Source organism: Sphingomonas arabinosi (genome assembly GCF_036663715.1).
Taxonomy (GTDB): domain Bacteria; phylum Pseudomonadota; class Alphaproteobacteria; order Sphingomonadales; family Sphingomonadaceae; genus Sphingomonas.
In genome coordinates, this window is sequence record NZ_JAXOJN010000002.1 from 57,436 (window position 1) to 115,106 (window position 57,671).

General features: G+C 65.3%; 49 protein-coding genes and 1 pseudogene (1 of these 50 running past the window's edge). 26 read left to right on the forward strand and 24 right to left on the reverse strand.

The genetic code is table 11. The annotated features are described in order from the left end of the window. Positions 1-49: 49 nt before the first annotated feature. From U1708_RS03275 to asd, 8 genes are all read right to left on the reverse strand, one after another. Positions 50-1,039, reverse strand: coding sequence for a phospholipase C/P1 nuclease family protein (locus U1708_RS03275; RefSeq protein WP_332742708.1), 990 nt, complete (start codon positions 1,037-1,039; stop codon positions 50-52). A gap of 18 nt (positions 1,040-1,057) precedes the next feature. Then, complete coding sequence (locus tag U1708_RS03280) at positions 1,058-2,239, reverse strand: YdcF family protein (RefSeq protein ID WP_443029924.1); 1,182 nt, start codon at positions 2,237-2,239, stop codon at positions 1,058-1,060. After that, positions 2,236-4,770: a TonB-dependent receptor gene (locus U1708_RS03285; RefSeq protein ID WP_332742711.1), complete on the reverse strand. Its 2,535-nt coding sequence runs from the start codon at positions 4,768-4,770 to the stop codon at positions 2,236-2,238. The genes U1708_RS03280 and U1708_RS03285 overlap by 4 nt, the downstream gene beginning before the upstream one ends. Positions 4,771-5,155: 385 nt before the next feature. Then, positions 5,156-6,661, reverse strand: a complete 1,506-nt coding sequence (locus U1708_RS03290) for a tryptophan halogenase family protein (protein WP_332742713.1) — start codon at positions 6,659-6,661, stop codon at positions 5,156-5,158. Between the two features lie 9 nt (positions 6,662-6,670). Continuing rightward, complete coding sequence (locus tag U1708_RS03295) at positions 6,671-7,702, reverse strand: cupin-like domain-containing protein (RefSeq protein ID WP_332742715.1); 1,032 nt, start codon at positions 7,700-7,702, stop codon at positions 6,671-6,673. Positions 7,703-7,707: 5 nt separating this feature from the next. After that, positions 7,708-8,427 carry a SapC family protein gene (locus tag U1708_RS03300; RefSeq protein WP_332742717.1) on the reverse strand — a complete coding sequence of 240 codons (720 nt, stop codon included), beginning with the start codon at positions 8,425-8,427 and terminating at the stop codon, positions 7,708-7,710. Positions 8,428-8,580: 153 nt separating this feature from the next. Then, the gene (locus U1708_RS03305) at positions 8,581-11,778 is read right to left on the reverse strand and encodes a TonB-dependent receptor (RefSeq protein ID WP_332742719.1); all 3,198 of its coding nucleotides are present in this window, start codon (positions 11,776-11,778) and stop codon (positions 8,581-8,583) included. Positions 11,779-12,298: 520 nt separating this feature from the next. After that, positions 12,299-13,150 carry an archaetidylserine decarboxylase gene (asd, locus tag U1708_RS03310; protein ID WP_332742721.1) on the reverse strand — a complete coding sequence of 284 codons (852 nt, stop codon included), beginning with the start codon at positions 13,148-13,150 and terminating at the stop codon, positions 12,299-12,301. A 335-nt stretch (positions 13,151-13,485) separates the two neighbouring features. On the opposite strand from asd, the gene U1708_RS03315 reads away from it, so the two are divergent. From U1708_RS03315 to U1708_RS03330, 4 genes are all read left to right on the forward strand, one after another. After that, positions 13,486-14,166 carry an NAD(P)H-dependent oxidoreductase gene (locus U1708_RS03315; protein WP_332742723.1) on the forward strand — a complete coding sequence of 227 codons (681 nt, stop codon included), beginning with the start codon at positions 13,486-13,488 and terminating at the stop codon, positions 14,164-14,166. 2 nt (positions 14,167-14,168) lie between these two features. Then, positions 14,169-16,553 carry a phosphoketolase family protein gene (locus U1708_RS03320; protein WP_332742725.1) on the forward strand — a complete coding sequence of 795 codons (2,385 nt, stop codon included), beginning with the start codon at positions 14,169-14,171 and terminating at the stop codon, positions 16,551-16,553. Continuing rightward, positions 16,541-17,569, forward strand: a complete 1,029-nt coding sequence (locus U1708_RS03325; protein WP_332742728.1) for an acetate/propionate family kinase — start codon at positions 16,541-16,543, stop codon at positions 17,567-17,569. Before U1708_RS03320 ends, U1708_RS03325 begins: the two co-directional genes overlap by 13 nt. Before the next feature lie 128 nt (positions 17,570-17,697). Beyond that, positions 17,698-17,982, forward strand: a complete 285-nt coding sequence (locus U1708_RS03330; protein ID WP_332742730.1) for a hypothetical protein — start codon at positions 17,698-17,700, stop codon at positions 17,980-17,982. Positions 17,983-18,036: 54 nt separating this feature from the next. Here U1708_RS03330 and U1708_RS03335 read toward each other — a convergent pair whose 3' ends face one another. The 4 genes from U1708_RS03335 to U1708_RS03350 form a co-directional block, all read right to left on the reverse strand. Next, positions 18,037-18,474 (reverse strand): response regulator transcription factor, encoded by a 438-nt coding sequence (locus U1708_RS03335; protein ID WP_332742732.1) that lies wholly within the window; start codon positions 18,472-18,474, stop codon positions 18,037-18,039. Positions 18,475-18,557: 83 nt separating this feature from the next. After that, positions 18,558-19,190 (reverse strand): response regulator transcription factor, encoded by a 633-nt coding sequence (locus U1708_RS03340; RefSeq protein ID WP_332742734.1) that lies wholly within the window; start codon positions 19,188-19,190, stop codon positions 18,558-18,560. Beyond that, positions 19,183-20,742, reverse strand: coding sequence for a PAS domain-containing sensor histidine kinase (locus tag U1708_RS03345; protein ID WP_332742736.1), 1,560 nt, complete (start codon positions 20,740-20,742; stop codon positions 19,183-19,185). Before U1708_RS03345 ends, U1708_RS03340 begins: the two co-directional genes overlap by 8 nt. A 256-nt stretch (positions 20,743-20,998) precedes the next feature. Beyond that, positions 20,999-21,817: a universal stress protein gene (locus U1708_RS03350; protein WP_332742738.1), complete on the reverse strand. Its 819-nt coding sequence runs from the start codon at positions 21,815-21,817 to the stop codon at positions 20,999-21,001. A gap of 184 nt (positions 21,818-22,001) precedes the next feature. On the opposite strand from U1708_RS03350, the gene U1708_RS03355 reads away from it, so the two are divergent. The 4 genes from U1708_RS03355 to U1708_RS03370 all read left to right on the forward strand — a co-directional run bounded on the left by U1708_RS03355 (position 22,002) and on the right by U1708_RS03370 (position 27,063). Beyond that, complete coding sequence (locus U1708_RS03355) at positions 22,002-22,652, forward strand: BON domain-containing protein (RefSeq protein WP_307084824.1); 651 nt, start codon at positions 22,002-22,004, stop codon at positions 22,650-22,652. After that, the gene (locus U1708_RS03360; protein ID WP_332742742.1) at positions 22,652-23,392 is read left to right on the forward strand and encodes a VIT1/CCC1 transporter family protein; all 741 of its coding nucleotides are present in this window, start codon (positions 22,652-22,654) and stop codon (positions 23,390-23,392) included. Before U1708_RS03355 ends, U1708_RS03360 begins: the two co-directional genes overlap by 1 nt. 105 nt (positions 23,393-23,497) lie before the next feature. Then, positions 23,498-24,439, forward strand: coding sequence for a L,D-transpeptidase (locus tag U1708_RS03365; RefSeq protein WP_332742744.1), 942 nt, complete (start codon positions 23,498-23,500; stop codon positions 24,437-24,439). Then, the gene (locus U1708_RS03370) at positions 24,436-27,063 is read left to right on the forward strand and encodes a cation-translocating P-type ATPase (RefSeq protein ID WP_332742746.1); all 2,628 of its coding nucleotides are present in this window, start codon (positions 24,436-24,438) and stop codon (positions 27,061-27,063) included. Before U1708_RS03365 ends, U1708_RS03370 begins: the two co-directional genes overlap by 4 nt. Positions 27,064-27,134: 71 nt before the next feature. Here the strand turns inward: U1708_RS03370 and U1708_RS03375 are convergent, their stop codons facing one another. After that, positions 27,135-27,698, reverse strand: coding sequence for a GNAT family N-acetyltransferase (locus tag U1708_RS03375; protein WP_332742747.1), 564 nt, complete (start codon positions 27,696-27,698; stop codon positions 27,135-27,137). Positions 27,699-27,866: 168 nt separating this feature from the next. Here U1708_RS03375 and U1708_RS03380 point away from each other — a divergent pair, with 168 nt between their 5' ends. Both U1708_RS03380 and U1708_RS03385 read left to right on the forward strand, forming a co-directional pair. Next, the gene (locus U1708_RS03380; RefSeq protein ID WP_332742749.1) at positions 27,867-28,481 is read left to right on the forward strand and encodes a hypothetical protein; all 615 of its coding nucleotides are present in this window, start codon (positions 27,867-27,869) and stop codon (positions 28,479-28,481) included. Between the two features lie 60 nt (positions 28,482-28,541). Beyond that, positions 28,542-29,078, forward strand: coding sequence for a hemerythrin domain-containing protein (locus U1708_RS03385; RefSeq protein ID WP_332742751.1), 537 nt, complete (start codon positions 28,542-28,544; stop codon positions 29,076-29,078). Here U1708_RS03385 and U1708_RS03390 read toward each other — a convergent pair. Genes U1708_RS03390 through U1708_RS03405 form a run of 4 tightly spaced genes read right to left on the reverse strand, consistent with a single transcriptional unit; the run spans position 29,075 to position 32,726 of the window. Next, entirely contained in the window at positions 29,075-29,785 is a 711-nt protein-coding gene (locus U1708_RS03390) for a Crp/Fnr family transcriptional regulator (protein WP_332742754.1), read from the reverse strand. The genes U1708_RS03385 and U1708_RS03390 overlap by 4 nt on opposite strands. A 55-nt stretch (positions 29,786-29,840) precedes the next feature. After that, a complete protein-coding gene (gene cydX, locus U1708_RS03395; RefSeq protein WP_082470763.1) occupies positions 29,841-29,963 on the reverse strand; it encodes a cytochrome bd-I oxidase subunit CydX in 123 nt (40 codons plus the stop codon). A 25-nt stretch (positions 29,964-29,988) separates the two neighbouring features. Then, complete coding sequence (cydB, locus tag U1708_RS03400) at positions 29,989-31,128, reverse strand: cytochrome d ubiquinol oxidase subunit II (protein WP_332742760.1); 1,140 nt, start codon at positions 31,126-31,128, stop codon at positions 29,989-29,991. A gap of 14 nt (positions 31,129-31,142) precedes the next feature. Next, positions 31,143-32,726: a cytochrome ubiquinol oxidase subunit I gene (locus U1708_RS03405; protein ID WP_332742762.1), complete on the reverse strand. Its 1,584-nt coding sequence runs from the start codon at positions 32,724-32,726 to the stop codon at positions 31,143-31,145. Between the two features lie 121 nt (positions 32,727-32,847). Here U1708_RS03405 and U1708_RS03410 point away from each other — a divergent pair, with 121 nt between their 5' ends. Both U1708_RS03410 and U1708_RS03415 read left to right on the forward strand, forming a co-directional pair. Further along, positions 32,848-34,635: an ABC transporter ATP-binding protein/permease gene (locus tag U1708_RS03410; RefSeq protein ID WP_332742764.1), complete on the forward strand. Its 1,788-nt coding sequence runs from the start codon at positions 32,848-32,850 to the stop codon at positions 34,633-34,635. A gap of 848 nt (positions 34,636-35,483) precedes the next feature. Continuing rightward, a pseudogene (locus U1708_RS03415) lies at positions 35,484-36,059 on the forward strand (ATP-binding cassette domain-containing protein); the annotation flags it as partial. Positions 36,060-36,156: 97 nt separating this feature from the next. Here U1708_RS03415 and U1708_RS03420 read toward each other — a convergent pair. The 3 genes from U1708_RS03420 to U1708_RS03430 form a co-directional block, all read right to left on the reverse strand. Beyond that, positions 36,157-36,936 (reverse strand): sterol desaturase family protein, encoded by a 780-nt coding sequence (locus tag U1708_RS03420; RefSeq protein ID WP_332742766.1) that lies wholly within the window; start codon positions 36,934-36,936, stop codon positions 36,157-36,159. A gap of 8 nt (positions 36,937-36,944) precedes the next feature. Beyond that, positions 36,945-37,643 (reverse strand): OmpW/AlkL family protein, encoded by a 699-nt coding sequence (locus tag U1708_RS03425; protein WP_332742768.1) that lies wholly within the window; start codon positions 37,641-37,643, stop codon positions 36,945-36,947. A 151-nt stretch (positions 37,644-37,794) separates the two neighbouring features. Then, a complete protein-coding gene (locus U1708_RS03430; RefSeq protein WP_332742770.1) occupies positions 37,795-38,457 on the reverse strand; it encodes a Fe2+-dependent dioxygenase in 663 nt (220 codons plus the stop codon). Between the two features lie 90 nt (positions 38,458-38,547). Here U1708_RS03430 and U1708_RS03435 point away from each other — a divergent pair, with 90 nt between their 5' ends. From U1708_RS03435 to U1708_RS03475, 9 genes are all read left to right on the forward strand, one after another. Further along, positions 38,548-38,871, forward strand: coding sequence for a hypothetical protein (locus U1708_RS03435; RefSeq protein ID WP_332742772.1), 324 nt, complete (start codon positions 38,548-38,550; stop codon positions 38,869-38,871). A gap of 19 nt (positions 38,872-38,890) precedes the next feature. Continuing rightward, a complete protein-coding gene (locus U1708_RS03440; protein WP_332742774.1) occupies positions 38,891-40,177 on the forward strand; it encodes a c-type cytochrome in 1,287 nt (428 codons plus the stop codon). Further along, complete coding sequence (locus U1708_RS03445) at positions 40,174-40,665, forward strand: (2Fe-2S)-binding protein (protein ID WP_332742776.1); 492 nt, start codon at positions 40,174-40,176, stop codon at positions 40,663-40,665. Before U1708_RS03440 ends, U1708_RS03445 begins: the two co-directional genes overlap by 4 nt. Next, a complete protein-coding gene (locus tag U1708_RS03450; protein ID WP_332742778.1) occupies positions 40,662-42,884 on the forward strand; it encodes a molybdopterin cofactor-binding domain-containing protein in 2,223 nt (740 codons plus the stop codon). Before U1708_RS03445 ends, U1708_RS03450 begins: the two co-directional genes overlap by 4 nt. Before the next feature lie 125 nt (positions 42,885-43,009). Then, positions 43,010-45,289 carry a TonB-dependent siderophore receptor gene (locus U1708_RS03455; protein WP_332742780.1) on the forward strand — a complete coding sequence of 760 codons (2,280 nt, stop codon included), beginning with the start codon at positions 43,010-43,012 and terminating at the stop codon, positions 45,287-45,289. Then, positions 45,286-45,600 carry a hypothetical protein gene (locus U1708_RS03460; protein WP_332742783.1) on the forward strand — a complete coding sequence of 105 codons (315 nt, stop codon included), beginning with the start codon at positions 45,286-45,288 and terminating at the stop codon, positions 45,598-45,600. Before U1708_RS03455 ends, U1708_RS03460 begins: the two co-directional genes overlap by 4 nt. Continuing rightward, positions 45,597-47,192 (forward strand): PepSY-associated TM helix domain-containing protein, encoded by a 1,596-nt coding sequence (locus tag U1708_RS03465; protein ID WP_332742785.1) that lies wholly within the window; start codon positions 45,597-45,599, stop codon positions 47,190-47,192. The genes U1708_RS03460 and U1708_RS03465 overlap by 4 nt, the downstream gene beginning before the upstream one ends. Next, positions 47,189-47,467, forward strand: coding sequence for a DUF3325 family protein (locus U1708_RS03470; RefSeq protein WP_332742787.1), 279 nt, complete (start codon positions 47,189-47,191; stop codon positions 47,465-47,467). Before U1708_RS03465 ends, U1708_RS03470 begins: the two co-directional genes overlap by 4 nt. Positions 47,468-47,480: 13 nt before the next feature. Continuing rightward, positions 47,481-48,110, forward strand: a complete 630-nt coding sequence (locus U1708_RS03475; RefSeq protein ID WP_332742789.1) for a DUF4198 domain-containing protein — start codon at positions 47,481-47,483, stop codon at positions 48,108-48,110. Positions 48,111-48,312: 202 nt separating this feature from the next. Here the strand turns inward: U1708_RS03475 and U1708_RS03480 are convergent, their stop codons facing one another. Beyond that, positions 48,313-50,502, reverse strand: coding sequence for a TonB-dependent siderophore receptor (locus U1708_RS03480; RefSeq protein ID WP_332742791.1), 2,190 nt, complete (start codon positions 50,500-50,502; stop codon positions 48,313-48,315). Positions 50,503-50,995: 493 nt separating this feature from the next. Between U1708_RS03480 and U1708_RS03485 the strand changes: the two genes are divergently transcribed. Further along, complete coding sequence (locus U1708_RS03485; protein ID WP_332742793.1) at positions 50,996-52,189, forward strand: alkaline phosphatase; 1,194 nt, start codon at positions 50,996-50,998, stop codon at positions 52,187-52,189. A 92-nt stretch (positions 52,190-52,281) separates the two neighbouring features. On the opposite strand, the gene U1708_RS20685 is transcribed toward U1708_RS03485, so the two are convergent. Further along, positions 52,282-52,542, reverse strand: coding sequence for a DUF6440 family protein (locus U1708_RS20685; protein ID WP_443029927.1), 261 nt, complete (start codon positions 52,540-52,542; stop codon positions 52,282-52,284). Positions 52,543-52,702: 160 nt separating this feature from the next. Then, positions 52,703-52,864, reverse strand: a complete 162-nt coding sequence (locus U1708_RS03490) for a hypothetical protein (protein WP_307084877.1) — start codon at positions 52,862-52,864, stop codon at positions 52,703-52,705. A gap of 296 nt (positions 52,865-53,160) precedes the next feature. Between U1708_RS03490 and U1708_RS03495 the strand changes: the two genes are divergently transcribed. The 3 genes from U1708_RS03495 to U1708_RS03505 all read left to right on the forward strand — a co-directional run bounded on the left by U1708_RS03495 (position 53,161) and on the right by U1708_RS03505 (position 56,632). After that, a complete protein-coding gene (locus tag U1708_RS03495) occupies positions 53,161-53,382 on the forward strand; it encodes a hypothetical protein (RefSeq protein ID WP_332742797.1) in 222 nt (73 codons plus the stop codon). A 283-nt stretch (positions 53,383-53,665) separates the two neighbouring features. Then, entirely contained in the window at positions 53,666-55,426 is a 1,761-nt protein-coding gene (locus tag U1708_RS03500; protein WP_332742799.1) for a sensor domain-containing diguanylate cyclase, read from the forward strand. 90 nt (positions 55,427-55,516) lie between these two features. Continuing rightward, the gene (locus U1708_RS03505) at positions 55,517-56,632 is read left to right on the forward strand and encodes a Gfo/Idh/MocA family protein (RefSeq protein ID WP_332742801.1); all 1,116 of its coding nucleotides are present in this window, start codon (positions 55,517-55,519) and stop codon (positions 56,630-56,632) included. A 144-nt stretch (positions 56,633-56,776) separates the two neighbouring features. On the opposite strand, the gene U1708_RS03510 is transcribed toward U1708_RS03505, so the two are convergent. Further along, positions 56,777-57,280: a peptide-methionine (S)-S-oxide reductase gene (locus tag U1708_RS03510; protein WP_332742803.1), complete on the reverse strand. Its 504-nt coding sequence runs from the start codon at positions 57,278-57,280 to the stop codon at positions 56,777-56,779. 135 nt (positions 57,281-57,415) lie between these two features. On the opposite strand from U1708_RS03510, the gene dinB reads away from it, so the two are divergent. After that, on the forward strand, positions 57,416-57,671 hold the 5' end (the start) of the coding sequence (gene dinB, locus U1708_RS03515) for a DNA polymerase IV (protein WP_332742806.1). Its footprint extends 839 nt past the window's final position; the window shows 256 of its 1,095 coding nt (coding positions 1-256); its start codon is at positions 57,416-57,418; the stop codon falls past the right edge of the window.

Below are 57,671 nucleotides of genomic sequence, written 5' to 3' on the forward strand. Positions count from 1 at the left end.
ATAGTAGACGCGCGTATTTTTTACGGCGTAGAATTTCAGCGATTGGCGATCAATCGGGCGCAGAACCCGTTTCGGAATTAAAGCGCGGGTTCGCGAAATCGATCGGCGAGGGGCTGACCTCCGCAGGCGCATTGGCGCTCTCCGTCCACGCACGGCAGAGCATGTCGCGAAGCATCGCCGCGCCTGCCGTGGTCTGTGTGTAGATGAGCGCGCGCACGTCCTTATCCGCGAAATTGGCGAAGCCGTTCCGCTTTTCCAGGGAATAGACGCGCTCCATCTTGTTGCCCGCGTCGTCGAGAAAGGCGAGGACCGCGTCGAACATGTCGCCCTCGCGGTGGCCGGGTGCGCCCATCCGCGGTGCAATGTCGGACGCGGTCAGTTTCATGCCGTCGACGAAGCTGCTTTCGAACCGGCCGTGGATGGATCGGTCGGTGGTGTAGCCCTTGGGATTGGGTCCACGCCAGCCATCGCTGTTGACCGAATCGTGCAGCGGCTGTGCGCCGTCGCCGATATAGTGACCCAGGCGGATGACGTCGAAGGCGCAGTGCTGCTCGGCGAACGCGGGGTCCTTGCCCGTCGCCTGGGCAGCGCGGACATCGCGCATGCAGACGACGATGCGGTCATAGGCTTCGATCGCTGCGTAAGGCAGCGTGCCGGTCCAGCGCACGTTCGTACGCGCCGCGCTGGCGGGATCGGTGCGCTTGATCTTCTCGTGCTGCTTGAACACGGCGATGACGAATTCGTAGCGCGATCGGGGGATCGGTTTCAGGAACGTGAACTGCTCGCGAAACCAGCCATGGTTCGGATCCTCCTCGATCTTCGAGAAGTTTTCCGACGAACCGCGCCACGCGTCGGGCAGCGAGGCCGATCCGGCGATATAGTCGACATGACGCCGCAGGAAGACCGGGCCGTCGTCGGGGATCGCCTCGATCGCCGCACGGTCGATCACGGCATGCGCGGTGCCGCCCCATGCCAGCGCCGAGGATGGCATCCAGGATACGGCAAGAGCGGCGATCGTGGCTAGCAGGGCAGGGCGCATCACAGGCTCCAGACGGGATCAGGGATCGAGGGGATCGCGCGGATCAACGCGCAGCGACAGGGGCGAAGGCCGGAACTCGACCTCGGTCGGGGACAGTCGCCCCCCGACCTTCCCGGGAGCATAGCCCAAGTCGGTCAGGTTGCGCTGTACGAATGCAGCGCTGGCGATCGCCTCGCTTTGCCCTGGATTGCAGACGATCAGCGTGTCGCGGTCGAGCGGCGCGCCCAGCGTGACGAGCAAGCGGGCTGCGTTGCGCAGGTTGGTCGTGGTGTGCCGTGCATAGGGTTCGATGACGATCGCGTCCGCCGGTACGCCGTAGCGTTCGATCAGCGCGGCGCGCATCTGCTCCGCTTCGGTAAACCGGGTGGCGCGGGGATGCGCGCGCCCGCCGGTCAGGATGATCAGCGCGATGTCGCCGCGCGCGAAGCGATCCGCGGCGAGGCGGACATGGTATTTGCCGAAGGGGCTCAGCGCAGAGTCGGGTGTCTCGGGTCCGACGCCGGTGACGATCATCGCGGTGTAGCGCCATCGCTTCCAGTCGAGCGACCGCGCGCGCTTCATCGCGACGGCGTTCAGGCCTGCGGTCAACGGATCGAAGCCGATCGCATCGGTTCGGTCGCTGACGTCGAGCAAGGCCAGCGCGAAGTCCACACTCGGGTCGAGCGCCTGGACGGACTGCGCGCGAGGCGTGCGGGACAGCCAGTCGGCCGCTTGCAATCGTGCGCGTGTCTCCAGCGGATCGATCGGCCCCGGGCCGTCGATCTGCGGGTACCGCGGCACCTGACTGAGACCGAAGGTGCGGAGGATGACGTTGATCCCCTCGATCTCGCGCCTGGCCTGCGCCGCAGCGCCGTCGTCGGCAGATGACATGCCCTGCGGCATTGCCTCTGCGAGGATAGATGTCTCGGACGGCGTCCAGACCAGCGCCTGCGCGATGCAGGTCACATCGTCGGCACAGGCGGTCCGCCGCCCGGCGCGCGCTGCCAGCATGGTAGCGACACCGGGTTTTGCTTTCACTCGGTTGAGGGCTGCCGAATCTCCCCCGATCGTATCGAACAGCGGGAACAGTCGGCGCGACAATGCAGCGATAACGCGGTCACCGACCGGCTTGGCCATGGCCTGCGCGACGACCGGCTCGGCGCTGGCAGGCATGCTCGCAAAGCCGACGGTCGCCGCGGCAAGGGCCAGGCCGTATCTCACCAGGATTTGCCCACCACCAGACGGACGTTGCGACCAAAGATCGGACGGCCGTAGATCGCTTCGGAACTGCCCTGGCCGCTCAGCTGGTCGGTACGCGTATTGCCTTCGGTCAGGCCGTGCGCGTTGAACAGATTGTCGCCGACAACCTGCACCTGCCACGTGCCATGCCGCAGCGTCACGCCGGCGCCGGTCGTGCCGTACGCCGGTAGCGCAGTGTTGTTGTAGAGGTCGACGAAGCGCTTCCCCATATACGTGTAGCGACCATAGACCGAGACGGCATTGTCGCCGAGATCGAAGTCGAAGCTCGGGCGGATGTTGCCGTAGATCTTGGGCTGGCGAACGATCTGCTTGCCCTCGGCCTGGACCGGATCGGCGCCGGTAGAGCTCTGGAAGTTCTTGTATTTGGGATCGCTGATCGTCAGCGCGCCGTTGAGCGAGAACCACGAGGTCAGCGCCAGCGATCCGTCGAACTCGATACCCTTGACCTGCGCTTCGCCGATGAAGGGGATGTTCACGTCGTTGCGCCCCGTGCTCGGGTCGAACGCCAGGAACGAGGCATTGAGCGGGTCGAAATTGGTATAGAAGCCCGTGACGTACAGATACGAACGGCCCGCCGCCAGCTTCAGCCCGGCTTCGTACTGATCGGCGATCGTGGTCAGGATCGTCGGGTTGATGCTCATCACGGTCTGCACACTTGGTGGCGTCTCGAGATGCGAGGCACGACCGTAGATGCCGATATGCCGGTTGAAGTCGTAGTTGGCCCCCGCGGTCCAGTTGGTGACGTGCGGCTTGCCCGTTTGGTTGATGATATTGCCGGTGAAGGCGCGCGTGGTGTCGTCGGCCAGCGTCGTCGGGTCGCCGAGATTGACTTGGCCCGTCAGCAAGGCAAAGCCCTTGTAACTGTAGCGCTCGTGGCGGATGCCTGCGTCGAACCGAAGGCCCGGCAGGATTTCCCATGTGTCGTTGGCGAACACCGCGATCATCTTCGCATCGGAATTGCCGCCGGTCAGCGTCGCGGCATAGTTCAGCACGCCGTTGTCGGTGACACTGCCGATCCGCGTTCCGGCGGCGTTATACGCGATCAGGTCGAGCGTGCGCGGCTTGCCCGCAACCTCGATCAGGTAGTTCTGGTAGATCGTCCGGCTGTCTTCGCCGTAGAGGCTGCCATAGACGCCGAGCTTCAGATCGTGGCTGCCGAAGCCCGTCTCGAACTTTTTGGCGACCGACAGATTGACCTGGTTGGAATAGAATTTCGACTGGACGTCGCGATACTGGCCCTGCACGACCAGGCCGGAAGCGGCGTAGGGGTCGTAGACGGTGTTGGTGCCGGCGAGCACATAGCCGAACGACGCGACCGGACCGAACGCCGCATTAGCCCTGGTCCGATAGTCGTTGGGAGCACCCAGCGTTGGGAAGGCGTTCGCGTCGACCGGGTTGGTGGTCGAGTAAAAAGCGTTGAAATCGAGTTTGCCCATCGTGAAGCCGGCCTTGGCGGAGACCAGCCAGCCGTCGAAATCGGCATCATATTGCGTGCCGATGTTGATCATCCGCATATGGCGACCATCGGCAAGATCGCTCGACTGGTTCTGGACTACGCCTGCTCCGTCGCGGTAGCGCAGGTCGACGTTGCGCAACGCTGGCGAGTTCATCGTGCCCGAGAAATAGTCGATGTAGCGATCCAGCGAGACGGCCGGATTGCGCGGGTCTGCGGTCGGGATCGGCAGATAGAACACGTTGTGATCGTTGACGTAGTTGACGCTGAGCCGGAGCGAACCGTTGTCGAGGTCGTGCTTGATATTGGCGCGGAACTGCCCGCCCTTGTCGTTGGGGAAGCCGTTGTCGCGGTAACCGTCGTGATAGCGCACGAAGCCACCGACTGCGTAATAGGTCTTGCCGCCGAGCGGACCGGACTGGACGATATCTGCGCGATAGAGACCGGTATCGCCGATCGTCGCCTGCGCCTTGCCGCGCACGTCGTCACGTCCCGTAACCTCGATCGCGTTGATGATCGCGCCCGAATAGCTGGCGTAGACGGGGGCGGGGCCGCCCCGGACGACCTCGACGCGCTCGGTCATAAGGTCGGGCTTCAGGATCGCGTCGCCGCGGAAGAACACGCCGTCATTCTCATGGAACAGCGGCAGGCCATCCTGCTGGAAACTGACGAAGCCGCCGTCGTTCGGCAGGCCGCGGATACGGTAGATGTTCTGCACTTCGCCGCCGGTAATCTCGGTCTGGAAGCCGGGGAGCTGGCCGATCAGGTCGGCGAAGTTGACCGGGGCGATCTTCTCGATGTCGGCCTGCGAAACGACGTTGATCGCATAGGACGCGTCGAAGCGGCGCTGCGCGCGCGTCGAACCAGTGACGATGATGTCGCCTTTGGCGTCGTCGGGACCCGCGGCCGATCCATTGGCCTCAGTCGGAACGACTTCGGTTGCCGCAACAGGATCGGCGGTCTGAGCATATGCAGGCGCAGCGATTGCCGCGCTCATTGCGATGAGTGCAGCACCGCTTGCGAGAATGGATTTGAACATGGACCCCCCACAGGACTCTAACTTGGCAGAATGGCAATCCGGCTCCGTTGGAGGGCAAATGTGACAGCTTGAATTACAAAACCAAAGAAATACCAATTCCGTCGTGTTCTGAGATCGATGAGCGGTGGGCAAACTCGCTGTCGCCTTGCTTGCCCGTCGGCTCCCTCTGCCAGCTCCCCCGCGCTACTACCGTGTGAGGGGGGCATTGCCCACGACCGTGGTCGTGGGCAATGCTTCGCCCGATGCGGGGGCGAACCGGCACCCCGGTGCACGCCGGGCGTGACGCGAACCTCTACGTAGACAGCTACTAGATCGTGATTTTACCGCCGCTTAGTGGGGCACGCCTGTCGCACTGACGCGTGACTACCCTGGCGTTCGATTTCGTCTATCGGGTCCCGGACGCGGCTTTAGCCGGTGCCGCAAAGTAGCGATCCAGGAACTGTTGGTGCGTCGGCATGCCCGCGACAGTGTTCGCGATCGTGCTGCGGATGTTGGTCAACACGCTGGCCAGCTGCGGGCCACCCATGATGCTGCCGAGGCGGTGGTGATCGCGTGGCATGAGACGCTGGCCGAGCATGACCTGCACCCAGCTCGCGACACGGAACAGGTCCTCGCCGCCCTGATACGCCTGCGCTCCTTCGACGAACAACGCGATACGCTCGATCAGGGTGTCGGGGATGGGCATGTCTCGGCGCGCCGCCCAGAACGGCTCGGGACGTTCGTTGAGGTAATAATGAAGGATGATGAAGTCGCGCACCCGCTCTAGCTCCGCCTGCGCCTGATCGTTGAACCGGCTGACCACCGACGGCGCGATGCCGCCGAACGGAAAGGTCTGCATCAGCCGCGTGACGCCGGTCATGACGAGATGAATGCTGGTTGATTCGAGCGGCTCCACGAACCCGCTGGCGAGGCTGAGCGCGACGCAATTGCCCACCCACACCTGCCGCCGGCGACCGGTGCGGAAGCGGATCAACCGAGGCTCGGTGAGCGGTTCGCCGCCGATCGATCCGAGCAGTCGGGAATGCGCCTCGTCGTCGGAAAGATGCTCGTTGGCATAGACCAGCCCGTTGCCGACGCGGTGCTGCAGCGGAATGCGCCAGCGCCAGCCCGCGTCATGCGCGATCGCGCGCGTGTACGGATGCGCCGGACCGGTCGAAGCAGTCTGCACGGCCAAGGCGCTGTTGGTCGGCAGCCACTGCGACCAGTCCTCATAACCGGCGGCATAGGTGCCCTCGATCAACAGCCCGCGAAAACCGGTGCAATCGATGAAGAGGTCGCCTTCGACGCACTCGCCGGAATCGAGGACGAGGGAGCGGATGAAGCCGGTTTCGCCGTCGCGGTCGACGCTGGCGATCCGTCCCTCGATCCGTTTCAGCCCGTTCGCCTCGCTGCGCGCGCGGAGGAACCGGGCGTAAAGACCCGCATCGAGGTGATAGGCGTAGTTGATCGTGCCCTCGGTGGGGATTGCGAACCGCTCTTCCTTGGCCGCTTGTAGCTCCAGGCAATAGTCGCCGATCTCGCTCGTATCGCCTGCGGCTTTGGCGGCGAGCCAGAAATGGTGGAAGTCGCCCATCCAGGTCGACTTGCCGATGTCGCCGAACGAATGGATGTAGCGATCGCCGTCGCGTGCCCAGTTTTCGAACGAAATGCCCAGCTTGAACGTCGCTTGCGTCGCGCGCATGAACTCGCGCTCGTCCAGTCCCAGGATCGCGTGGAAGGACCGCATCGTCGGGATCGTCGCTTCGCCGACACCGATGGTGCCGATCTCCTCGGACTCGACCAGCGTGATGTCGAGCAGTTGTCCCAATTGCCGCGACAGGGCGGCGGCGGTGAGCCAGCCTGCGGTGCCACCGCCGGCGATGACCACTTTCTTGACGCGCTGCTCGACCATGATCGGTTCCTATCGGTTGATGCGCTGGAGGATTTTGGCGCGCAACCGCCGCGCCGACATCGCATCCAAAGGCGCGAGTTCGCCGCGTGCGTGCTCAGGCAGGTGCGCACCGGCCTGCTCTGCCGGGCTGAAGATGTAATAGTCGAACATCGCGCGCCACGCCCGCTTCTCGTGCTCGGGCCGGTCACGCAGCGACAGCAGGCCATGGAGTAGCGTGTTCATCGGCGTATCCATGAACCGCGGCACCGCGTTCCACCAATAGTTGATCATCACGTTGAAGGCGTCCAGCGCCTCGACATTGTGCCACCACAGGGCAGGGTAGAGCAGCACGTCACCCGGCTCGAGCTCGGCAACCTCTGCGTGCGCCAACGCCTCGGCAAAGCGCGGGTAACGGTCGAGATCGGGTGCGCCGAGGTTGACCATGCTCACCACCTGCCCGCCAGGCGTTGGCTCCAGCGGCCCGGGGTAGAGATTGGCGACCTGCTCGGGCGGGAAAAGCGTGAAGCGCCGCCGGCCGACCATGCAGCACGCCAGGTTGTTCGACATGTCGTAATGCGTCGAGGCGACGGTGCGATTGCCGATCCAGATACTGACCAGCGGCGGGTTCTCTACGAGTTGCGCGTCGCCGAACGGCAACGCCGCCTGCGCACGAAGGCCAGGCAGATACAGATCGATGTCGGTCGAGCCGATATAGATGGTGGGTGCATCCGGATCGTCGAGGCTGGCGAGTAGCTGATCGAGATAGCCGGAAAGCGAACCGCTCTCCCGCTTGAAGTTTAGCCCAGTGCAATCGTCCGAATAGCCGAAGCGGCCACCGATCGTCGGATCGCCCAGATACGCCGTGACCGGACGACCGCCATCGAACTGCTTGAGCCACGTCATTGCCGACTCCGCGCCTTCCAGCCCGGCAGCGACCAGCGGCAGGTCGCGCGCGATCCCGCGTAGAATCACCGGGCGGCCGTCGGCGATCAGATCCGCCACGGGCGCGCTGACGGCGCTCGCCCCTTCGATTACACGCGTGCGGCGCGTAATTTCCGGCATCGCGTTCAACCGGCCTGGCTCAACAGCGTTTGCTTGCGGGCGATCAACTGCTGGACATTGCCGAGCGATGCTGCGGCGAGGATAGCAAGACGTAGCACGCCCGATTTATGTAGCCGTTCTAGCGGTTCCCCCGTCAGGGCGGCGAGTTGCTCGATGTCCACGACCAGTACGTCGGGCACGGTATAGCGACGCTCTTCGCTGACATCGACGGTGAGCGTTACCGGCGTAAGGAGCGCAGCCTCATCGAGCGCGGCATAGGCTGCCGGCGCGGTTTCGATCCCCTCGTACAGCAGGCGCAGCACGCCGGTAATATGGTCGAGGTACGGCGTATTACCGCCATGTTCGAGGAATAATGGTAGGCCCGCAGTATCGCCCACCCGTGTGTCGTCGAAATCGACATGCAGCATAGGCTCGCCAATTTCGTCATCGGCAGCTCGGGCCATCCCGATCGAGAAGGGGCCGCGCTGGTGACTGGCGGGCACATAGCGGCTCGTCCAATAGTCGTCGGAGAGAAATAGATTCTCGTCGCGGTCGAGTCCTAAAAGTGCATAGGCTTGTAGGCCGTTTTCGCGGTGGCGAAATATAATGGCAAATTCGCGTTGGATGTCCTCGAACTCGGCGGGGAAGATCAGCGCCTGGTTGGCGGCGTCGCCGAATGCGGCGCCTGCGCGCGGGCTGACGCGCAAATCGGCGTGGTCGACATTGTTGATCTGTACGGGGTTCATCCGCTCCGGTCCGGTCCTGGTGTTGTAGCAGGTCTATCAGCGCGATGGCGGCCGACAAAAGAAAAAGAAAAGGCCGCCGCACGGCATGGCGGCGGCCCTTCAAGTGGTGGCGAAGGGAGTGGGCCAAGATCCACCCACCCCCTTTCGCCATCATCAGAAGCGGTAGCGCGCGCCGAGATAGAAGCGTGGCTTGAGCTCCTGGACGTAGACCAGATTCGTCTCGGTCCGCGCATATTGACGGAACGGTTCGCTGGTCAAATTCACCGCCTCGAGCGAGACCGAGAAGGCGGGCGTGACGTCGTAGCTTATGCTGCCGTCCAGCGTACCGAACGCCGCCGTGAACAGCGGATTGCGGTTGTCGCCCTGGTTGGTCGCGGCAAGATACTTGTCACGCCAGTTGTACGAGACGCGTGCCGAGATACCGTTCTTGTCGTAGATCGCCGTCAGGTTGGCGCTGTCGCCAAGCCCGGTGAGCGCGAAGATGTTGACGTTCGGATCGGCATACGGATCGACATTCACGTCGCCGCTGACCTTCGTGTACGAAACCGCGAAGCCGAAGCCGGTCTGACCGAAGAAGTTGGTCCAGGCGACTTCGAAGCCGTGGATGTTCGCCTCTCGGTTGTTGATCGGCTCGCTGATCGCGAAGTTGACGAGCGGATCGGCGGCATCACCGACGAGGTTAACCGCGAGGGCAAGGTCGGTGTAGAACGTACCGCGGAACGTACCCGTGGTGGCATCGAAGCCATTCTGGAAGGCTGCCGTCGCTGCCGCCCGGTTGCCGCCACTCTGCTGCAACAGCGCGGTGTAGGCGAACAGGTTTTCGTCGGTCGTGGCGATATTGTTCGTCCGGAGATAATCCAGCGCAGTGCCGGACCGCGACCCCGCCGCGCCCGAACCCGGATCGCGCAACCCGAACAGGTTGCCGTTGCTGACCTGGTTGCCGACGAAGTTGCGCACGCTCTTGTTGAAGAAGCCAGCCGAGACGAAGCTCGTAGGCTTGTAGTACCACTCGACCGACACATCGAAATTGTCCGAAACCAGCGGCAACAGCCCTGGATTCTGCCGGTTTGCGGGAGCCGATCCAGATCCAAGCGCGGTTGGACGGGTCGGCGCGTTGGCCGTCACGGACGCGAACAGGCTGCCATAATCGGCACGTGCCAGTGTCCGGCTGAACGAGGTACGTGCTACCACATTGTCGACCACCTCGATGTTGAAGTCGAGCGATGGCAGCAGGTTGTCATACTTCGACTTGACGCTGACTGCGCCACCGGCCGCGCCGCCGAGGATCGCAAAGTCGTTGTCCGACTGCCACTCCAGCGCCGACGGGATCGTCTGGAGCGCAAGCGAATTGACCCGGGTCTGCTCGTAGCGGGCACCGATAAGGGCATTCGCGCTTCGTCCGCCGATGTCGCCGTGCCAGGCCATCTGGCCATAGATCGCCCAGGTCTTCTCGCCGACCCTATTGTCCGACGAGCCCTGCACAATGCGGCCGCGCCCAGGCACGTTCTGGTAATATGGCGAGAAGATATCGAGCAGGTCGACCGCATCCGCGCGGAAGGCAACCAGCGCCGACCCGGTCGAGTTCGGATTATACTTATCGAACTTGCACGTCATGCAATAGGTACTGACGAGGTCGCCTGCGAGCCGTTCGACGATGCCGGTGTCCGTGATGCCCCAGTCACCCAGAAGCTGCTGCGTGTTGGAACTCGTCGAGTGGATCTGAGCGTCCACAAAGTTGCCGCCGACCACGAAACGGCTCTGGTTGCCCAGGTCCCAGCCCAATTCGGCGTTGTACTGGTTGACCTTCGACTCCTGCTTGGAGAAAATCTCACGCGCGATCTGCGTGCCGAGATCGCCGATGTCGAGCAGGTTGTTGCAATTGCCGCCGCGGCCGCCGTTGGTCGCGTTGCAATCGTTGAGCGTTTCCGACTGCTGCGGGAAGCCGTTGGAGAAATCGACCTTGTGGGTCGCACGCACCGGTGCGCCAATCGAGATCGTCGTCGCCGAGGTGCCGTTCGCATTGTCCGGATCGGTGGTCGACTTGGAGTGGTTCGCGTCGAGCTTCAGCGACAGCGCGTCGGTGAAGTTCCACTTCAGATTGCCGCCAACCGAATAGAGCTCGGTTTTGGTGGCGAACCGCTGCTGCTCGTAACCCTTGTCCGCCTGCTTGGCCTCGGCAAGGATGATCGCGGACTGCATCTGCTTGTTGTCGTCGAACGTGATGTCGCTGAACGGCCGCTGGAACCAGTTGGTCTGCTCGCTGCGCTCGTCGCTCAGCTTGTTGCGGGCGTACAGGCCGTCGACGGTGATCTCCAGCCGGTCCGTTGGCTTGAACTGGATGTTCGCCTGGCCGTTAAGGCGCTCGCGACGGTTTTCGGAGAACTGGTAGCGGCTGTCGTTCGGGATCTGAACGTACGGCGTAGTCGGACGGTTCGTGATGTTCGTCGTCGGGCTGATATACGTCGTGGTATTCAGGAAACTGTCCAGCGTAACGATGTTCCAATAATTCGGATTGGACTGGACCGATGCCGATTCACGAAGCTGATAGCTGCCGAACAGGTTGATGCCGAAGGTTTCGGAAGGGTTTTTCCAGTTGATCAGGCCCGAAAGCTCAGGGGTGACCTTCTTGAGATTGGCCTCTGCCTTCTCGACCGAGCTGTCGTAAAGCGCCTTTGCGCCGATCGAACCGGAGAACCCGTCCTCGCGGGCGTCCAGCGGCCGGCGGGTGACGACGTTGATCGCCGCGCCGATGCCGCCCGACGGGATGTTGGAACGGCCGGTCTTGTAGACCTCCAGCGTGGCGACGCCTTCGGACGCCAGATTCTGGAAGTCGAACGAGCGGCCGGTACCGACCGCGAAAGCGTTGCCGGTGCTGGTATCGATGCTGGTCGACGCGAGCTGGCGACCGTTCAGCGTAACCAGGTTGAAGCCGCCGCTGAAGCCGCGGACCGCGACCTGCGAGCCTTCGCCGTTGGCGCGGGTGATCGACACGCCGGTGATCCGCTGCAGCGACTCCGCGAGGTTGGTGTCGGGGAACTTGCCGATATCTTCGGCCGAGATGGCGTCGACGACGCCCGCGGAATTACGCTTGATGTCGATCGCGCGGCCAAGGCTGGCGCGGATGCCGGTAACGACGATCTCGTCGGTCGGACCGTCTGGGCTACCTGGGCCAGCACTGAGGCTGTCGGCGACTGGAGCCGTGCCGGGTGCCGTCTGCTGTACGGTGGTGGTGGTCTGAGTGCCTGGGACAGCCGGAGTAGTGGCCGTCTGCGCGGTGGCCGTCGTCGCAAAGCATGCCACTACGGCGATAGTCGAAACCGAATACGCGAGCGCGCGCGGAAATTTCATCATTAATCCTCCCCTATTCCCGGCCGCCCTGATCAGGCCGGAGTGCACACGGTCGTTGCCGCATATGATAGGGCTACCATTTGCCGAGCTAGTGTCAACAACAGTAACGCGTGCCTGTGCGGTGGGTTAACTTCTGTCCGAGCGGGACACCGTATGAGATTACGAGAACGGCTTGTCTTGCAGAGGCTTACACAGCGATCTTATCGCTAGGCATCTTCTTATGCTCGGAGAAGCTCATGGCTGTCTTCGTAACAATGTTCCCAACGTGTGATAAATTCGGCACTATTATGACAGGAAATCTGCCACTCGTAGACGCCAGAAGTCATCGGTCTATTGGCGAGGGAATCGGACGACGAGACACCGATCATATCCGATCGTTTTCTTGAATCGGAGACTTTGCCGACAACCCTACTGGTGAACAGCTACGTGGTCGATTGCTGATGGGCTGGCGAGGATTGCCGCTTCGAACACGTCAGCCAAAGCCGTGGCTCGTCCCTCTGCTAACACGCGGCGTACGATAAGGTCAGGCCGTTCGATTGCCCATCAGTTCGCCCAAGCGCACCTTACGTTCCGGCGCCCATTCTTCGTTGAACATGATAGTTCCGTGTCCGAACATCATCACGATCGTCGAGCCGAGCAGGAAGCGGCCCATTTCCTCGCCCTTCTTCAACCGGACGTCCTGATCGGTGTACGTCCATTCGGAGATCTTGCCGGTGCGCTTCGCGTTGACCACGCCGTGCCACACGGTCGCCATGCTCCCGACGATGGTTGCGCCGACGAGCACCATGACGAACGGGCCATGGTCCGCCGATTCAAAGACGCAAACCACCCGTTCGTTGCGCGCGAACAGGTTCGGCACGCCGCGCGCCGTCACCGGGTTCACTGAGAACAGCGTGCCCGGCACGTAGATCATGCGCGTGAGCTTGCCGTCGCAGGGCATGTGCAGGCGGTGGTAATCGCTGGGGGACAGATACAGGTTGGCGAAGCAGCCGTGGCGGAAGTGAGCGGCCAGCGTGGCGTCGCCGCCGACCAACTCGGTCGTGGTGAACCGATGTCCCTTCGCCTGCACCATGTGATGATCGTCGATCGCACCGAACTGGCTGATCGCGCCGTCGACCGGGCAGACGAAATCAACGGTCGCGATCGGACGGGCGCCGGGTTTCAGGGAGCGGGTGAAGAAGTCGTTGAAGCTCTTGTAGCTGGCGATGTCCGCATTTGCGGCTTCGCTCATGTCGACGGCGTATCGACCGACGAACCAGCGGATCAGCCGGGTGGTCATCGCGCCGCGCTCGGCGCTGGCGATCCGACCGGCAAAACGGGTCAGGCGTTGCTTGGGCAGCACGTGCTGGAGCAGGACTGTCAGGCGATCGGACATCAAAACCTCGAAACCATTTCTCTATGGTCATGAACCGGCGGGTCGCGTGTTGAAAGTCCGTTCAGTGACGCGGCATCGTGACGCACTTACGAGCAAACCGCCAGTACGACACGATTTTCGAGCATGAACGAGCGTCCGGCCGAGACCGAGCAGCCTCGTTTAGACCGTGAACGCTCGGCGAGCGACGCCGTCGCCGGGGTGCGGCCTGCGTAGTTCCCGAGGGTCACTCCGCGGGCTGTCGGCCGGTAAACCTCTCCGACTAGATACCCTGGAGGACGAAGCTGCTCTTCGCTGCAGCTTGACAGGGATCGTGACGCTTTGGCGAGGATCAAACGATGGTGGGCGAGCAAGCTACGACACGAGGGCGCCATGCGGTGATCCTGTGCCATCCCGATCCGTCGAGCTTCAATCATGCGATTGCCGGGGCCTATTGCAATGCCGTCCGTGCGGCGGGGCAGGAGGTCGTGCTGCGCGACCTGTATGCGATCGGGTTCGATCCCGTGCTGAAGGCGGCGGAGCGGCCGACCAATGTCGCTGCGGTATATGGGCCTGACGCCATCGCCGAGGTGGATGCGATCGCAGGGTGCGACGTGTTCGTATTGGTCTACCCGATCTGGTTCGGGACGCCGCCGGCGATGCTCAAAGGCTATGTCGAACGCGTGTTCGGCGCGGGCGTGCAGCCCGAGGCGATGCAGGACCGCGCGCGGACCGACCTGCTCGGCGGCAAGCGGCTGGTGAGTTTCTCGACCTCGGCAGCCAGCAAGGTCTGGCTCGACGAGCAGGGCCAGGGGCAGGGGCTGAACAGCGTGTTCGACCAGTATCTGGTGCACGCGTTCGGGATGCGATCGCAGGAGCATCGTCGGTTCGCGCATATCGTGCCGGGGCTGAGCACGCGCTTTGCCGACCAGTATCTACGCGAGGTTGCGGTCCAGGCGCAGCGGACCTGTGCGCAGATCGCGTTCGGGGACGAGGCGCTGCTGGCGGACCCTGCGCTCGTCGCTCGGATGGGGAATTGAAGATGGCTGATACCGCAATGCTCGCACCGACCAAGACGCACCCCTTGTCCCACGACATGCTGCGCCGGATGGACGCGTATTGGCGGGCGGCGAATTACCTGTCGGTCGGGCAGATCTATCTGCGCGACAACGCGCTGCTCGAGCGGCCGCTGACGATCGCCGACGTCAAGCCGCGGCTCCTCGGGCATTGGGGGACGACGCCGGGGCTGAACTTCCTGTACGTCCATCTCAACCGGCTGATCGTCGAGCACGACCTCGACATGATCAACATCATCGGGCCGGGGCATGGCGGGCCGGGGCTGGTCGCGAATACCTATCTGGAGGGCTCGTACACCGAACGCTATCCTGCGATCGAGCGGAGCCGGTCGGGCATGCACCGGCTGTTCCGGCAGTTCTCGTGGCCGGGTGGTATCCCGAGCCATGTCGCGCCCGAGACGCCGGGGTCGATCCACGAGGGCGGTGAGCTCGGTTACTCATTGGCGCACGCGTACGGCGCGGCGTTCGACAATCCCGACCTGATCGTCGCGTGCGTGGTCGGCGACGGCGAGGCGGAGACCGGCGCGCTGGCGGCGAGCTGGCATTCGAACAAGTTCCTCAACCCTGCACGAGACGGTGCGGTGCTGCCGATCCTGCACCTCAACGGCTTCAAGATCGCCAACCCGACGATCCTCGCGCGGATCGACGGGCATGAGCTCGACGCGTTGCTGCGCGGCTATGGGCATGAGCCCTATTATGTCGGCGGGAGCGATCCGGCGGCGGTCCACCAGCAGCTGGCCGCGGCGCTCGACAAGGCGTTGGCGAAGATCCGGGCGATCCAGGCGGCGGCGCGGATCGAGGGCGTCACGCCTGAGCGGCCGCGCTGGCCGATGATCGTGTTCCGCACACCGAAGGGCTGGACCGGGCCGAAGTTCGTCGACGGCAAGCCGGTCGAGGGCACGTGGCGCGCGCATCAGGTGCCGATCGCGGATTTCAAGGATCCCGAGCATCTGCGACAGCTCGAGACGTGGATGCGGAGTTATCGGCCCGAGGAGCTGTTCGACGCGAACGGCAAGTTCCTGGAGGAATACGCATCGCTCGCGCCGACCGGGCATCGGCGGATGGGCGCGAATCCGCATGCCAATGGCGGCGAGCTGATGGTGCCTTTGTCGCTGCCCGACTTCCGCAGCTTTGCAGTGCCGGTGGACGCGCCGGGCACGGTGAAGGCGGAGGCGACGCGGGTGCTCGGGCGGTATCTGCGCGACGTCATGAAGCTCAATCTGGCGAGCGTGAACTTCCGCCTGTTCGGGCCGGACGAGACCGCGTCGAACCGGCTTGCCGACGTGTACGACGTGTCGGGCAAGGTCTGGATGGCGGAGATCGATGCGGTCGACGAGCATCTGAGTACCGATGGCCGCGTGATGGAGGTGCTGAGCGAGCATCTCTGCCAGGGCTGGCTGGAAGGGTATCTGCTGACCGGGCGCCACGGACTGTTCTCGTGCTACGAGGCGTTCGTCCACATCGTCGATTCGATGGTCAACCAGCACGCCAAGTGGCTGAAGACGACCAGGACGATCCCGTGGCGGCGGCCGATCGCGTCGCTCAATTACCTGCTGACCTCGCATGTCTGGCGGCAGGATCATAACGGACTGTCGCATCAGGATCCGGGGTTCATCGATCACGTCGCGAACAAGACCGCGGACGTGACGCGGATCTACCTGCCGCCCGATGCGAACTGCCTGTTGTCGGTCGGCGATCATTGCCTGCGCAGCCGCGGCTATGTGAACGTGATCGTCGCGGGGAAGCAGCCTGAGTGGCAATGGCTTGGGATCGACGCGGCGGTGCGGCACTGCACCGCGGGCGCGGGGATCTGGGAATGGGCCGGCAACGATGCCGATCCCGACGTGGTGATGGCATGTGCGGGCGACGTGCCGACGCTGGAGACGCTGGCGGCGGTGACGCTGTTGCGGGAGTATGTGCCCGACATCCGTATCCGGGTGGTGAACGTGGTCGACCTGATGGTGTTGCAGCCGCGCTCCGAACATTCGCACGGGCTCGACGAGCGCGAGTTCGATGCGCTGTTCACGCGCGACACGCCGGTGATCTTCGCGTTCCATGGTTATCCGGCGATGATCCACAAGCTGACGTATCGGCGGGCGAACCACGCGAACATCCATGTCCGCGGCTACAAGGAGATGGGGACGACGACGACGCCGTTCGACATGGTCGTGCTGAACGACCTCGACCGGTACCGGCTGGCGCTGGATGCGATCGAGCGGATTCCGCGGTTCAAGGACCGGGTGCCGCGCGAGACGGCGCGCTATTGGACGACGATGGAACGCCACAAGCTGTATATCGCCGAGCAGGGCGACGATCTTCCGGAGGTGCGTGACTGGCAATGGTCGAGGTGAAGGGGGCCGCGGTAGTTCTGGCGCTCAACAGCGGGTCGTCGTCGCTGAAATATGGGCTTTACGCAGTCGATGGCGATCCGGTCCTGCTGGTCGGCGGGACGATCGAAACGACGGACGACCACGGGCGCTTCTTCGATACGATCGAGACCGCGTTGAAGGGGGAGGCGACACCTACCGTGATCGGTCACCGGATCGTCCACGGTGGGCCGCATCGCGACGCGCATTGTCGGATCGACGATGCGGTGATGGCGGATCTGGAAGCGGCATGTGCGTTCGCGCCACTGCACGGGCCGGCGTCATTGGCGCTGATCCGGGCGGCGGGGGCGCGCTATCCGGGCGTGCCGCAGGTCGCGTGCTTCGACACGGCGTTCCATGCGGGGATGCCCGACGTCGCGAGCACGCTGCCGATCCCGCGCGCGTATCGGGCAGGCGGGGTGCGGCGCTATGGCTTCCACGGGCTGTCCTGCGAGTCGATCGTCCGGCAGCTCGGCGATGACAGGCCCGCTCGGCTGGTGATCGCGCATCTCGGCAATGGCGCGAGCGTGACCGCGGTGCACAATGGCGGCTCGATCGACACCAGCATGGGGCTGACCCCGTCCGGCGGCGTGATGATGGCGACGCGGACGGGCGATCTCGATCCTGGCGTGCTGTTGTATCTCCTGCGCGAGACCGGACTGGATGCCTCGGCCTTGGCGACGCTGGTCGATCACTTATCCGGCATGGCTGGCGTATCCGGTCTGTCCGGCGACATGCGGGTTCTTCGCGCCGCCGCGACCGACGAGGCTGACCTAGCGCTTCGGATGTTCGAGCGGTCGGTGTGCAAGCAGGTCGCGGCGATGATCGCCTCGCTGGGCGGTGCCGACATGCTCGTGCTCACGGGCGGAATCGGCGAGAACGATGCGGCGACCGGTCGGGCGATCCGTGCGGGTCTTGCCTGGTTGCCCGGGCTCGACATCCGGATACTGCCCTCGCAGGAGGACGCGCAGATCGCGCTCCACGCCGCCGCAATCGCCTGACGACCTCCGCGAGGTACGTGCTTTCCGAGGCCCGACGGCTTCGTTCCCGCGCGCTACTGTCTTGATACGGACCAGCCCTTAGATACCCGCATCATGCGGTGGCGATGGCGAACCGGGGGGACTTAGTCATGAACGCTATCCATACCGAGATGCTCTATTTCCAGCGTCGCCTGGACGCCACGCGCGCGATGGCCGACGCTGCTGTCGGGCCGTGCGCGCGCGCCGCGCACGAGACGCTCGCGCGGTTGTATGGCGAGACGCTGGCGGCACTCGGCGCAACGCTGCCCTGTCTGATCGCCGAGCCCGTGGGTGGGATCCCGCGGCGTATGATCCGGGTCGAGCGCGCGGTGCCGCCGCCGGCGCTGCGCAAGGCAACAGCCCGGCCTCGCCTCACGCTTAAGCTCGCTTGTTGAGGCGCCAAGCGACGTGGAACAGGTGAAGGCCGGGGGTATCCCCGGCCTTTCGTTTCAACCCTGAGCGTTCCAGCCAGACCAGCCGCGGTCGATCGAGGCGGCGATCGCGGTGAGGAGGGGGGCGTCGCCGGAGGCGCGGTCGAGGATGCGGTCGCCGTGGCGTTCGGCCGCGTGGACCAGCGCAGGCAAGGGCGGTCCGCTGTCGAGCAGGATCGCCTTCCCCCGCCAACCCGAGGCGCGCATCGCGTGGAGCGCGGCCATGCCGCCCCCTTCTGCGCCGCCGCTCTCTTCGCCGTCCCCCACGACATCGATGACGATACACGAGACGTCGCGCGATCGCGGGTCGGCGAGCAGCGCGGCGCAGGTCGCGTAGGAACGGACGTCGTAGCGTTCGGAAACCAGCATGATCTGGCGTGCGCGTCGGATCACTGGGTCGCCGTCGACCAGCGAAACGCCGATGCCGTCATGGGTGAAGGTGGGCTGGTCGATCATCGGGCGGTCCTTTGTCCAGACCGTGGATGACATGCGTACTGCGCGGCGTCTGTACGTAGAAGGCGAGGGTTGGGTGCGGGGCGTCAGGCGGGCTCGGCGGTCTCGCCCAGCCCCGCCGCGAACGCGATGCGCAGGACGTCCGACAGGCTGCGCGCCGCCAGTTTCTCCATCAGATTGGCGCGGTGGACTTCGACGGTGCGGGTGGCGATGTCGAGGTCGTAGGCGATCAGCTTGTTCGGGCGGCCGAGCACCATGCCGTCGAGCACGTCGCGTTCGCGCGGGGTAAGTGCGGCAAGCCTAACGATGGCGTCGGCGGCGGCGAGGTGCTCGCGGTCGGACCGTGCGGCGTGGGCCAGTGCGGACTCGATCGCGGCCAGCAACGCACTACGTTCGAACGGCTTTTCGAGGAATTCGATCGCTCCCGCCTTGATCGCGCGGACCGCGAGCGTCACGTCGCCGTGGCCGGTCAGCATGATCACCGGCAGCGCGATGCCGGTCTGCGCAAGACGCGCCTGAACCTCGAACCCGTCGAGATCGGGCATCCGGACGTCGAGCAGCACGCAACCCCGCGTCTCGCGCGTGACGGCCTTGAGGAAATGCGTGCCGGCGGGATAGGTCTCGACCGCGTAGCCGGCCTTGCGCAGCAGGAAGCCGACCGACTGGCGGATCGCCTCGTCGTCGTCGACGATGTGCACCGTGCGGTTTTTGTCAGTCATGGATTTCGCTTTCGGGCAGTGCGGCCAGCGGCACGGTGAAGTGGAACGCGGTGCCGCCGGTGGCGACGCCCTCAGCCCAGATTCGCCCGCCATGCGCCTCGACGATCGTCCGGCAGATCGATAGGCCGAGGCCCATGCCGTCCTCCTTGGTGGTCGCGAACGCCTCGAACAGGCGCGCGCGGACGGCGGTGTCGATGCCGGTGCCGGTGTCGGCGACGGTGATCTGCATACAGCCCTCGCGTTCGGGCGCGGTGGCGATCGTCAGCACCTTGGCGGGCGAGCACGTCATCGATTGAATCGCGTTGCGGATCAAATTGACCAGCACCTGCTGGATCTGGATTCGATCGACCAGCACCATGACGTCGCCCGGCGCGACGTGCCTGGTCACCGTGATGCCCGCCTCGTGCGCGCCGAGCAGGCCGAGGCTGGTCGCCTCCTCGACGAGCAGGTCGAGCCGTTCGTCGCGAAACCCGGTGTCGCCGCCGTCGACGAACGCGCGCAGCCGCCGGACGATCGTCCCCGCGCGCAACGACTGTGCCGCCGCCAGGTCCAGCGCCTCGGCTACGTCGGCCAACAGCGGATCGTCGCTGTTACCGATCATCGCCCGCGTGGCTTCGAGATAATTGGCGATCGCGGTCAGCGGCTGATTGATCTCGTGCGCCAGCGTCGACGCCATCGTTCCCATCGCGCTGACGCGGGAGACGTGGACGAGTTCGGACTGGAGTTCCTTCAGCCGCCGCTCGGTCGCGTGGCGGTTGGTGAGGTCGCGGATGAAGCCGGTGAAGATCCGTTCGCCGCCGATCGACGCCTCGCCGACCGCGAGCTCGATCGGGAACGTCTCGCCGCCTTTGCGCATCGCGCGTTCGAGGCGGACGTTGCCGATCACGTGGCGCTCGCCGGTGTGGCGGTATTTCCGCAGGTGCGCGTCGTGATCGCGCGCGTCGGTGTGCGGCATCAGCATCGCGACGTTCTGGCCGACCACCTCGCTTGCGGTGTAGCCGAAGACGAGTTCGGCGGCCGCGCTGAACGAGGCGACGATGCCGTTCTCGTTCATCACGATCATCGCGTCGGGGACGGTGTTGAGGATCGAGCGAAGGTGATGTTCGCGGCGGACGATCGCGGCCTCCGCGGCTTTTTCATGCGTGATGTCGCGGATGACCTTGCCGAACCCGCGCAGCGCGCCGGCCTCGTCGTGCAGCGCGGTGATCGTGATCGCGGCGAGAAACTCGGAGCCGTCCTTGCGCACCCGCCAGCTCTCCTCCTCGATCCGGCCGCAGGCATGCGCGCGGGCGAGGTCGGCCTCGGGCTTGCCCGCGACGATATCGTCGGCCGGGTAGAAGACGGCGACGTCGCGGCCGATGATCTCCGCCTCGGCCCAGCCCTTGATCCGCTCGGCGCCGCGGTTCCAGATCGTCACGCGGCCCTGCGGATCGAGCATGTAGATCGCATAGGTCGTCGCGCCGTCGATCAGCAGCCCCAGTTCCTCGGCCAGCGTCGCATCGCCGCGCGCGACGGATGCGGCAGTACCGTCGGGGGATTGCGACGCGATCATGCGGGCGGCGCGGTTGCTCGTGGCACGAAGCGGCAAGTCATTGAGACGGGGGCCTTGTCCTGCGGACGATTCCGATCCGTCGGGCGTCGAGGTTTCGACCTCCGACATCGGAACATGACCCATGTTAAGCGAAATATCCACTATACGCCAATAATCCTTCGATAATCGTGATTGCCGACAATATCGTCCCGCCGATCGCTAGTCTTGCGTTCACCGCCGCGAACGGTCGCAAATACTTGCCGTCCCCGGTCATGACTCAGTGCGACAACAAGGTGCAGCGCCGGTCGCGCAGCAGCAGGTCGCGGGTGACGCCGCCGAACGCCCATTCGCGGATCCGGCTATGGCCATACGCGCCTGCGACGACGAGATCGGCCTCGACCTCGTCGGCGACCGCGGCGAGCGTGTCGATGCTGGTGCCCTTCATCCGCGCGACGATCTTGTCCGCGTCGACGCCGTGGCGCGCGAGCCAGGCGGCGGCATCGTCGATCGGCCCTCGCGCGTCGATCGCGTCGATCGCCACCTCGGCGATGACGACCCGATCGGCCGCGTGAAGCATCGGCAGCGCATCGCTGATCGCGCGGCGGCATTCGCGCGTGTCGGTCCAGGCGACCATGACGGTTTCGAACTTGGCGGTGGCGGCGCCGTCGGGGACGACCAGCACGGGGCGACCCGCGCGCAGGATCAGATCGCCGGTATCGGCATGCGTCGCCAGGTCGGCGAAGCCTGGCCCTGCACTGGTGATGACGAGGTCGGCGGCGCGCGCATTCTCCGCCACGACGTGCGCGATGTTGGCGAGCGTCGGGATCGAGCGCCATTCGAGCGTATGCCGCGCGAGCCGTTCGTGCGCGTGGAACTCGGTCTTGGCGCGGGCCAGTTCGCCGGCGACGATGTCGCGCTCGATCACCGCATAGTCGCCGCCGAGATAGCCGTCGCACGTGCCGATCTGGACCGGCTGGCAGGCGGCGATGCCGATCACCGCCGCGTCATATTGGTCGGCGAGCGTGGCCGCGACGTCGAGCAAGGCGGCGTTGGCGTGCCCGCCGTCGAGATGCACCATCAGGGTCGAATAGGTCATGCGCGGTCTCCCTCTTTCGCCGAGCTTTCGGCGTTCAGGCGGGGGCGCGAAAGTATCGGGAATTACGCAGGTGCGCCGCCGGCCCCCCGGCATGTGCGTAGTTCCCGACGCTGTCGGCGATCGGCCGGATCGATAGGCTCGCGATCATCGGCCGGGCCTCCCCGCGTCGCTTCAGGAGAGTGTCATGTCCCACGACGCAAGATTGCAGAAGGCCGTACTCGCCGAACTCAACTGGGATCCGAGCGTGCCCGCCGGGCATATCGGCGTCACCGCGAACAACGGCGTCGTCACGCTGAGTGGCCACGCGGGCAGCTATGCGGCGAAATATGCCGCCGAGCGTGCCGCGGCGCGCGTTGACGGGGTGAAGGCAGTCGCGGAGAAGATCGAAGTGCAACTGGAGGACCGCTTCAAGCGTGGCGACGAGGCGATTGCCAGCGCGATCGTCGAGCGGCTGTCCTGGGACACGACGATCCCGGCCGACTGCATCAAGGCGCAGGTCGAGGACGGCTGGGTCAGCCTGCGCGGCGAGGTGCGCTGGCATTTCCAGAGAGACGCGGCCGAGACGGCGGTGCGGCCGCTCGCTGGCGTGGTCGGCGTGGTCAACCACATCACGCTGAAGCCGCTCGTCGACGTCACCGATGTCAGCAACGACATCCGCACCGCGCTGCACCGGTCGTGGTTCTTCGATGGCGACACGATCAAGGTGTCGGTCGATGGCGGCACCGTACGACTAACTGGATCGGTCGATTCGCCGCACGACCGGATGGTCGCCGAGCGCACTGCCTGGGCGGCGCCGGGCGCGGTGAAGGTCGAGAACATGCTCGAAATCGCGTGATGGCCCGCGCGATCTCCAGCCACGGCGCCAGCGACGGCGAACGTCATGTCGTCGAACGGATCGGCTGGCTTCGCGCGGCGGTGCTCGGCGCCAATGACGGGATCGTGTCGACCGCGAGCCTGATCATCGGCGTCGCGGCGGCGTCTGCTTCGGGTGCGGACCATACGAGCGCTCCGACTACCGCTATCGTCATCGCGGGGACGGCTGGGCTGGTCGCCGGCGCGATGTCGATGGCAGCGGGCGAGTATGTGTCGGTTAGCGCGCAGGCGGATACCGAGAATGCCGAACTTGCGCGGGAGCGGCGCGAGCTGGTCGACGATCCGGGCGGTGAGCTGGCCGAACTCGCGGCGATCTACGTCGCGCGCGGGGTGGACGAGGCTACCGCCACGACGGTCGCTGCGCAGTTGATGGCGAAGGATGCGCTCGGCGCGCATGCCCGCGACGAACTCGACATCCCGCTCGGGACGCGCGCGCGGCCGGTGCAGGCGGCGTTCGCGTCTGCGGCGAGCTTCACGGTCGGCGCGGCGCTGCCGTTGCTGACTGTGTTCGTGGTGTCGCCGGGGCTGCTCGTTTGGGCGGTGGGGATCGGCTCGTTGCTGTTCCTGGCGCTGCTCGGCGCGATCGGCGCGAAGACCGGCGGCGCGATCGTCTGGCGCGGCACGCTCCGCGTCACTTTCTGGGGGGCGTTCGCGATGGCGGCGACCGCGGCGATCGGAAAACTGATCGGCGGCGCGGTGTGATGCGCATCGCGGTGCGTAGTTTCCGATGGTGATGCGGGTGCGGCCCGATCGGTAGCGTCTGGTCGACCGCGCTGTTCGGCGACACCTCTACGATCGGATCCCATCATGACGACGCGCCGCCTGACGTGCAGCCTCGCGCTCGCCCTTGTTTTCGCGACCACGGCTTCGGCGCAGATACCGCCGAGCATCGACGGCCGGATCGAGCAACTCAAGCCCGGCGAATATCTCTGGGCGCCCGAGATAGCACCCGCCGGCCCCGTCACGGTGATCGTCAGCCTCGCCGCGCAAAAGGCCTATGCCTATCGCAACGGCGTGGCGATCGGGGTCTCGACCGTGTCGACCGGCAGCGATGGCCATGCGACGCCGACCGGGGTCTTCACCGTGCTCCAGAAGGACGTGGATCACGTGTCGAACCTCTACAAGGACGCAGCGATGCCGTTCATGCAGCGGCTGACCTGGGACGGCATTGCGATGCATGCGGGCAATCTGCCGGGCTACCCCGCGTCGCATGGCTGCATCCGTCTGCCGCCCGCGTTCGCGAAACTGCTGTTCGGGATCACCCGGCTGGGGATCACCGTCGTCATCACGCAGGACGCGCGCGTTCCGGTGGTGGCCGCCAAGCCGGGCATGCTGACGTCGGCAGGATCTGAGGGCGGGGACTTCGTGTGGAGCCCGGCGCTGTCGCCCAAGGGGCCCGTCTCGATCGTGATCAGCGGGCGCGACAAGCGGGTGGTCGTGCTGCGCAACGGGATCGAGATCGGTTCCGGCGCCATCGCGTTCGATGCGCCGATCGAGCAAACCTCGGCGTTTACGCTGCAATCGATCGATGCGGACGGCGAGCATTGGCTGCGCCTGCCGTTGCCCGGCGATCCGAGGGTCGGCGAACTGACCGCAGAGGATCGCGCCAAGGGGCATCTAACGGAAGGATTCCGCGCTGCGCTCGCGACCGTGATGACGCCCGGTACGACTCTGCTGGTGACGCGCGAGACGTTGGCGAGCGCGGGCACCGGTACTCCGGTTACGATCATCGAAGCGACCGGGCAATGATCGCCGAGCGCCCAATCGACCAGCTGCAAGACCAGCGTACCACCCCGCGACCATGGCATGCCACGTCTCCGGCGCGCGTGATGGCGCTACTCGATACCAGCGCGACCGGCCTGAGCGCGAGGGATGCCGCCGCACGCCTGCTCCATGACGGTCCGAACGAACTCGCACCACCGCCGTCGCCCTCGACGCTATTGCTGTTCGCGCGACAGTTCAACAGTCCGCTGATCTACCTGCTGATCGCGGCGGCAGCGATCTCGCTCGGGCTCGGCCACCGCACCGATGCGGGGTTCATCGGTGTCGTGCTGCTCGTCAACGCGGCGATCGGCACGGTGCAGGAGAGCAAGGCGGCGGACAGCCTCGCCGCGCTCGGCCGGATGATCGGCCAGACCGCGACCGTCCTGCGCGGCGGCGCGATATCGGTGGTCGACGCGCGCGCAATCGTCGTTGGCGATGTCGTCGCGCTGGAGAGCGGCATGGCCGTGCCCGCCGATATCCGTCTCTCGTCGAGCAGCGCTCTGCGCGTCGACCAGTCGACCTTTACCGGTGAATCCGTGGCGGTCGCGAAGGATCAGACGGCGCTGCTGCCCGCCGCCACGCCGCCGGGCGAGCGGACGACGATGGTGCTGGCGGGCACGATGATCGAGCAGGGGCGGGGTACCGGCGTCGTCGTCGCGACCGGGGCCGATACGGCGCTGGGGGCGATCGACGCCTCGTTGCGGACCGCCAAGGCGACGCCGCCACCGCTCGTCGTCCGGCTCGACCGGCTGGCGCGACAGATCAGCATCGCGACCATCGCGCTGATCATCCCGTTCGCGTTCGTTTTGTTGATGCAGGGGCGGCCGGGCGACCAGATCCTGTTGCTCGCGGTCGCGCTCGCGGTCTCGGCGATTCCCGAAGGCCTGTCGATCGCGGTGACGGTCGCGCTGGCCGCGGGGACCCGGCGGATGGCGGCGCGAAAAGTGATCGTCCGCTCGCTGCCCGCGGTCGAGGGGCTGGGCGCGTGCACGATCATCGCCAGCGACAAGACCGGCACGCTGACGCGGAACATCCTTTCGGTGGAGAAAATACTGCTCGCCGACGGACGGATTTTCGCGAGCGCCGACTGGCCTGCGGACAGTCTGGCGGAGATGCGTCGCGCCGCCGCATTTTGCAACGAGGCATCGATCGGCCCGGACGGTGAGCCCGTCGGAGATTCGGTCGACGTCGCGCTGCTGCGGTTCGCGGGCGAGGGCGGCGAGGATCTGGCCGCGCTGCATGCGGTCGCGCGGACCGCGGCTCTGCCTTACGAACCGGTCCGCAAATTCTCGACCGTCGCGGTGGCGGAGGGGCAGGGCGTCCGCGTGTTCGCCAAGGGTGCGCCCGAGATCATCCGGCAGATGTGTAGTCCGATCGACCCTGCCGCGTTCGCCGCCGCGCTGGCGATGGCCGGTGAAGGCTATCGCGTGATCGCGGTCGCTGCATCGGATGGCGCCACGACCACCGATCCGACGGCGCCGACCGATCTCGTCCTGCTCGGCTGGATCGGGCTGATCGACCCGGTTCGCCCCGAAGTCCCGGCGGCGATCGCGCGCTGTGCCGAGGCGGGGATCGGCGTGCGGATGGTCACCGGCGACCATCCCGGCACCGCCCTGACGATCGCCCGTGGGCTCGGACTTGAGGTCGCGGCGGAGCAGGTCGTCACCGGCACGCAGATGACGGAACTCGCGGGCCAACCCGAGCAACTCGCCGCGCTGGTGCTCGGTGGCCGCGTGTTCGCGCGGATCGAGCCGGTGCAGAAGCTCGAGATCGTCCGCATCCTCGCCGCCAGCGGTGAACTGGTTGCGGTCACCGGCGACGGCGTCAACGATGCGCCCGCGCTCCAGGCGGCGCATATCGGCGTGGCGATGGGCGTCGCCGGCACCGACGTCGCCCGCGGCGCCGCCGACCTCGTGCTGGCCGACGACAATTTCGCATCGATCGTCGCCGGTGTCGAGGAGGGCCGCGTGACCTATGCCAACGTCCGGCGGATCGTCATCATCCTGCTCGCCACCGGGATTGCGGAGATCGGCATGTTCATTGGTGCCGTCGTCCTCGGCCTGCCGATGCCGCTGACCGCGGTGCAGCTGTTGTGGCTCAATCTCGTCACCAACGGTGCGCAGGACGTGATGCTCGGCTTTGGCCGCGGCGAGGGCGACGAACTGCGCCAGCCGCCGCGTCCGCCGACCGCGCCGATCCTGGACCGGAGCGCGATCGCGCTGATGATCCCGCCCGCGTTGTTGATGACCGGGCTCGCGCTGTACCTGGTGTCGCAGATGCGCGCCGAGGGGCACCCGCTCGCCGAAATCCAGAACGCGGTGTTGCTGATGACGGTGCTGTTCCAGAACGTCTACGTATTGTGCATGCGCAGCGAGCGCCGTTCGATTTTCCGCGAACCGCTATTGTCGAACGCGTGGCTGCTGCTCGGCGTCGGCATCGCGCTGGTGTTGCAGGCGACCGCGATGCTGTGGCCACCGCTCGGCGGGGTGCTCGGCACCTCGCCGGTATCGGCTGCGACATTGCGGTTCTGCGCCGCTGCGGTGGTCGGGACGATAGTCGTCACCGAAGCGACCAAATTTGCGGTCGGACTGTGGCAGCGACGTCGATGACTGTGGTCGTTCCGATCGCCAGCGCCGCGACCCTTGTCGCGGCACTGGCGATGACGGCATCGGTATCGGGGTCAGGCTGACAGCGTCATCCGCAGCATCATCGAAGCCGGATCGCCCGGACAGGCGGACGCGATCCAGCCGCGTTCGCGTTCGAGATCGATCGCCTGGTGATTATCGCGGCTCTCGATCGATTCGAGGGTCGCGATACCCTTCGCACGGGCGAACGCGGCGACGTGATCGAGCAGGGTCCAGCTGATCCCGCGGCGTTTGAAGTCGGTGCGGATCGCGATGGCGACTTCGGCGCGGGTAAGGCTCTCGTCGGCCGCCAGCATCGCGGTCGCGACGATCCGGTTGGTCGCGGGATCGAAGGCGAGGAAATTCTCGGTATGCTCGTGATCGACCGTGACGAGCGCGCGAAGCTGGTCGTGGCCGACCTTGTGAATCGCGCTGAGGAAGCGGAACCGGAGGTCCTCCTTGTCGACATGCTCGAAGAATTCTCCCAGTGCGGGTTCGTCGGCGGGTGACGCGGGGCGGACGTAGAAGACATAGCCGCTGCGCGCCGTAAGATCCGCGCTCCACGACACGGCCGATGGTGTTTGCGTGGCGTCTGCCCGCTCGCTGACGAATTCGACCATCTTGATGTCCTTTGCAATTACCCATCGCGATGGCGATGCACCCCATGCCTAACGACAAGGCCGGCGCCCCCGCAGCGTCGGGAAACACGTAGTTTCCGACGCTACTGACGGGCGCGGCGGACGCTAGGCTGGCGTCGAAGGGCGATCTGTGCCCGTTGAGGAGACCGCATGACGATCGACATTCAGCGGATGCAGGACATGGCGCACGAGATCGTCCGGCTTCAAGGCGAACTCGACCGCGAGATCGAAAGCCGGCGTCGCGCGCTTGGCGTCGAGATCACCGGCCGGATCGTCGGCTTCGAACACGGCGTGCTCGATGCGCAACGGCAATTGAAAGTGTCGGTGCTGCGCTTCGTCGCGCGGTCCGACCTGGTCTCGATCGTCACCGCGCCGGTGATCTATTCGCTGATCGTGCCGCTGGTGATCGTCGATCTCTGGGTCAGCGCGTATCAGGCGATCTGCTTTCGCGCATACGGCATCGCGCGGGTCCGGCGGGGCGACTACATAATGTTCGACCGCGCGCATCTAGGCTATCTCAACCGGATCGAGGCGATGAACTGCGCCTTCTGCTCCTATGCCAACGGCCTGATCGGGTTCGTCCGCGAAGTCAGCAGCCGGACCGAACAATATTGGTGCCCGATCAAGCATGCGCTCCGCGTCAGCGATCCGCTGCATCGCTATTACGAGTTCCTCGAATATGGCAATGCGGATGGGTACCGCTCGCGGCTGGCGGAGTTCCGCGATCGGCTGCGCGGGGGAGAGGTCGCGGACCGCGTCGCCTGATTGACCGCCGTCAATGTGTCGCGCGAAGTGGAATGCCACTTAGGCTCATGGAGAGCCGCGATGACCGAGCATGACGAGTTTGCCGCGTGCGTCGTGCCGTTTGCGGGGCGCTGGCATGTCATCCACGAACTCGATCTGGCGCGGTTGATCGCGGCCCACGCCCGGGTTCGCGACGTATGCGATCGGCTGGAGGCGTGCGCCGATGCGTTGCCCCGCCGGTTGTCCGATGCCGAAACCGACGTGGTCTGTCGTGACCTGCGCGCCGTCTTCGTCAGCTACCCGCGCGACGAAGATACACTGATCGCTGCGCTGTTCGCGCGTGGTTTGGGCGATCCGCTAACCGCCGCGGTCGTGGCGCGGATGCGGGCGCGTCATGTGAGCGATGCGATCCAGGCCGACGACATTCTTGCCGCCTTGTCCGGCGTCTCGGCACCGTGCGCGGAGGCGTTCGGGTACATGTTGCGGAGTTTCTTCGACGGGTGCCGGCAGGCGATCGACTTCACGCAACTCGCGATCCTGACGCTCGGCGCCGGGCGGCTGACGCGTGACGCGCGGGACATGCTGGTACGCGGGCTTTGCGAGCGTAGCGCGGTTTAGGCGGCTTCGGCGCGACCTTGGAGCGCATCGGGATCGGAGATCGTGATCGCGCGGCCGCCGGGAAGGGCGATTACGCCAGCGGTCTTGAGCCGGGTCATCTGGCGGCTGACCGTCTCGATCGTCAGCCCCAGTACGTCGGCGATCTGGCCGCGGGTCAGTGGAAGGTCGAACGTCATTGGCCCGTCGGGCGTCGCGCGACATCCCGTCGAACTGGCGCGCAACGCCATGTCGAGCAGGAAGCCGGCGATCTTCTCCTGCGCGGATTGGCGCGCGAGCGACAAAATCCGCGTGCGCGCGACGCCGAGCGCGGCCAGCGTCCGCTGCAGCAACAGGCGCTCCATCCGCGCATGATCCTCCAGCACGCGTTCGAACGCGTCGCGTGGGAAGATGCACAGCTCGGACTCGGTCATTGCGGTGATCGTGAAATCGGCTTGGCCGGCATAGGGCTGGCCGACGAAATCGGCAGGATACAGCAACCCGACGATCTGCTCGCGACCATCGGGCGTGGCAGCTACCAGCTTGAGCACGCCCGACAGCAGGTTCGCGCAGATGATGCTCTCATCGCCGGCCCAGATCAGCGTCTGGCCGCGCGCGATCTTGCGACGGCGTCCGAGCGTATTGAGCGTACTCAGCTCGACATCGCTGAGGCTGCTGCAGAGCGCCTGATCGCGGACCGCGCAGTCCGCGCAGATGTCGTGGTGAGCCATTGATCCAGTATAGTATGAAGGCCCGCGATATCCGCGCGAAATCTTTACGCGGCCGTTACGAGTTTGCAGGTGCGTCGGCATCGTCCTCAATCGGGAGATGGAACTCGTGCCAGATGCCGTTGAGGATGCCGAAGCCGACGGCGAGTCCGAGGCCGAGGACCCAGGTGAAATACCACATGATCAGATATCCTTAGGGAACGCGGTCAGTAGAAATCGGGGTTGGTCGCGACCTCCTGCGTCGTCACTCGGCCGAACATCACCTTGTACGCCCAGGCGGTGTAGGCGACGACGATCGGCAACAGCACGACGGTGACGAACAGCATGATACCGAGCGTCTTGGCGCTCGACGACGCATTCCAGACCGTGAGACTCGAGTGCGGGTCGATGCTCGACGGCAGGATGAATGGGAACATCGACAGCCCTACGGTCGCGATGATGCCGAGCGCCGACGCCGAGGATCCGGCGAAAGCGGCGCCTTCCGATCCGCGCCTGATCCCGAAGAGGGCGAGTGCCGCGCCACCGAACCCGAGTGCGGGGGCGATCATCATCCACGGATACAGGCTGTAATTGGCGAGCCAGCCGCCGCGCGCGAGTTCGCTGGTGGTGCGCAAGGGATTGGATGGCCCCGAGGGATCGATCGCGCCGACAATGCGGTAGCCGATGTCGCCATAGGCCACGAACGCCCAGCCGATCGCGAACAGCGCAAGCGACGCGAGGCCGGCTACCGTGCCGAACTTGCGCGCGCGATCGTGCACCGGGCCGCGCTCTATCTTGATCGCCAGCCACGCGCTGCCGTGCAGCACCAGCATCGCGACCGATAGCAATCCGCACAGCAGCGTGAACGGCGTGAACAGCCCGAGGAAGCTGCCGTCGAAGAACGCGCGGAGGTCGCTATCGAGGCGGAAGGGCGCGCCCGACAGGACATTGCCGACCGCCACGCCGAACACGAGCGCGGGGACGAACCCGCCGACGAACAGCGCCCAGTCCCAGCGCGAGCGCCATGCCGCATCGGGGCGCTTCGAGCGGTATTTGAACCCGACCGGTCGCAGGATCAGCGCCGCGAGGACGAGGAACATCGCGAGGTAGAAGCCCGAGAAGCTGATCGCATAGACGAACGGCCACGCCGCGAAGATCGCGCCGCCCGCGAGAATGAACCACACCTGGTTGCCCTCCCACGTCGGGCCGATCGAATTGATCACCATCCGCCGCTCGGCATCGGTGCGCCCCACGAACGGGAGCAGCGCCGCGACGCCGAGATCGAAGCCGTCGGTCAGCGCGAAACCGATCAGCAGGATTCCCATCAGCGCCCACCAGATCAGACGCAGCGTTTCATAATCGAACATCGTCGTGTCTCCTGTCAGGCGGCCAGGGGGAGAATGGGAGGCGTGGTGGGAACGAGGCCGACGACGGGCTTCGGATCCTCGTCATGCTCGAACGGCCCTTTTCGGATCGTCGCGAGGATCAGCCGCACCTCGATTACCGCGAGCGTGCCGTAGATCGCGGTGAAGCCGATGATCGTCGTCCACAGCACCCCGCGGGTCAGCGACGATGCGGCCAAGAACGTCGGGAGGACGCCCTCGATCGCCCAAGGCTGGCGACCGATCTCGGCAAGCATCCAGCCCAGCTCGATCGCGATCCACGGCAGCGGGATTGCGATAACCGCGAGCTTGAGGAACCAGCGTGTCTGCGTGTGCAGCCTGAGCGAGGTCAGGACGAACGCGGCACCGAACAGCGCGATCATGAAGAAGCCGATGAACGCCATGATCCGGAAGCTCCAGAACATCAGCGGGACGTTCGGCACGACGTCCCATGCGGTCGCGGCGATCAGCTGTGGGCTTGCCATGCGCGGATCGGCGACGTGGCGCTTCAAGAGCAAAGCATAGCCTAGGTCACGCTTGTGCGCCTCGAACCGGGCACGCTGCGCGACGTCGGTGCGGTCGATCTTGAGATGCTCGACCGCGTCATAGGCGATGACGCCCGAGGTAATCCGCTCCTGCGCCTTCAGCACCAGTTCGGACATCCCCGTAACCTCCTTGTCGAGGCTGCGCGTCGCGATCAGGCCGAGTACCCAGGGCACCTGCACCTCGTACCGCGTCTCGTGCGCGGCGACGTCGGGCAAGCCGAACAGCGTCAGTCCGGCGGGGGCGGGGGCGGTGTGCCACGCGGCCTCGATCGCGGCGAGCTTCATCTTCTGGTTGTCGGTGAGCGCATAGCCGCTCTCGTCGCCGAGCACGACGACCGACAGCGACCCGGCGAGACCGAATGCTGCGGCAACCGTCATGGAGCGGCGCGCGACCGCGATGTAGCGGCCCTTGAGCAGCCAGAAGGCCGAGATGCCAAGCACCACGACGGAGGCGCAGACATAGCCCGCGCTGACGGTATGGACGAATTTCGCCTGCGCGATCGGGTTGAACAGCACCGCGCCGAAATCGCTGACCTCCATCCGCATCGTGTCGGTGTTGAACTCGGCGCCGGTCGGGTTCTGCATCCAGCCGTTCGCGACCAGGATCCACAGCGCCGACAAGTTGGTGCCGAGCGCGACCATGCATGTGACCGTGAGGTGGCCGAGCTTCGACAGGCGTTCCCAGCCGAAGAACATCAGCCCGACGAACGTCGCCTCGAGGAAGAACGCCATCAGTCCCTCGATCGCGAGCGGCGCGCCGAAGATGTCGCCGACATAATGCGAGAAATACGACCAGTTGGTGCCGAACTGGAATTCCATCGTCAGCCCGGTGGCGACGCCCAGCACGAAGTTGATCGCGAAAATTCGGCCCCAGAACCGGGTGATGACGCGCCAGATCGGCCGGTTCGTCATCACGTACACGGCTTCCATGATGACCAGCATCATCGACAGCCCGAGCGTCAGCGGCACGAACAGGAAATGGTACAAGGCGGTCAGCGCGAATTGCAGCCGCGATAGGTCGATGACCCCAAGGTCCATAATTATGCTCCCCACACGACCGTCGACGGCCGTGTCTGGAAGCCGGGCTAGGCGCGGGTGACGGCGCGAACATTGACCGCGGTCAAAGACGCGCATGGGCGCTCCCCCGATGGCAATGGGCATGAATAGTATTGCCAATGGCCGCACGCGGTCTTCACGCGCCTATCTAAAGGAGGTCGTGGCCGACGGCGGCGGGGTTCGGCTTTCGACGAGCTTGCTGTTGCTCGATACGGTTGCGGCGATCGGTTTCGCGGCCGGGCTGGCCGGCGGAGTGGTCGCAGTTCCGCAGGGTATCGAGGCGATGTTGCCCTGGGTTATGCTCGCCGGCGTATCGGCGATCGCGCGCGGTGCGTCCGCGATGCTGGCGGCTCACGTCGGCGCGAGCGGGGCGTACCGGGCGAAGACGCGGTTGCGACCGCGGATCATAGACGCGGCGCTCCACCGTGTACCCGGATCGAACGCCACGACGGGCACGCTGATGAGTGCGGCGGTGGACGAGGTCGATGCGATCGACGGTTATGTCGCGCGCTTCCTTCCCGCGCGGATGGCGGCGTCGGCCGCGCCGCTGATCGTGCTTGCCGCTACCGCCATTGCCAGCCCGATCGCCGCGGCGATCCTTGTCGCGACGTTCTTTCCGTTTCTGGCGGCGATGATCCTCGCCGGCGGCGCGGCGGCGGATGCATCGCGCCGTCAGTTCGTCGCGCTGGCTCGGTTGTCGGGACTGTTCGCGGACCGGATCGGGGCGTTGCCGATCGTGCTGGCCTTTCGCGCGGAGGCGCGCGAGGCCGCTGCGCTCGGCGATGCTTCGGAGGACCTTGCAAGGCGCACGATGCGCGTGCTGCGCGTCGCGTTCCTGTCGTCGGGCGCGCTGGAGTTCTTCGCCGCGCTGTCGGTTGCGCTGGTCGCGGTATATGCCGGGTTCAACCTGCTGGGCCTGTTGCCGTTTCCAGTGCCCGAAAAACTCGATCTTGGTCGCGCGTTCTTCGTGCTGGCGCTGGCCCCGGAGTTCTACGCGCCGATGCGGCGGCTGGCGGCGGCGTATCACGATCGGCAAGCTGCGGAGACGGCGGCCGAGCGGTTGGCGGACGTCGAGCAGGCCAAGGCCGTGCCTCCGCCGGTCGTGCCCGTATGGTCCCGCGCGGCGCCGACGATACGCTTCGAGTCCGTCGCGATCCGCTATGACGGCCAGGACCGCGCGGCGGTGTCTCGCGTCTCGTTCGAGGCGCAACCGGGTATGATCGTCGCATTGGTGGGACCCTCGGGGAGCGGCAAGAGCAGCGTGTTGCATCTGCTGCTCGGTCTGGCGCCCTTGTCCGAGGGACGTGTCACGATCGGCACTTCTTCCCCCCTCCCTGAAAGGGAGGGGCCGGGGGTGGGTCGGCTTCCACATTATCCAACGGTGGTGACCAAAGCTGGCCTACCCACCCCCAACCCCTCCCTTTCAGGGAGGGGGGAAGACGTGGTGCTCGACCTTATCGAGATCGGCAGCATCGCGCCGATCGCCGCGTGGATGGGGCAGTCGCCGCTGATCCTGCCGGGGACGATCGGCTCGAACATAGCACTCGCCGACCCGACCGCATCGGCCGAGCGGATCGCCGAAGTCGCGCGTAACGCCGGTTTGTCACCTATGCTGCTAGCACGCGGAGGGTTGGGCGCGGTGATCGATGCGCGTGGCAGCGAGTTGTCGGGGGGAGAACGGCGCCGGATCGCGCTTGCCCGCGCACTGTTGAAGCCGGCGCCCGTGCTGTTGCTCGACGAGCCTACCGCGCATCTCGACGCTGCTTCCGAAGTGCAGCTCATTGCAGCAATCGCGCGGGCCTGTGTCGGGCGCACCACGATCATCGCGACGCACAGCGCACGGCTGGCCGCGATCGCCGACGTCGTCATCGACTTGGGAGAGCGGGCATGACCGCGTTCGACACGCTGATCGCCGGGGAGCGTCGCCGGCAACGCCGTGGCCTGTGGCGCGCGAGCGGCTATGCGGCGGTCGTCGCGATAGCCTCGATCGTGCTGCTCGGGCTGTCCGGCTGGTTCATCACCGCTGCCGCGCTAGCCGGCCTTGCCGGGACGGTCGCCGCGCAGGGCTTCAACTACATGCTGCCGAGCGCGGGCATCCGCCTGCTCGCGATCCTTCGCACCGCCGGACGCTATGGCGAGCGGCTCGCCAGCCACGACGCGGCGTTCGGCGCGCTCGCCCGCATTCGTCCCGCACTGTTCCTCGGTCTCGCGCGGGGCCCCGCAGACCACGCGCTGGCGCTGACCCAGGGTGAGGCGACTGCCCGCATCGTCCAGGATGTGAACGTCGTCGAGGCGCAATTCGTCCGGCTCTCTGCGGTGCCCGGCATGATCGCGGCGCTCGCGAGTGGCTTGCTCTTGTGTGTCTTGGGCGGGTGGCGGCCGGTGGTGGCGCTATTGCTGTGCCTGGCCGGCTTGTTGGTGGTCGCGGCCTTCCTTGCCCGACGCCTCGAAGCACCCGGGCACAAGGTGCAGCGGGCGAACGGAGCGTTGAAGGACGCGTTTGCCAGTGTTGCGGACGCCGCCGCAGAACTTCGCTGCTATGGCGTCGAGGCCCAGGCTATGGCTGCGGTCGACGCATGCAGCGAGCGTCTCGCGGACGCGCAACGCGCGCAGGCTGGCGTGGCAGGCTGGTTCGAGTTCGTCCAGGCGGTCGCTCTGGGTGTGGCGGGACTAGCGGCTCTGATCCTGGCTGCACCAGAGGGCGCACCGATCGCAGCCATGTGTGCGTTGGCGGCGGTGATGACGATCGACGGGGCGGGGCCGGTCTTGCGCAGCCTCGCGCAACGGAGCGCGGTGCGCGAGGCTGTAGCGCGACTGAACGACCTGCTGCCCGGCGTCGTCGAAGAGGGCGAAACGGCCGCGAGCGGAACCGGTCCGTCGGTCGCGCTGCTCGGCACGCGCCTGCCAGTCGGCACGCGCGTTGCGCTGATCGGCGCGTCGGGGACGGGCAAGACAACGCTCGTGGAAAGCCTGCTCGGCTTGCGAACGATCGAACCCGGTACGGCCTTCATCGACGGCAGGGACATCGCCGACGTTCCGCTCGCCGTCCGTCGCGCGACGTTCGGGTGGGCTCCCCAGGACGCCGCGCTGTTGGCCGGCACGATCCGCGACACCCTCGCGCTCGGCGACCCGCTGGCCGACGATGCGGTCATGTGGGCGGCGCTCGCCGACGTCGCACTGGCCGACATGGTCGAGGCGCTGCCCGACGGCCTCGATAGCTGGATCGGCGAACACGGCGTGCGTCTCTCGGGCGGGGAGCGGCGCCGGCTGGCACTCGCGCGGGCCTATCTCGCCCCCGCGCCGTGGCTGTTGCTCGACGAACCGACCGAGGGGCTCGATGCCGCTACCGAGCGGCGGGTCGCCGAACGCCTGTCCGCCCGGCTGGCCAGGACAGGGCAGGGGCTGGTGATGGTCAGCCACCGTCCGGCGCTGGTCGCGCTCTGCGATCGGCAACTCGCGGTCGCGCCGGCGTCGGATGCGATCGTCGCGCTACCCACGGATACCGCGCCGCGACCGCGTCGGTATAGCCGAGATTGAAGACCGTCGGACTCTTCGCCAGCCGCTCGACCCGGCGATAGAGTGTACCGAACACACGATCCCAGGCGAAGTTCGTGATCCCGAAATTGCCCGTCTCGTCGTGAAAATGATGCTCCATGTGACGCGCCTTCATGACCGCCAGCCATTTGACCCGTGGCTTGTACGAGAGATGCTGGATGCAGTGGAAGAACTCGTAAATGCAGGTGCACAGCAGCCCGGTCGCGAACCCCGCCGCCGCGCCGCCGATCCCGCCGATCAGCCAGCCCGGTACCGCGGCGACCAGCAGCAGCGTCGGCACCGTGGTGTAGAGCTCGCCGAACAGCACCTCCAGATGATTGGGATCGCGGTGATGATCGTAATGGATCCGCTTCCACACGCCCGCCAGCAACGGCGTCTTGAACATCCAGTGCGAGTGCAACACCCAGCGGTGCAGCGCGTACCAGATCAGCGGATAGGCGAGCACGACCAGCGCGATCGTCGCGACGGTCGGCACCGCCTCCCCCGGACGCCACGCGAAGACGCCGACCGCCGTCGCGACCAGCGCCAGATAGGCGAGGATGGCGTGATGCTGGAGATATGCGATCACCAACTCGCGCAACGTCATGCGGTCGAGGTGATGCGAGCGACGCCAGAACGGGTCCGCTCGCTCCGGCATGCCGCTTGTCACAGCCGGATGCCGAGCCCGACGCCGAACACCAGGGGATCGAGACTTATCGCGACACGCTGCGTGCCGATTGCCGTCGTCCGCAGCCGCGCCGTCGTGTCGATGTCGATGTATTTGACGTCGAGGTTCAGGAACACTTTCGGCGTGATGTCGATATCGACGCCGGCCTGCGCCGCCCAGCCGAAGCTGTCCTTCATGCGAACGCCGGTCGATCCGACTGCTGCGACGAGCCCATCCGATGCCTTCTCGTTCCAGAAGATCGTGTAGTTCAGCCCCGCACCCACATAGGGGCGGATCTTACCCGTCGGGTTCAGATGATATTGCGCGGTCAGCGTAGGCGGCAATACCCAGGTCGAGGCGAGCTTGCCGATCGAGCCGGTCGTGCCGGTCCGGCCATCGGCGTGGTGCTTGGTGGTCGATGCGATCAGCTCGAAACCGATGTGATCGGTCGCCATGTAGGTGATGTCGACCTCGGGCATGACGCTGTTGTCGACGCTGAGCCGTTCGCCGGGAAAGGCGGGCAGGATGCTGCCGGACTTTTCGTTCGGTGCGACCAGAATCGTGCGGACGCGGATCAAGACGTCGCCGGCGGCGATGCCTTGGCGGGTTGCAGGGTCTGTCTGCGCAACAGCGGGGGCCGCTACGGCCATACCCGCAATTGCCGCACCGATGGCGAAATTCTTGATCGACGATGTCATGATCCGGCTCCTGTAATCCAATGCGGCCGGGCTACGCGCGCGGCTCGGCACGGGCGTTGATCGCGGACAAGGAGCGGGTTGATCGCGGTCAAAGACGTCGTGCAGGCCGCCGACGATTGCGCGGCCGTGTGGACCTATCGTCCAGCGATGCTCAATCTTCGGCCCAGCGCCTCAGCAGGTTCGACTGGGTCTTTGCCAGCAGGTCCAACTCGGGGGTCTTGCCGAGGCGTTCGAACAGGGCATGTCGCGCGGTTTCGAGATCGAACAACAGCTCGCGGGCGTCGGCATCGCGGATCAGGCTGCGAACCCAGGTGACCGCGGCCAGCCGTTCGCCGGAAACGACCGGGGCGACGCGGTGCAGCGCTGTCGTCGGATAGACCACGGCATCGCCTGCCGCCAGCTTCACGTCCTGTTCGCCCGCCGCGGATTCAATGACCAGCTCGCCGCCTTCGTACGTGTCGGGCTCGGACAGGAAGATCGTGACCGAAACGTCGGTCCGCATCCCGCCCATGATCGCGTCGTCGACATGGCTGCCATAGGCCATGCCGGGCTCGTAACGGCTGAACAGCGGGGGGCGCACCACGTGCGGCCGCGTCGCCATCCGGAACAGCGGGTTCGCCAGCAGCCGGTCGATCACGAGGTCCTGCATCTCGGCGAGCAGCGGGTCGCTGCGGTCGACCTGTTCGTTGCGCTTGACCGGCCGCGCCTCGCGACCGGCGGTCCGGCGCCCGTCGACATAGCGGGTCTTGCCGAGATTATCTCGCAGCGATTGGAGATTGTCGGCATCCAGAACGTTGGCAACCATAATCAGCATAGGGAGTCTCGTGGCATCGGCATGTGGTTGGATGCGCGCCCTATCAGTTCGATCCCGGGCGACCAACGCCTTGGCCAGTAAGGAAATACCATGCGTACGAAATTGTGGATGGGCGTCGGTGCCTTCGTAGTCGCGCAATCGGGCCAGGCGATGCTGACCGAAGCTGCGGCCAAGCCGCTCGCCTCGTCGGTCGACCAGGTCGGCGAAGGCGGTGAGAACGAGCGCGGCGAGGGCGAGGGTGAAGGCGAAGGTCGTCAGGTGGTCCGCTCGTCCAAGTCGCGGCATGTCGTCCGCAACCCCCGCCGCGCCCGCGCCGCGCAACAGCATGCCGGCCAGCGTGGCGAAGGCGAGTACGAGGGTGGCGAAAACGAACGTGGCGAAGGCGGCGAAGGTGAAGGCGAGGGCGAACGCTGATCCAAGGACATAGACGAGGATGAGCCGGTCCGGGATCACGCGCACGGTCATGGCGATCGCGCTGGTGCTTTGCGCAGGCGTGGTCTTTGCGATCATCGCCTACCGGCCGGCGATCGCGGTCGTGACGCGGCCCGATCCCAGGCTGTTCGACACCGCGCTGGTCGCGCGCGGGGCCAGTCTGGCTCGTTTGGGGAATTGCGTCAGTTGCCACCAGTCGGCGGCGGGGCGTCCTTATGCGGGCGGGTACCCGGTCAAGACGCCGTTCGGGACGGTCTACGGCAGCAACATCACACCCGATCCTGCAACCGGGATCGGGGAATGGTCACCGGCTGCTTTCAACCGTGCGATGCGCGAGGGTGTGGGGCGCGACGGCAGTCATCTGTATCCAGCCTTTCCGTACACCCATTATGCGAACGTTACGGACAACGACCTGGCCGCGCTGTACGCGTTCCTGATGACCCGGCCGGCTGTGCGTGCGGTACCGCCGGCCAATACGATGATCCCGCCGCTCGGGTTTCGCCCCCTGCTGGCCGGTTGGAAGCTGCTGTTCTTCCGACCGCAGCCGATCGCTTCCGATCCTCGCCAGTCGGCCGAATGGAATCGGGGTCGCTACATCGGCGAGACGTTGGCGCATTGCACCGCGTGCCACAGTCCGCGTGGCCTGCTGCAGCAGGAGAAGCGTGGTCCCGAGGCCTATGATGGCGGGTGGTCGGGTGGCTGGTATGCCCCCCCGATCAACGCGCGATCCCCGGCAGTTCGGGCATGGACCGTGGACCGGCTCGATGCGTATTTCCGTACCGGGCTCAGTACCGCACACGCCGCAGCCGCCGGACCGATGGGGCCGGTCACGTATAACTTGGCGCGTGCTGCGCCGGCGGATGTGCGTGCGCTCGCAACCTATTACGCGTGGCAAATGCGCGACGCGCCGGCCGCGCGCGTCGAGCCGCCGCTTCCCGATCGTCGGGCATCGGCATCGCAGCGGCATCCGGTTGGTGCGCGTCTGTACGACGGTGCCTGCGCGGTGTGTCACGAGCCGGGTGCGGCGATGATGATTGCGGGGCGTCCGGCCTTGCCGCTCGGCACGCCGCTGCACGAGGACAACCCCCGCGACACGATCCAGATCATCCTGAAGGGGCTGCGTCCGCCCGTTTCGGCGCGCGGGCCCTATATGCCGGCCTATGCCGATGCGCTGGACGACCGTCAGGTGGCGGAGATCGTGGCATATCTGCAGGCGCGGCACGGCACTGGCCCTGCTTGGAAAGACCTTGAAAAAGACGTCGCCAAGGCGCGCAAGGAGGGTGAATGATCGACTTGACCGTCAACGGGGCGGCGGCGCGTGTCGATGTCGATCCCGCTACCCCGCTGCTCTACGTCCTTCGCGACGATCTTCATCTCCATGCTGCAAAGTTCGGATGCGGCCTGGGGCAGTGTGGAGCGTGCACCGTGCTGGTCGATGATCGGCCGGTATTCTCGTGCCTGGTGCCCGTCGGTGCGATCGGGACGCGCAAGGTTACCACGGTCGAGGGGCTGGGGACTGCCGCCAGACCCGGCGACGTCCAGCGTGCCTTCCTCCACGAGCAGGCGGCGCAATGCGGCTATTGCATCCCCGGGATGATCGCCCGTGCGGAAGCGCTGCTGCGCAAGACGACCACGCCGACCGAAGACGAGATGCGGACGGCGATGGCGCCATCGCTTTGTCGGTGTGGCACGCACATGCGGATTTTGCGCGCGGTTCGGCGCGCGGCAGTGATGCGCGGCGGCGGGGTGGTCGATGCCGCGGAACCGGTGACATGAGCGGGCAGGCGTCACGTCGCGATGTGCTGGGCGGGCTGCTGGTTGCATTCTCGCTCGCACCGGCTACCGCGCTGGCACAGACCGGCGGCGGCGAAGGCAGTGGCGGACCCCCGACGGTCGCGCCCGATCTGCCTGGAACATTGGCCAAGTTTCCCGATCTCGATGCGTGGATCCGTATCGCACCGGACGGTCGCGTGACGGTGTTCACCGGCAAGGTCGAGCTCGGGACCGGCGTAAAGACCGCGATGGCGCAATTGGCTGCCGACGAACTCGACGTGGCGATCGAACGCGTTGATCTGATTACTGCCGATACCAGGCTGACGCCCAACGAGGGCGTGACTGCGGGTAGCCAGACGCTCGAACAAAGCGGCACCGCGATCGCCAACGGCGCTGCCAACGTCCGGCTGTTGCTCGCCGAGACCGCAGCGGCGCAGTGGGGCGTGACCGCGACGACGTTGTTCACCCGTGACGGCGCCGTGCTGGACGGGAAGGGACGGCGCGCGACCTATGCCGAGCTTGCCGCATCGACATCGCTCGCGGTGCGTGCGCGCGCCGACGTGCCGCGAAAGCGTCAGGAGGCACGACGACTGATCGGGCGGTCGGTGCCGCGCGTTGACCTGCCCGCAAAGCTGACTGGCTTGCCGAGCTATGTGCAGGACATGACGCTGCCCGGCATGGTGCATGCGCGCGTGTTGCGCGGCCCCTCGTCCGGCACGCGACTGACGCCCGACCTTGCAGCGCTGCGCCGGCAATCGGGCGTTAGCAAAATCATTAAGGTCGGCCAGTTCGCCGCGATCGTCGGACCGCGGGAATGGCCGCTCGAGCAGGCGCTTCGGATTGCAAATCGCGGCCGCTGGGCGCGCGATGCTGCGGTGCCGGCGCTGTCCCCGATGCCGGCGGGACTGTTGACCATGCGCCGTGAAAGCCAGGTGATCGACACGCGTCGCGACGATCCCGCGGCGCTCGGCATCCGGCGGCTGTCGGCGCGCTACGACCGCCCTTATCTGATGCACGGCGCGATAGGACCATCCTGTGCCGTGGCGCTTTTCAAGGAGGGCCGACTGACGGTCTGGACGCATAGCCAGGGCGTCGAACCGCTGCGCCAGGCGATCGCCGAACTGCTCGCGATGCCGGCCGACCGCGTCCGGTGCGTCCACCGCGAAGGAGCAGGGTGCTACGGGCATAACGGCGCGGACGATGTCGCTGGCGATGTCGCGCTGATCGCGCGCGCGATGCCCGGCGTGCCGGTCCGGCTGCAATGGAGCCGGGAACAGGAACATGGCTGGGAACCGCTTGGCCCGGCTATGCTTGCGCAGGTCGACGCGGCACTGGACGCGTCGGGGCGGATCGTCGATTGGCGGCATCAGGTGTGGAGCAACACGCACAGCACCCGCCCTACGGCGGCAGGCGACCTGCTCGCTGGCGCCGAGATGGTGCCGCCCTTTACGCCGACGCCACCCAAACCGATCCCGCAGCCGAATGGCGGCGGCGACCGTAACGCTATTCCGCTCTATCGCTTTCCCAACCAGACCATCGTCAGCCACTTCCTGTCTGACATGCCGGTGCGCGTCTCGGCCTTGCGGGGGCTCGGCGCGCACCTCAACATCTTCGCGCTCGAAAGCTTCATGGACGAACTGGCGGCCGCAGCGGGGCGTGATCCGGTCGCGTTCCGGCTGGCGCACCTCGACGATCCGCGTGCCGCAGCGGTGATCAGGCAGGCGGCAACACGGTTCGGTTGGGCAGGATACCGACCACAACCCAATCGTGGGCGAGGGTTCGCCTTTGCGCGCTACAAGAACCACGGCGCCTATTGCGCCGTCGCGCTCGACGTCGAGCGTATCCCCGACGAGGGCAGGCTGATCGTCCACCGTGCGGTCGCTGCCGTGGACAGCGGCGAGGCGGTCAACCCGGACGGCATCCGCAACCAGGTTGAAGGCGGGATCGTCCAGTCGCTGAGTTGGACCGCGTTCGAGGCGGCGGGGCATGACGGTGCGCGCCGGACCGATTACGACTGGAGCACCTATCCCATACTCCGGTTCGACGATGCACCGCGCCGCGTGACGGTCGACGTCATCGACCGTCCGGGCACGCCGTTTCTGGGGACGGGCGAGTGCGCCCAAGGTCCGACCGCAGCCGCGCTGGCAAATGCCCTCGCCTCGGCGACGGGGGTACGACCGAGGAGTATGCCGTTGATAGGCCAGATGTCCTTGCAGGTGTAACCGCCACGGTCGACCGCGTGGCATTCCTTTGCTAAACGGTGACATGGATTATGACAAAAGCGTTAGATTGATAGTGACTCGCAAAAGCGATTGATCTAGGGCTCCCTCATCAACGGGGGTTCAGTATGAGTTTGACGAATGTGTTACTGGCTAGCGCGGCATTGGTCGGGTCGCCTTCGACTGTAGCGGAAAGCCCCAAGGTCGAAGCATCCGATACCTCGAACAACGCTCAGAGATCCGACGAGATCATGGTCCTCGGCAAGAGCTACGGTCGCGAGGTCGGCAAGACCGTGACGCCACTCAAGGACACGCCGAACACCATCACCGTGATCGATCGCGAGCAGATCGAGGCGCAGAATTTGTTCACGCTGGAGGACGCGCTGACCGCGACCAACGGCATCACCGTCAACGGCGTCGGCAGCGAGGACCCGTCCTTCTTCTCGCGCGGGTTCGCGATCTCGAATTACCTGATCGACGGCGTCCCCAGCTTCGCGTTCAATTTCCCATCCGCCGTGCCGGACCTGTTCTTCTACGATCGGCTGGAAGTGCTCCGTGGCCCTGCTGGGCTGTTCAGCGGTTCCGGTAACCCGGCCGGCAGCATCAACATGGTGCGCAAACGACCCCTCGACGCGTTCAGGATGCAGGCGAGCGCGGGTGCCGGCAGCTATGACAATATGCGGTTCGAACTCGACGTCTCGACGCCGATCGGGACCAAGGCTGGGCTTCGCGTCGGCGCGATGGCGCAGGACCAGGACCAGTTCTTCGATACCGCGCACCGCAACCGCATCGGCGGGTTCGCAGTCGGTTCGCTGGAGATCGGCGATCGCACGACGTTGACGGTCGGCGGCTATTACGATCGCTTCCGTCCAGCGGTGCAGTCGGGCCTGCCCGGTATCGTCGGCGGCCTGGACGGCAGCGACGGGCAGTTGCTCGACGTCAAGCGATCGACCTATCTCGGCGCCGACTGGAACCGGTTCAACGCCGAAACCTGGACCGGGTTTGCCGAACTGACGCACAAGGTCAGCGATCGGTGGACGTTGCGCGCGACCGGCTTGTTCACCGATGTCGATCGCGTCGACATCTACAGCTATATCGGCAGCCAGCCGGTCACGGCGACCAACGGTTCGACCAGCCACATCGCCTATCGCGGCGACAGCAAGCAACAGACGCGTTCGTTCGACTACAACGGCATCGGCAGCTTCCCGCTGTTCGGACGCGACCAGACGCTGATCCTCGGCACCGATTACCAGGCAAGTTCGGGGACGTCGTACAACACGCGATTGTCCAACTATGCGCGGATCGACGTGTATAATCCGGTGTCACCGTTCGAACCGCCGCTGAACCCGTACGGTGCCTCGCCCTATTACCCGGTGCAGGGCAGCGGTGCGACATGCCCCAACACCAGCACCGCGATCACTCCGGCGCCGGCGAATTGCGTACTTCAGGCCTATGGCGGTACCTCCACCGACATCGAGCAATACGGCATCTACGGGCAGATGCGGCTGAGCCCGCTCGCCGGCCTGACGCTGGTCGGCGGCGGCCGCGTGACGTGGTGGGATACCACGACGAGCACACTCCTGACGCCGAGCGGTGTCCTGCCGCCGTCGACGCGCTACGGGGTCGACAACCGCTTCACGCCCTATGCCGGGATCGTCTGGGACGTGACGCCGCAACTCAACCTCTATGCGAGCTATGCCGACAGCTTCACGCCGCAGGCAGCACCGGTCGGGCGGGCACGTCCTGACGGGCAGCAGATCGAGCCCCTGATCGGTGCACAATATGAGGCGGGAACCAAGCTCTCCTTGATGAACGATCGCCTGCTCCTGTCGGCGGCGGCGTACCAGATCACGCAGACCAACCGGCTGTTCAACGATCCCGACATCGCGACCGTCGTGCTGCAGACCGGCAAGGTCCGCTCGCGCGGTATCGAGGCCGAGGCGACCGGCGAGATCCTGCCGGGCTGGCGGATCAACGGCGGTTACACTTACACGAAGACCAAATATCTGGAGGACCAGAACGTCGCGTTCGAAGGATTGTCGCTGGTGCCGATCGTGCCGAAGCACATGATCAAGGCGTTCACCAACTATGCGCCGGTCGACGGGCCGCTAGCGGGCGCAAGCCTCGGTGGCAGCGTGACATGGTTCAGTTCGACCTTCGGCGGCAATGCAGCGGTGTTCAACACCGACGGCACGTTGCGTACGCGCTCCACGATCGTGCGCCAGCCGAGCTATGCGGTGCTCGATCTGCGCGCGGGCTACAAGTTCAGCGAGCGGCTGGGTGTCTCGGTCAACGTGGCCAACGTGCTCGACAAGAGCTATTATGCCCGCATCGCCGCCACCGGTCGCGGCAATTATTATGGCAGCCCGCGCACCGCGTTCGCGACGCTTCGGTACAGCTTCGAATGACGGCTGGCGACGCGCATGCCCGCGCGCGCTGGGCGCGTCGTGGCGACATCGCGCTACGCGTCGTCGCGGCGGTGCCGCTCGGCTATGCGACGGCGAGCCTGTGGGCGATGGCGATCGCGCGGCTGCTGCCCGGCGATCGTGCCGAGGCGAGCGTCACCGCCGCGCTGATCGCGCTCGCGTTGTGCGCGGTCGCGGCGATGTGGGCGTTCGCGGCGCGTAGCGGCTGGCGGGCGATCTGGACGCTGGTCGTCGCATCTTGTGTCGCCGCGGCGATCGCGTGGGTGTCGATCGACGCGACGGGGCGGTTATGAGCAAGGGCTTTCGACAGTCGCAGGCTTTCCTGCACACCTGGTCCGGGCTGCTGCTCGGCTGGATCCTGTTCCTTGTGTTCGTCGCGGGCACGATCGCGTTCTATCGCGAGGGTCTCAACCGCTGGATGCGGCCGGAGATCGCACGCGTCGAACAGCCGATGCGCGTGCTGGCGGGGTCGCAGGCGTTTCTCGCGAGGAAAGCGCCCGACGCGAAAAGCTGGATCATCCCGGTGGCGACCGAACGATCGCCCGGTGCGCAAGTCTTCTGGGTACCGCAGCCGAAGCCCGGTGAAGAGCGGGGACGGGGCGGGCGGCGCGGGCGGCGCGACACCCAAGCGCTGATCGGCGCCGACGGACAGGTCGCCCAAGCGCGCGAGACGCGGGGCGGGGAGTTCTTCTACCGGTTCCATTTCGACCTCCATTACATGCCGGTGATCTGGGCGCGGTGGCTGGTCGGGTTCGCGACCATGATGATGCTGGTCGCGATCGTCAGTGGGATCGTCACGCACAAGAAGATCTTCAAGGATTTCTTCGCGTTACGGCGCGCCAAGGGGCAGCGATCGTGGCTCGACGGGCATAATGCGACCGCGGTGCTGGCGCTGCCGTTCCACCTGATGATCACCTATACGGGACTCGTTACGCTGATGGCGTTGCTGATGCCGTGGGCGGTCGTCGCCAATTATACCGACGAGCGCACCGTGTTCGCCACGCTGTTCCCGACCGCTGCGGTGGTCGAGCGGACTGGCCGTGCCGCGCCGCTGATCGACTTGCGGCGGATCGCGGCCGATGCCGAACGCCGGCTCGGCGCGCCTGCCAGCTTCATCGAAGTCAGCGATCCCGGCGACGCCGCCGCGCGCGTGTCGGTCAGCCAGAGCGCCAATTCGATGCTGTCGTCGCGGACGCCGCGGTTGACCTATGACGGCGTGACGGGGCGCCTGGTCTGGCGCTCGCCGCCACCGGGCGCCGCTGCCGAGACCGCGGGAGCGATGATCGGCCTGCATGCCGGACGGTTCGCAGGCGACGGTGGCCGCTGGCTGTATTTCCTGTGCGGGATCGCCGGGACGCTGATGGTCGCGAGTGGCCTCGTGCTCTGGACCGTCAAGCGCCGCGAACGCCTGCCCGATCCGACCCGGCCGCATATCGGATTTCGCCTGGTCGAGTGGCTCAACGTCGCCGTGATCGGCGGCTTCCCGCTCGGGATCGCGTGCTTCTTCTGGGCTAACCGCCTGCTCCCCGTAACGATGCGCGCGCGGGCCGACTGGGAGATGCATACGCTGTTCATCGCCTGGGCGGTGGCCGCGCTGATGGCGTTCGTCGTCAAGCCGGCAAGAGCCTGGTGGTTGCTGTTCGCGGCGACCGGCGTGCTGCTGGTCGCGCTGCCGATATACGATGTCGTCGCGACCGATCGCGGATTGTTCGCTTCGCTGGCGATCAGCGACCTGATGATCGCGGGCATCGACGCGACGATCATGGTGTTCGGGCTCGCCTTCCTGCTGCTCGCCCGCCGCGTCTCGCGCCATCACCCTGCTGCGAAGCGCGCTCGCAACCCCAGGGCCGTTACCACCGCCAAGGTTCTGGAGCCCGCCGAATGAGCGTCCTGTCGCTCCTGCTCGCAACCGCGGCGTTCGTGCTGCTCGGCCTCGCCACCGACGCGCATCATCGCCGCCGGTTCGGCGCGTGTCCTCAGAGACGGCGCAGGACGTTCCGGACCGGTGGCTGGCTCGCGCTGATTGCCAGCGTGGTCCCTGCAATGCTCGCCCGAGGGTGGATCTTCGGGCCGATCCTGTGGGTGGGCTCGATCATGGCGGGGGCCGGGATCGCCTTCCTGGCCCTCAACTTCATCCCCGCACGCGACGCGCGGCGTTAGAAAGGACTCGATTATGCGTTTCCCCCTGATCGCAGCATTCATTTTTTGCCTCCCCTCGACTGCATCCGCGCACGAGATCTGGATCGAACGCGATGGCACCGGCCCCGCGCGCATTTATCTAGGCGAGCCGGGCGAGCCGATGCCCGCCGGCGGCGATCCCGAATTCGCCAAGCTGAAGGCGCCGCGGATACTTGCGCAGCCAAACGCGGTCCTGACCCGGCGCGCAGGGTTCCTCGAAGCGAAAGTGCCGGCCGGCGACGTGCGGGCCTCGGACGATTCGGTGTTCGCACCTTGGGGCCAGGACGGGAAGAAGGAAGGCGTGGTCTATTACGCGCGTGCCGGCCGCGCCGAGCCGCTGGCCAAACTGCCGTTCGAACTCGCCCCGGTCACGGCGAACGCTTCGCGCTTCATACTGACGCGCGACGGCAAGCCGGTGGTAGGCGCAACCGTCGCGCTATATGCGCCCGACCGTTCGAAGACCGACCTGACGACCGATGCTGCCGGGGTGCTCGATACGGGCGCCGCCAAGCCGGGACGCTATCTTCTCGTCGCCAGCAAGAAGGAGGACGGTCCGGTCTCGCTGCCGGGCGGCGTTGCACAGACCGTGTACCGGATCACGACGACCTCGTACGTCGCACGCTGACACGCTGTTTTAAAGCGTGAGGCCGTAGAACTTTGATCGACTGTGGGTGCCGACATCGGCGCCGGCTTAGCGAGCGTGTAAGTATAGATTGGCTAAGATGGTTCTCCGTTGAGCCATCAATAAGGTATGCCACTCGACGCGCGGAAGCGAGGAACGCCTGGACCTAGGTCCGTGCGTTCCTCGCCCCGTGATCGCGCAGCCCTCAGTACCGTACGCTGATCGTACCCATCACCGAGCGCGGGGCGCCGTAATAGCCGCCGTCGAAATTCGTCGCAGTCAGGTACTTCGTGTTGGTGACGTTGCGAAGATTGACCGCAGCGGAGATCTGCGGCGTGATATTGTACGCCGCCAGCAGGTCGAGCAACGCGTAGTTGCCCTGCCGGCCCAGCCCGGTCGGCGAGATGATGCGGCTCTGGTACTGCGCGGCAGCACCCAGCTTGAGGGCGGGCAGCATCGGCAACGTGTAGCTGAGGTTCAGCCGCCCGGTATTTCGTGCGACGTAGCGGCGCACCGGATTGCCCTCGGGATCCTCGATCCGCATCACCGTGTAGCCGCCGGTCATCTGCAGACCCGGTGCGATCTGGCCGCCGACGTCGATCTCGACGCCTTCCGACTGTGCGTCGATGCCGACATAATAGGTGCGGGTGACGTTGTTCTCGACGACGATGCCCGCCGCCTCGGCGGTGTTGTTCTGTCTCGTCTTGAACACCGCCACCGTTGCGTTCAACCGCCCGGCGAACCAGTCGCCCTTGATCCCCAGTTCGAGGTTTTCACCCTCGATCGGATCGATGATGCGCCGGTTGAGGTCGAGGAGCTGGTTCTGCGGATTGAAGATCGTCGCGTAGCTGCCGTAGACGCTGAGGTTGCGCGTCACGTCGACCGTCGCGCCCGCAAAGGGCAGGAACCGGGTGGCATCGAAATCGGTGTTCGTGCCGTAGGAGAAGCCCGTGCTCTTGGCGTGAGTCACGTTGCCGCCGAACATCACCTTCACCGCGTCGCCGGGGTTGAAGCGAATGAGGCCATAGGCCGTCTCTCGTCGTGTGTGCGTGTTCTGGCTCGAAGCCGGCGCACTGGAGAACTCCGTCGGGAAGTTGGGCAGCGGGAAGTTGCCGGCGAACAGGTCGGGATAGGGTAGGTACGTCCCGATCGTGCTGTCGTCGTAGCTCGACTGCTGGATATATTCCTGCGCGCTGCGGTTCACGCCGATGTTGATCTCGTGCTCGCGACCCAGGAACGTCACGGGGCCGGCGATGTATGCTTCCATCGTCAGGTTGCGCGTGGTCGCGCGGAACTTGCCGGGGTAGCTCTGGATCCCGACCTGGAAGCCGGTTGCGGGATCTATACCGATGCCGTCCGCGTCGTTCCGCAGCGGGTTGCCGTAAACGTAGAACAGCGTGTTGTTCTCGTCGGTTGCGCGACGGATCGCGCTGGCGCGGGCGACCCAGCCGTTGCCGAAGCGGTGCGTGATGTCCCCGAAAATCTGGCGATCGATGACGTTCCAGCTCGACCAGTCGGGGGCGACGTTCGACGAACGTGCGAAGTCCAGCGGCGTGCCGTCGCTGTAGGTGATCGGGATCGCGCCCCACATCGCGCCGCGGCTCTTGTGGTCCTGATGGCCGTAACCTGCGCTGACCGTGGTGTTGGCCCCCAGATCCGCCTCGACGATACCGTAACCGACCCAGCGGCGCAGGCCGTAGCGGTCGAGATGGCTGTCACCGTCCTGGTACGCGCCAACCGCACGTGCACGAACGCTGCCGTCCTTGGTGATCGGCACGCTCACATCGGCCTCGCCACGATACTGATCGAACGAGCCATATTGCCCGCTCGCGCGCACCTGAAGGTCCTTGGTTGGACGCTTGCGGATGAAGTTGACCACCGCCGACGGGTTGCCGGTCGAGGACAGCAGACCAGGCGCGCCGCGGACCACTTCGATGTGATCGTAGAAGGCGGTGTCGATCGAGCCGGTCTGAATGCCGAACGCGAACGGCACGCCGATACCGTCGACCTGGAACGTCTGGATGTCGAAGCCGCGGGCGGAGAAATACACGCGATCGGTTTCGCCGGCTTGCACGTTGATGCCCGGTACCGTGGCAAGCAGCGTGTTGACGTCGTTGAGCTGGAAATCCTCGATCTGCGCGCGCGTGACGACGCTGACCGACTGCGGTGTCTGGCGCAGCGTCAGGTTGAGGCGCGTCGCGGTGGTCTGGCCGGGGATCGTGTAGTCGCTGCTACCCTCGGTCCGCGCGCCGGTGACGACGATCTCGTCGTTCGACTGGCTCGTCCGTTGCGCGGGGTCGGCGACGGGATCGGGCAGGGCGACGGGATCGGGCAGGGCGACGGGCGCCGCGTTTGGATTGGCTGCGGTCATCATAACAGCGAGTAAGGCGGACATTCGTTTTCCCCAGGAACCTTTCGCGGCCTCATGAATGGTCTCAATGCCTAATGCAAGTCACTATCAACAGCAGGAAGGCTTGGCGGTTCAGGCTGGATCTGAGCGGGTCGGGTGGCGCGCCCGTCATCGAACGCCTTGATGTGACAACGTCGGCAGCATTGGATCCGCTATCGGGCCGACGAGCGCTGGTGCCACCGGACTGACCCAGAACCGTAACCATCCTGCCACGAAACCCAATTAAGGAAGCCGGTCTGCCATAAAGGGTCGGACGTCGTCGTATAATGCAGGAGTTACGTGCTTTCTTGGTGCCCGCATTTCATTGGTGCCGGCGGAAGCTTGCACGTCCTCGTGCCTGCGCAGGAAGTCGTACCGTCATCTTCCGCTGAACCGCCGTCTCAAGCTCTAAAGCGCAGAAGACGTGGTCGGACGGCGCCTCCAACACCGACCGTTACTCCGTAGCCGGATCTTTCGCTATTCAACGAGGACACATCACATGAAGACCAATCTGGTGAAGCTTCGGCGTGCCGGTCAGCTAACTACCGCAGCGCGTATCCGTCGCACCGGCCTGGCGATCGGTGGGTTTATGGCCGGTTGCGCCATGATGATAAGCCCCGCCGCTACCGACGCGCAGGTCAAGCAACCGGCGAAGCGCGCGCGCGACGTGATCGTGTTCCTGGGCGACGCCGGTGGTGTGTCCACGATCAATGCCGCGGGCATCCTCACCAACGATCGCGCGCAATCGCTGTTTATCCAGTCGATGCCGAATGTCGCGCTGTCCGATACCTCGTCGCTGAACAACTGGGTAACCGATTCCGGCGCGGGAATGACCGCGATCATGACAGGGCGCAAGACCAACAATGCGATGGTCTCGGTCGTCCCCGATGCGCAGGGTGGTGGCGTGACGCCAGTGAAGACGCTGCTCGAATATGCCGAGCAATACGGGCTTTCCACGGGCGTCGTCACCAACATGAACATCTGGGACGCCACCCCGGCGGCGACCTACGCGCACGTCGCGTCACGCAAGGACAAGGACGATATCTTCCGGCAGATGCTGGCACCGCGCTTCGGCAACGGCGTCGACATCCTGATCGGCAAGGGGCGCGCGGATGCCATCGCATCGTTCGGCGCTCGCCAGACCACCGCCGATCAGGCCTTTACGACCGCCGGCTACCGTTTCGGTGAGGATCCCGCGCTCGTCCGACAGGCGAACCGAGCAGTCGTCCTGCGCGACACCGATTTCGCGCCGCTTCCCGCGGTCGAGGCGACGATCGGCCAGCTCGCGCGCAACCCCAAGGGCTATTTCCTTATGGTCGAGTGGGACATGCACACCGACGATCCCAAGAAGGGGCTGCGCCACGTCATCGAGATGGACGACATGATCCGCCGCGTCAGCGCGATCGCGGGCAAGGACACGCTGATCCTGTTCACCGCCGATCACAGCTTTGGCCTGCGCATGGGCGGCGGCAAGCGCGGAACGCCCCTCGCAGAGCAGTTCGCTGCCGAAGCCGCAAAACCAGGTGCGACGCCCGCCACGAATGAAATCATTAGCGTTCAGGATGGCCACACCGGCGAGGAGGTCATCGCGGCTGCCTCCGGTCCAGGATCGGAGAATGTCCGGGGCTTCCTGACCAATACGCGTTTGTTCGATATCATGATGAGCGCATTCGGGTGGAAGCCGGACAAGTGAACTGATCGCTGCGGCAACTCGGCCGAATCAGCGTATCGGCCGCTAAAGGGGAAAAGTGCAGGGTTCGTTCTGTTGGGGGTGACGGGCGAGGATCACGCTCCGCACATGGGGCGGCCCTCCATGGTAAGGCGGGGCGTTATACCTCCCCGTCGCCGTCGCTCCCAAAGCAGATACTGACACCCTGTTTCCGGGTCGCGCCAGACGCGCACCTCCTCGCCACCCGATTGATTACCCCGCAGATTGCCTTCGACGGTCACTGTCCTGATCGGTGCGGATTGTGATGACGAGCTTAGTTTGTCACAGCCTGAGACCAACATCGCACCAGCGATACAGTAAACCGCATTAAGTCGCATTGCCTTACCGCCTCCACCAACGTTGACGTGAGCTATGACCCAAGCTCATCCGTATATGGCGTGACGTCAAGCATGTTCGAAGCGAACACGACAATGCGGGCATCCCGCCGATGCACTGGCAGGATACGCCCGGTCTTCGCTGTTCTGGAATACGCCGGTTCTACGTGAGCGAAGACTTCCGTTTTGGAGCGTTTTGCCCTTCGGTGCTCGGCGTATCCTTGTTCAGCGTATCGCTCGGGCGTCTCGCATCCCCGTCGTTCTGGTGTTCCGTCGACAGGTTCGGTTTCTTGGTGGTCGTGGTCGGCTTGATCGCATCGGTCATCATCGCTCTCCTCATCGCAGCAACCGGCGAAATCGCGCGGTGTTCCACATCGCCGATCCGCTCTGATGGTCGAACTTGCCTGATCGTCCGTTTCTGGCGTTAAGGGGCTGAACCGTGGGCGTTGGCAACATGAGGGGCGACGAGCTTTGAACAGGCATGACGAGGCAACTGCGCTGGCGCGTAGCGTTTTCGAGTTGCGCCGTATGCGTGCGGATCATCTACCTCAGGCCGTGCTTTCGGAGACCGCCTGGAATATCTTATTGGCGCTATTCGTGGCGGATGCCGATGGACGTCGGATGACCGGGCGCGACGTGCTCGAAGTCGCCGAAGCCCCACCGTCCGCCGGCAGCCGTTGGATCATGGTGTTGCACGGGGAAGACCTGGTCAACGGCGACGGACAGGGTAACCTCGACGACGTGATAGGCCTGACCGCGAAGGGCATATCGGCCGTCGAAGCATGCATGGTCGATGCGCAGAAGTTTCTTCAGGCCCGGTTGTCGCGATCTGCTGCGAATTGACCGTAAACCACTAAGATCTCTTGTATTAAAGGACCAGCCGCTACTCGGCCAGTTCAGATGGTCGTGGCATCGACGATTTGGGTAGATCATGGCCTTTACACGGCATCTTTCGCGTTCTGGTAAAGATCAACGGTTCGCAACGCGTTGATTTTCGGTAGGAGTGCCTGGCGGGCAGGGTGTTTTGCCCGGACAATTTGGAACATGTGGTGGCGATGACGGCGAACGATCTGGCGGGTAAGCTGCTCGCACGCCTGAGCCCTGCATCGGTCGGGCGCTCGCTCCTGTGAAAGCCTTTCGCCTGCTTGAAATGCGGATCTACGGCGTTGCGGGCCTAACGGCCCTGGCTGCGCTGTTGCTCGGGCTGATGATGCTCGAGAGCAGCGCGCACTCCAGGCAGGCGTTCGACTGGGTCAGCCATTCGCAGGAGGTCATCATCAGCCTCGATGGGATCGAGAGCCGGGTCACCCAGGCAGAGTCCCGATTGCGCGGCTATCTGATGACGAGGGATACAAGCTACATCGCCGGTTTCGACGGCGATCTGGTCGAAGCCAGGATCCTGGCCGTCAGACTGAAGAACCTAGTTGCCGATAACCCGGTCCAGCGTGCTCGCGCCACGCGACTGGCGCAACTGACCGACGAGAAGGCGCTCGTCATGTCGGCTGCCGAGCAACGCACCTTGGCAAACCCGACCACCAGCATCCCGAATCCGAAGGAACGGCTGCGCGGCCGCATCCTCATGACGGCCCTGAAGCAACAGGTCGACGCGATGCGGATGGAGGAACGCCAACTTCTGTCGCGTCGCGCCGCCCAGGCTCAGGCGAAGGTCGCGGAATCCAAGGCGTTGCTGCTCTATGGGTTTCCGCTGCTGGTGCTGCTGATCGGCGGGATCGCCTGGTTCGTTCGTATCAGCATTTCGCGCCCTCTCGCCGACCTGCTCGATGTCGTCACGCGTTTCGGGGCCGGCGATCGCGATGCCCGTGCCGACACCAACGTGAGCAGTATCGAGTTCAGACGCTTGGCATCGGCCTATAACGAGATGGCTGACCGACTGGGCACGATCAACGACCGCCAGGAAACGCGACAGCAGTCGGTCCAGGTCCTGAGCGAGATGTCGCAACGGCTCCAGGCGATTCAGAACGACGGCGAATTGTCGGAAGTTCTCGACTGCTTCCTGCCACAAGTGATGCCGGGTCTTTCGGGCGCGCTGTACCTGCACAACCACTCGCGCAACATGCTGATCAGGACGGCAAGCTGGGGCGATCCGCAAGCGAGGCCGGAGACGTTTCAACCCGGTAACTGCTGGGCACTCCGACGCGGGCAAACCCATTCCGTCGACGCATCGGGTACCGACCTCATCTGTCCCCATGCCGCCGGACCGAACCCCGTCGTACGGTGTTGCCAGCCGTTGCTCGCCGGCGGCGAGGTGCTCGGGTTGCTCTACGTCGAAGGGGTCATCGCCGACGAAAACCGCTTCCGCATCGGTATGCTCAAGGAAAGCGTCGCCCTCGCACTGGTCAACGACAACCTCCGTTCCCGCCTTCGCGAGCAATCGATCCGCGATCCGCTCACCAAGCTGTTCAATCGACGCTATATGGAAGAGGCGCTCGCGCTGGAGACCGCGCGTGCCAAGCGAGGCAGGACGCCGCTGTCGATCATCATGTGCGATATCGACCATTTCAAGCGGTTCAACGACAGCCATGGGCACGAGGCCGGAGATCGCCTGCTTGCTGCCGTAGCCGCCCTTCTCCAATCGCAGTTTCGCGACGGCGACATCGTGTGCCGCTATGGTGGCGAAGAGTTCATGGTGATCGCCCCCGGCGCGCCGTCGAGCCTCATCCAAAACCGCGCAGAAGCGCTTCGTGTCGCCCTGCGGGATCTGACGGTAGAGTGTAACGGACGCAGGCTGGGCCCCGTGACGATATCCTTCGGCATCGGCAGCTGGTCCGCCGACGATGCCGGGTCCTTGGGTGCCCTGGTAAGCGAGGCGGATCGCGCTCTGTTCGAAGCCAAGCGGCTGGGCCGCGATCGTGTCCAACTAGCATAGCTCGATCGGCGTACCGGTGATCGGGCGAACGCAACGATCGCCGGTGGTCTTCGTTAAGGGGCATCCCAAGCTCTACATCGAAGGACCGATATGTTCGGGCATAAGAAGAAGGTGCGGTACGCCGTCGTCGGCGGTGGCCAGATCTCTCAGCAGGCATTCATGCCGGGTATCGGACGCACGGACAATTCCGAGCTGACCGCACTTGTGACCGGCGATCCGGTGAAGGCGGACAAGCTCGCGAAGCTCTATGGCATCAAGGCATGGTCGTACGAGCAATATGGCGAGCTGCTCCAATCCGGCGAGATCGATGCGGTCTATGTCGCGACGCCGAATTTCCTGCATCTGCAATACGCGGTGCCGGCCCTGGAAGCCGGGATCCACGTCCTGCTCGAAAAGCCGATGGCATCCAGCGTGGCCGAAGCCGAGCAGATCATCGCGGCACAGAAGAAGGGCGGGGCGAAGCTGATGATCGCGTACCGGCTTCATAACGAGCCCGGTACCGTCGAGATGATAACCCGGGCGCGAGCCGGCGAGTTCGGCGAACTGCGCAGCTTCGTGTCCGTGTTCGCGCAGAACGTCGCGGAAGCCAATTCCCGCGGGCACAACGGCTATTGGGGTGGCCCCGTGCCCGATATGGGCACGTACCCGCTCAACGCGGTCCGCAACCTGTTCGGTCAGGAGCCGATCGCCGTCCACGCGGTGGGTGCGAAGACGCCCGGGCGCGGGTTCAACTTCCATGACACCGTAGCCGTCACGTTGCGCTTCCCGAACGAGCGAACGGCACAGTTCACCGTCAGCTACGCTACGGCCTCGTCGGAATTCTTCGAGCTCGTCGGAACGGAGGCCAGCATCCACGCATCGCCGGCCTTCATGTTCGGTCCGAAGGTCGGCATTTCCTATGTCGAAAAGACGAGTGCCGGCAGCAAGGAACACAGCTTCGATCCGGTCGAGCAGTTCGGCAACGAGACACAGTATTTCTCGAACTGCATCCTGAACGACCTCCAGCCGGAAGCCGACGGCGAAGAGGGGCTGTTGGACATGCGCGTGCTGGCGGCGGTCGAGCGGTCGCTCGAGACGGGTGAAACCGTGACGCTCGACCCTGTGACGCGCACCCGTCACGTAGAGCCGGATCAAGCCCTGAAGCTGAAGCCTGCAAAGGAGCCGTCCGAGGAAGAAATGATCAGCATCATCCCCCAGTCGGCGTGATCGACCGGCATCCATCTTCTTGTCGACGATATTCAATCGTGAGGGATGGATGCCGTCTAACTTTTAGCTAGCGAGGTGTCTTAGTGCCGGTACAGCGTCACCGCCGGCCAAACTCGTGCTTCGGCGATTAACGGGACGTACGGCCTAAGGTTCACAATCCGCGGGATTGGGAACCGCTATCTCCGAAAAATGCTCACGGATATATTGGAGCTTGGGATCGATGTACCGGCGGCAGAACGGCCTTTCCGGATCGGTTCGATAGTAGTTCTGGTAGCGTGCGTCGGATGGTTTGAAGCCGACTAGAGGGAGTACGGTCGTCCGGGCAATCTCGTCTTGAGCGAGTGCGAACTGGGCGATCGACTTCGCAGCTTCAGCATGCTGACCGGGATCGGATACATAGATCGCACTGCGATACCTGCCGTCCGGCGAATAGGTTCCGACTGCCGAATGCGTCCTGAGGTGGACTTCGGCCAACACGGGCAAGGTGATGATCGCAGGGTCGAAATGGACGATTACCCCTTCCGCCCAGGCGTCGGACGGGGTCTCGGACCGAATGAATCCCTGGTCCACTTGGGCGACTCCCTTCAAGCTCTGAAAGACCCCCTCGGTGCACCAATGGCACCCACCACCAAACCCGATTTTTTCCACGGCCAAACTCCTGTCACGTCCTAACATGCTCCATCCGGTCGACGCAGTGCCGAAGCGCTCGCGACCTTCAAATTCCGTTCAAGCGAAGTCTTATTGCACGTTCCCTTTTCGTTCGTTTAGCGGTATGGCGCGCTAATGGTCGATGGGCATATCCGAAAGATCATTCATGTCGACATGGATGCCTTCTTTGCGTCCGTGGAGCAGCGGGACAACCCGGCGCTGCGAGGCCTGCCGGTCGCCGTTGGTCATGCCGGCGCCCGAGGTGTCGTGGCGGCTGCCAGCTACGAAGCGCGGGACTATGGGGTAAAGTCCGCCTTGCCCTCGGTCACGGCCCTGCGGCGCTGTCCGGATCTGATATTCGTGCCGCCCCGCTTCGACGTTTACCAGCAGG

Excerpts from the sequence above, each read along its gene's own strand:
- U1708_RS03275 (WP_332742708.1), bottom strand. The coding sequence starts at position 1,039 with ATGCGCCCTGCCCTGCTAGCCACGATCGCCGCTCTTGCCGTATCCTGG.
- U1708_RS03285 (WP_332742711.1), bottom strand. The coding sequence starts at position 4,770 with ATGTTCAAATCCATTCTCGCAAGCGGTGCTGCACTCATCGCAATGAGC.
- U1708_RS03290 (WP_332742713.1), bottom strand. The coding sequence starts at position 6,661 with ATGGTCGAGCAGCGCGTCAAGAAAGTGGTCATCGCCGGCGGTGGCACC.
- U1708_RS03295 (WP_332742715.1), bottom strand. The coding sequence starts at position 7,702 with ATGCCGGAAATTACGCGCCGCACGCGTGTAATCGAAGGGGCGAGCGCC.
- U1708_RS03300 (WP_332742717.1), bottom strand. The coding sequence starts at position 8,427 with ATGAACCCCGTACAGATCAACAATGTCGACCACGCCGATTTGCGCGTC.
- U1708_RS03305 (WP_332742719.1), bottom strand. The coding sequence starts at position 11,778 with ATGATGAAATTTCCGCGCGCGCTCGCGTATTCGGTTTCGACTATCGCC.
- asd (WP_332742721.1), bottom strand. The coding sequence starts at position 13,150 with ATGTCCGATCGCCTGACAGTCCTGCTCCAGCACGTGCTGCCCAAGCAA.
- U1708_RS03315 (WP_332742723.1), top strand. The coding sequence starts at position 13,486 with ATGGTGGGCGAGCAAGCTACGACACGAGGGCGCCATGCGGTGATCCTG.
- U1708_RS03320 (WP_332742725.1), top strand. The coding sequence starts at position 14,169 with ATGGCTGATACCGCAATGCTCGCACCGACCAAGACGCACCCCTTGTCC.
- U1708_RS03325 (WP_332742728.1), top strand. The coding sequence starts at position 16,541 with ATGGTCGAGGTGAAGGGGGCCGCGGTAGTTCTGGCGCTCAACAGCGGG.
- U1708_RS03330 (WP_332742730.1), top strand. The coding sequence starts at position 17,698 with ATGAACGCTATCCATACCGAGATGCTCTATTTCCAGCGTCGCCTGGAC.
- U1708_RS03335 (WP_332742732.1), bottom strand. The coding sequence starts at position 18,474 with ATGATCGACCAGCCCACCTTCACCCATGACGGCATCGGCGTTTCGCTG.
- U1708_RS03340 (WP_332742734.1), bottom strand. The coding sequence starts at position 19,190 with ATGACTGACAAAAACCGCACGGTGCACATCGTCGACGACGACGAGGCG.
- U1708_RS03345 (WP_332742736.1), bottom strand. The coding sequence starts at position 20,742 with ATGATCGCGTCGCAATCCCCCGACGGTACTGCCGCATCCGTCGCGCGC.
- U1708_RS03350 (WP_332742738.1), bottom strand. The coding sequence starts at position 21,817 with ATGACCTATTCGACCCTGATGGTGCATCTCGACGGCGGGCACGCCAAC.
- U1708_RS03355 (WP_307084824.1), top strand. The coding sequence starts at position 22,002 with ATGTCCCACGACGCAAGATTGCAGAAGGCCGTACTCGCCGAACTCAAC.
- U1708_RS03360 (WP_332742742.1), top strand. The coding sequence starts at position 22,652 with ATGGCCCGCGCGATCTCCAGCCACGGCGCCAGCGACGGCGAACGTCAT.
- U1708_RS03365 (WP_332742744.1), top strand. The coding sequence starts at position 23,498 with ATGACGACGCGCCGCCTGACGTGCAGCCTCGCGCTCGCCCTTGTTTTC.
- U1708_RS03370 (WP_332742746.1), top strand. The coding sequence starts at position 24,436 with ATGATCGCCGAGCGCCCAATCGACCAGCTGCAAGACCAGCGTACCACC.
- U1708_RS03375 (WP_332742747.1), bottom strand. The coding sequence starts at position 27,698 with ATGGTCGAATTCGTCAGCGAGCGGGCAGACGCCACGCAAACACCATCG.
- U1708_RS03380 (WP_332742749.1), top strand. The coding sequence starts at position 27,867 with ATGACGATCGACATTCAGCGGATGCAGGACATGGCGCACGAGATCGTC.
- U1708_RS03385 (WP_332742751.1), top strand. The coding sequence starts at position 28,542 with ATGACCGAGCATGACGAGTTTGCCGCGTGCGTCGTGCCGTTTGCGGGG.
- U1708_RS03390 (WP_332742754.1), bottom strand. The coding sequence starts at position 29,785 with ATGGCTCACCACGACATCTGCGCGGACTGCGCGGTCCGCGATCAGGCG.
- cydX (WP_082470763.1), bottom strand. The coding sequence starts at position 29,963 with ATGTGGTATTTCACCTGGGTCCTCGGCCTCGGACTCGCCGTCGGCTTC.
- cydB (WP_332742760.1), bottom strand. The coding sequence starts at position 31,128 with ATGTTCGATTATGAAACGCTGCGTCTGATCTGGTGGGCGCTGATGGGA.
- U1708_RS03405 (WP_332742762.1), bottom strand. The coding sequence starts at position 32,726 with ATGGACCTTGGGGTCATCGACCTATCGCGGCTGCAATTCGCGCTGACC.
- U1708_RS03410 (WP_332742764.1), top strand. The coding sequence starts at position 32,848 with ATGAATAGTATTGCCAATGGCCGCACGCGGTCTTCACGCGCCTATCTA.
- U1708_RS03420 (WP_332742766.1), bottom strand. The coding sequence starts at position 36,936 with ATGCCGGAGCGAGCGGACCCGTTCTGGCGTCGCTCGCATCACCTCGAC.
- U1708_RS03425 (WP_332742768.1), bottom strand. The coding sequence starts at position 37,643 with ATGACATCGTCGATCAAGAATTTCGCCATCGGTGCGGCAATTGCGGGT.
- U1708_RS03430 (WP_332742770.1), bottom strand. The coding sequence starts at position 38,457 with ATGCTGATTATGGTTGCCAACGTTCTGGATGCCGACAATCTCCAATCG.
- U1708_RS03435 (WP_332742772.1), top strand. The coding sequence starts at position 38,548 with ATGCGTACGAAATTGTGGATGGGCGTCGGTGCCTTCGTAGTCGCGCAA.
- U1708_RS03440 (WP_332742774.1), top strand. The coding sequence starts at position 38,891 with ATGAGCCGGTCCGGGATCACGCGCACGGTCATGGCGATCGCGCTGGTG.
- U1708_RS03445 (WP_332742776.1), top strand. The coding sequence starts at position 40,174 with ATGATCGACTTGACCGTCAACGGGGCGGCGGCGCGTGTCGATGTCGAT.
- U1708_RS03450 (WP_332742778.1), top strand. The coding sequence starts at position 40,662 with ATGAGCGGGCAGGCGTCACGTCGCGATGTGCTGGGCGGGCTGCTGGTT.
- U1708_RS03455 (WP_332742780.1), top strand. The coding sequence starts at position 43,010 with ATGAGTTTGACGAATGTGTTACTGGCTAGCGCGGCATTGGTCGGGTCG.
- U1708_RS03460 (WP_332742783.1), top strand. The coding sequence starts at position 45,286 with ATGACGGCTGGCGACGCGCATGCCCGCGCGCGCTGGGCGCGTCGTGGC.
- U1708_RS03465 (WP_332742785.1), top strand. The coding sequence starts at position 45,597 with ATGAGCAAGGGCTTTCGACAGTCGCAGGCTTTCCTGCACACCTGGTCC.
- U1708_RS03470 (WP_332742787.1), top strand. The coding sequence starts at position 47,189 with ATGAGCGTCCTGTCGCTCCTGCTCGCAACCGCGGCGTTCGTGCTGCTC.
- U1708_RS03475 (WP_332742789.1), top strand. The coding sequence starts at position 47,481 with ATGCGTTTCCCCCTGATCGCAGCATTCATTTTTTGCCTCCCCTCGACT.
- U1708_RS03480 (WP_332742791.1), bottom strand. The coding sequence starts at position 50,502 with ATGTCCGCCTTACTCGCTGTTATGATGACCGCAGCCAATCCAAACGCG.
- U1708_RS03485 (WP_332742793.1), top strand. The coding sequence starts at position 50,996 with ATGAAGACCAATCTGGTGAAGCTTCGGCGTGCCGGTCAGCTAACTACC.
- U1708_RS20685 (WP_443029927.1), bottom strand. The coding sequence starts at position 52,542 with ATGCGACTTAATGCGGTTTACTGTATCGCTGGTGCGATGTTGGTCTCA.
- U1708_RS03490 (WP_307084877.1), bottom strand. The coding sequence starts at position 52,864 with ATGACCGATGCGATCAAGCCGACCACGACCACCAAGAAACCGAACCTG.
- U1708_RS03495 (WP_332742797.1), top strand. The coding sequence starts at position 53,161 with ATGACCGGGCGCGACGTGCTCGAAGTCGCCGAAGCCCCACCGTCCGCC.
- U1708_RS03505 (WP_332742801.1), top strand. The coding sequence starts at position 55,517 with ATGTTCGGGCATAAGAAGAAGGTGCGGTACGCCGTCGTCGGCGGTGGC.